Origin of the sequence: Streptomyces sp. NPDC048389 (genome assembly GCF_040706335.1) — a bacterium.
Classification (GTDB): Bacteria; Actinomycetota; Actinomycetes; order Streptomycetales; family Streptomycetaceae; genus Streptomyces.
In genome coordinates this window covers 1-43,070 of record NZ_JBEZKP010000059.1, presented here as the reverse complement: position 1 = coordinate 43,070, position 43,070 = coordinate 1, and the positions used below count along the sequence as shown (strand labels likewise).

At 70.7% G+C, this 43,070-nt stretch carries 39 protein-coding genes; 17 read left to right on the top strand and 22 right to left on the bottom strand.

Going from position 1 to position 43,070, the window contains the following annotated elements; translation table 11 throughout:
* Positions 1-403: 403 nt before the first annotated feature.
* Both AB0903_RS29115 and AB0903_RS29110 read right to left on the bottom strand, forming a co-directional pair.
* Positions 404-922, bottom strand: coding sequence for a hypothetical protein (locus tag AB0903_RS29115; protein WP_366707702.1), 519 nt, complete (start codon positions 920-922; stop codon positions 404-406).
* 27 nt (positions 923-949) lie between these two features.
* Positions 950-1,453 carry a hypothetical protein gene (locus tag AB0903_RS29110; RefSeq protein ID WP_366707701.1) on the bottom strand — a complete coding sequence of 168 codons (504 nt, stop codon included), beginning with the start codon at positions 1,451-1,453 and terminating at the stop codon, positions 950-952.
* A 210-nt stretch (positions 1,454-1,663) separates the two neighbouring features.
* Between AB0903_RS29110 and AB0903_RS29105 the strand changes: the two genes are divergently transcribed.
* From AB0903_RS29105 to AB0903_RS29090, 4 genes are all read left to right on the top strand, one after another.
* Positions 1,664-2,392: a DUF6879 family protein gene (locus tag AB0903_RS29105; RefSeq protein WP_366707700.1), complete on the top strand. Its 729-nt coding sequence runs from the start codon at positions 1,664-1,666 to the stop codon at positions 2,390-2,392.
* Between the two features lie 16 nt (positions 2,393-2,408).
* A complete protein-coding gene (locus AB0903_RS29100; RefSeq protein WP_366707699.1) occupies positions 2,409-3,251 on the top strand; it encodes a helix-turn-helix transcriptional regulator in 843 nt (280 codons plus the stop codon).
* A gap of 292 nt (positions 3,252-3,543) precedes the next feature.
* Entirely contained in the window at positions 3,544-3,804 is a 261-nt protein-coding gene (locus tag AB0903_RS29095; protein WP_366707698.1) for a hypothetical protein, read from the top strand.
* Positions 3,801-3,995, top strand: coding sequence for a hypothetical protein (locus tag AB0903_RS29090; RefSeq protein ID WP_366700273.1), 195 nt, complete (start codon positions 3,801-3,803; stop codon positions 3,993-3,995). The genes AB0903_RS29095 and AB0903_RS29090 overlap by 4 nt, the downstream gene beginning before the upstream one ends.
* 108 nt (positions 3,996-4,103) lie before the next feature.
* Here AB0903_RS29090 and AB0903_RS29085 read toward each other — a convergent pair whose 3' ends face one another.
* Complete coding sequence (locus tag AB0903_RS29085) at positions 4,104-4,343, bottom strand: helix-turn-helix transcriptional regulator (RefSeq protein WP_366707697.1); 240 nt, start codon at positions 4,341-4,343, stop codon at positions 4,104-4,106.
* 1,331 nt (positions 4,344-5,674) lie between these two features.
* Between AB0903_RS29085 and AB0903_RS29080 the strand changes: the two genes are divergently transcribed.
* Positions 5,675-6,340, top strand: coding sequence for a DUF4142 domain-containing protein (locus tag AB0903_RS29080; protein ID WP_366707696.1), 666 nt, complete (start codon positions 5,675-5,677; stop codon positions 6,338-6,340).
* A gap of 291 nt (positions 6,341-6,631) precedes the next feature.
* Here the strand turns inward: AB0903_RS29080 and AB0903_RS29075 are convergent, their stop codons facing one another.
* A complete protein-coding gene (locus AB0903_RS29075; protein WP_366707706.1) occupies positions 6,632-7,132 on the bottom strand; it encodes a MarR family transcriptional regulator in 501 nt (166 codons plus the stop codon).
* 241 nt (positions 7,133-7,373) lie between these two features.
* Positions 7,374-8,378 carry a PP2C family protein-serine/threonine phosphatase gene (locus AB0903_RS29070; RefSeq protein WP_366707705.1) on the bottom strand — a complete coding sequence of 335 codons (1,005 nt, stop codon included), beginning with the start codon at positions 8,376-8,378 and terminating at the stop codon, positions 7,374-7,376.
* Between the two features lie 366 nt (positions 8,379-8,744).
* Between AB0903_RS29070 and AB0903_RS29065 the strand changes: the two genes are divergently transcribed.
* Entirely contained in the window at positions 8,745-9,245 is a 501-nt protein-coding gene (locus AB0903_RS29065; RefSeq protein ID WP_366707695.1) for a nitroreductase family deazaflavin-dependent oxidoreductase, read from the top strand.
* Here AB0903_RS29065 and AB0903_RS29060 read toward each other — a convergent pair.
* From AB0903_RS29060 to AB0903_RS29050, 3 genes are all read right to left on the bottom strand, one after another.
* Positions 9,239-9,859 (bottom strand): von Willebrand factor type A domain-containing protein, encoded by a 621-nt coding sequence (locus AB0903_RS29060; RefSeq protein WP_366707704.1) that lies wholly within the window; start codon positions 9,857-9,859, stop codon positions 9,239-9,241. The two genes, AB0903_RS29065 and AB0903_RS29060, sit on opposite strands and share 7 nt — an antisense overlap.
* 157 nt (positions 9,860-10,016) lie before the next feature.
* On the bottom strand, positions 10,017-10,904 hold the full coding sequence (locus tag AB0903_RS29055; protein ID WP_366707694.1) for an ABC transporter permease: 888 nt from the start codon (positions 10,902-10,904) through the stop codon (positions 10,017-10,019).
* Positions 10,901-13,780 carry an alpha/beta fold hydrolase gene (locus AB0903_RS29050; protein WP_366707693.1) on the bottom strand — a complete coding sequence of 960 codons (2,880 nt, stop codon included), beginning with the start codon at positions 13,778-13,780 and terminating at the stop codon, positions 10,901-10,903. Before AB0903_RS29050 ends, AB0903_RS29055 begins: the two co-directional genes overlap by 4 nt.
* A 386-nt stretch (positions 13,781-14,166) precedes the next feature.
* On the opposite strand from AB0903_RS29050, the gene AB0903_RS29045 reads away from it, so the two are divergent.
* Positions 14,167-15,357 carry a S8 family peptidase gene (locus tag AB0903_RS29045; protein WP_366707692.1) on the top strand — a complete coding sequence of 397 codons (1,191 nt, stop codon included), beginning with the start codon at positions 14,167-14,169 and terminating at the stop codon, positions 15,355-15,357.
* A gap of 99 nt (positions 15,358-15,456) precedes the next feature.
* On the opposite strand, the gene mmsA is transcribed toward AB0903_RS29045, so the two are convergent.
* Genes mmsA through iolC form a run of 5 tightly spaced genes read right to left on the bottom strand, consistent with a single transcriptional unit; the run spans position 15,457 to position 21,751 of the window.
* The gene (gene mmsA, locus AB0903_RS29040) at positions 15,457-16,959 is read right to left on the bottom strand and encodes a CoA-acylating methylmalonate-semialdehyde dehydrogenase (protein WP_366707691.1); all 1,503 of its coding nucleotides are present in this window, start codon (positions 16,957-16,959) and stop codon (positions 15,457-15,459) included.
* Between the two features lie 14 nt (positions 16,960-16,973).
* Positions 16,974-18,881 (bottom strand): 3D-(3,5/4)-trihydroxycyclohexane-1,2-dione acylhydrolase (decyclizing), encoded by a 1,908-nt coding sequence (gene iolD, locus AB0903_RS29035; protein WP_366707690.1) that lies wholly within the window; start codon positions 18,879-18,881, stop codon positions 16,974-16,976.
* Positions 18,878-19,702: a 5-deoxy-glucuronate isomerase gene (gene iolB / locus AB0903_RS29030; protein ID WP_366707689.1), complete on the bottom strand. Its 825-nt coding sequence runs from the start codon at positions 19,700-19,702 to the stop codon at positions 18,878-18,880. Before iolB ends, iolD begins: the two co-directional genes overlap by 4 nt.
* Positions 19,703-19,718: 16 nt before the next feature.
* Positions 19,719-20,603, bottom strand: coding sequence for a deoxyribose-phosphate aldolase (locus AB0903_RS29025; protein ID WP_366707688.1), 885 nt, complete (start codon positions 20,601-20,603; stop codon positions 19,719-19,721).
* Complete coding sequence (gene iolC, locus AB0903_RS29020; protein ID WP_366707687.1) at positions 20,600-21,751, bottom strand: 5-dehydro-2-deoxygluconokinase; 1,152 nt, start codon at positions 21,749-21,751, stop codon at positions 20,600-20,602. The genes AB0903_RS29025 and iolC overlap by 4 nt, the downstream gene beginning before the upstream one ends.
* Positions 21,752-21,888: 137 nt before the next feature.
* On the opposite strand from iolC, the gene AB0903_RS29015 reads away from it, so the two are divergent.
* The 3 genes from AB0903_RS29015 to AB0903_RS29005 all read left to right on the top strand — a co-directional run bounded on the left by AB0903_RS29015 (position 21,889) and on the right by AB0903_RS29005 (position 23,770).
* Positions 21,889-22,800, top strand: coding sequence for a sugar phosphate isomerase/epimerase (locus AB0903_RS29015; RefSeq protein ID WP_366707686.1), 912 nt, complete (start codon positions 21,889-21,891; stop codon positions 22,798-22,800).
* 211 nt (positions 22,801-23,011) lie between these two features.
* Positions 23,012-23,209, top strand: a complete 198-nt coding sequence (locus tag AB0903_RS29010; RefSeq protein ID WP_366707685.1) for a MarR family transcriptional regulator — start codon at positions 23,012-23,014, stop codon at positions 23,207-23,209.
* Between the two features lie 240 nt (positions 23,210-23,449).
* Complete coding sequence (locus AB0903_RS29005; RefSeq protein WP_366707684.1) at positions 23,450-23,770, top strand: heavy-metal-associated domain-containing protein; 321 nt, start codon at positions 23,450-23,452, stop codon at positions 23,768-23,770.
* Positions 23,771-24,630: 860 nt separating this feature from the next.
* On the opposite strand, the gene AB0903_RS29000 is transcribed toward AB0903_RS29005, so the two are convergent.
* The 6 genes from AB0903_RS29000 to AB0903_RS28975 all read right to left on the bottom strand — a co-directional run bounded on the left by AB0903_RS29000 (position 24,631) and on the right by AB0903_RS28975 (position 31,323).
* A complete protein-coding gene (locus tag AB0903_RS29000) occupies positions 24,631-25,920 on the bottom strand; it encodes a citrate synthase (RefSeq protein ID WP_366707683.1) in 1,290 nt (429 codons plus the stop codon).
* Between the two features lie 133 nt (positions 25,921-26,053).
* Positions 26,054-28,384, bottom strand: a complete 2,331-nt coding sequence (locus AB0903_RS28995; RefSeq protein ID WP_366707682.1) for an ATP-dependent RecD-like DNA helicase — start codon at positions 28,382-28,384, stop codon at positions 26,054-26,056.
* A gap of 491 nt (positions 28,385-28,875) precedes the next feature.
* Positions 28,876-29,580, bottom strand: coding sequence for a hypothetical protein (locus tag AB0903_RS28990; protein WP_366707681.1), 705 nt, complete (start codon positions 29,578-29,580; stop codon positions 28,876-28,878).
* The gene (locus tag AB0903_RS28985; protein WP_366707680.1) at positions 29,577-30,095 is read right to left on the bottom strand and encodes a SigE family RNA polymerase sigma factor; all 519 of its coding nucleotides are present in this window, start codon (positions 30,093-30,095) and stop codon (positions 29,577-29,579) included. The genes AB0903_RS28990 and AB0903_RS28985 overlap by 4 nt, the downstream gene beginning before the upstream one ends.
* A gap of 108 nt (positions 30,096-30,203) precedes the next feature.
* A complete protein-coding gene (locus AB0903_RS28980; protein ID WP_366707679.1) occupies positions 30,204-30,908 on the bottom strand; it encodes a hypothetical protein in 705 nt (234 codons plus the stop codon).
* A gap of 118 nt (positions 30,909-31,026) precedes the next feature.
* A complete protein-coding gene (locus AB0903_RS28975) occupies positions 31,027-31,323 on the bottom strand; it encodes a hypothetical protein (RefSeq protein ID WP_366707678.1) in 297 nt (98 codons plus the stop codon).
* 83 nt (positions 31,324-31,406) lie between these two features.
* Between AB0903_RS28975 and AB0903_RS28970 the strand changes: the two genes are divergently transcribed.
* From AB0903_RS28970 to AB0903_RS28945, 6 genes are all read left to right on the top strand, one after another.
* A complete protein-coding gene (locus tag AB0903_RS28970) occupies positions 31,407-31,628 on the top strand; it encodes a Scr1 family TA system antitoxin-like transcriptional regulator (RefSeq protein ID WP_366707703.1) in 222 nt (73 codons plus the stop codon).
* Entirely contained in the window at positions 31,615-31,839 is a 225-nt protein-coding gene (locus AB0903_RS28965) for a DUF397 domain-containing protein (RefSeq protein ID WP_366707677.1), read from the top strand. The genes AB0903_RS28970 and AB0903_RS28965 overlap by 14 nt, the downstream gene beginning before the upstream one ends.
* An 86-nt stretch (positions 31,840-31,925) precedes the next feature.
* Entirely contained in the window at positions 31,926-32,462 is a 537-nt protein-coding gene (locus tag AB0903_RS28960; protein WP_366707676.1) for an SseB family protein, read from the top strand.
* Complete coding sequence (locus AB0903_RS28955) at positions 32,459-33,106, top strand: hypothetical protein (protein WP_366707675.1); 648 nt, start codon at positions 32,459-32,461, stop codon at positions 33,104-33,106. Before AB0903_RS28960 ends, AB0903_RS28955 begins: the two co-directional genes overlap by 4 nt.
* Positions 33,106-37,779 carry a putative T7SS-secreted protein gene (locus AB0903_RS28950; RefSeq protein WP_366707674.1) on the top strand — a complete coding sequence of 1,558 codons (4,674 nt, stop codon included), beginning with the start codon at positions 33,106-33,108 and terminating at the stop codon, positions 37,777-37,779. Before AB0903_RS28955 ends, AB0903_RS28950 begins: the two co-directional genes overlap by 1 nt.
* A gap of 77 nt (positions 37,780-37,856) precedes the next feature.
* The gene (locus tag AB0903_RS28945) at positions 37,857-38,036 is read left to right on the top strand and encodes a hypothetical protein (protein WP_366707673.1); all 180 of its coding nucleotides are present in this window, start codon (positions 37,857-37,859) and stop codon (positions 38,034-38,036) included.
* 451 nt (positions 38,037-38,487) lie between these two features.
* On the opposite strand, the gene AB0903_RS28940 is transcribed toward AB0903_RS28945, so the two are convergent.
* Genes AB0903_RS28940 through AB0903_RS28930 form a run of 3 tightly spaced genes read right to left on the bottom strand, consistent with a single transcriptional unit; the run spans position 38,488 to position 41,632 of the window.
* A complete protein-coding gene (locus AB0903_RS28940; RefSeq protein ID WP_366707672.1) occupies positions 38,488-39,321 on the bottom strand; it encodes a sugar phosphate isomerase/epimerase family protein in 834 nt (277 codons plus the stop codon).
* Positions 39,318-40,484 carry a dihydrodipicolinate synthase family protein gene (locus AB0903_RS28935; RefSeq protein ID WP_366707671.1) on the bottom strand — a complete coding sequence of 389 codons (1,167 nt, stop codon included), beginning with the start codon at positions 40,482-40,484 and terminating at the stop codon, positions 39,318-39,320. Before AB0903_RS28935 ends, AB0903_RS28940 begins: the two co-directional genes overlap by 4 nt.
* Positions 40,481-41,632, bottom strand: coding sequence for a Gfo/Idh/MocA family oxidoreductase (locus tag AB0903_RS28930; protein ID WP_366707670.1), 1,152 nt, complete (start codon positions 41,630-41,632; stop codon positions 40,481-40,483). Before AB0903_RS28930 ends, AB0903_RS28935 begins: the two co-directional genes overlap by 4 nt.
* Before the next feature lie 139 nt (positions 41,633-41,771).
* Here AB0903_RS28930 and AB0903_RS28925 point away from each other — a divergent pair, with 139 nt between their 5' ends.
* A complete protein-coding gene (locus tag AB0903_RS28925; protein ID WP_366707669.1) occupies positions 41,772-42,845 on the top strand; it encodes a LacI family DNA-binding transcriptional regulator in 1,074 nt (357 codons plus the stop codon).
* Positions 42,846-43,070: the final 225 nt, after the last annotated feature.

Sequence of the window (43,070 nt, the reverse complement as noted above, 5' to 3'; positions counted from 1 at the left end):
TGACCTCCGTCGAGCACGAACTGCACCCGAACTCGGGCCAGTCGCTGCGGGACGCTGTCGACCGCGTCGACGTAGCCCTGAACGGACCACCCCCGCCACCCCCCTGAAACACGACGCCCCCCTTCCGCCTTCGGGCGGGAGGGGGCGACTTCTGCGTTCCTGCCCCCGTGGAGGCGGGGTGTTCGCGCGTTTCGCCTCCTGCTGTCCGCCCCGTGTGCCATAGTCGTTTCACTGCTCCCCGCCGCTGCGGGGATGGCCCGAGCCTCAGGGGCATATGCAGTTGCTCCCCGCGCACGCGGGGATGGCCCATGTGGCGACTGAAGCACACAGTCCCCGCCGCTGCGGGGATGAAGAAGGACCCTCACCTTCGGGTGGGGGTCCTTCTCACTTTTCACCAGCAGTGTCAGCTTCGCGAGGTCCGGTTGCCCTTGCCCGGGCGGGCGGCGATGGCATCCTCGACGTCACCGGCGCGGAAGAGAGCGCGGGGCCGCGGGTCATCGGAGAGGCCGGCGCGTTCCACCCCGAGCCGGGACACGGCGCTGCGGGCGGTCGCGGCAGGGTTCTTGCCCTCGTACCCGAAGCGGGCGGCGACCTCGTTGATGTCCAGGAGTTCGAACCGGGGGGCGATCTCGCCGAGGTCGACGTCCTCGACGATGGCCGCAATGTCGAGGCCGCCGTACTCGTCGACCGGATAGCCGTCGAACTCGCCCTGCTCCGGGCGGGCGGGGCCGATGAACTCGTTCCCGACCAGGGCGACGCCGGCGGGCAGGGCCTGGTCGATGGCGTTGCGGTAGGCGGCCTTGATGCCTTCGATGTCGTGGTCGTCGACCCAGTCGGTCATGAAGTCGTCGACGGTGTCGTCCGGGCTGTTGCTCGTGCCTGTGATGCGGGCCCAGGTGGTGTACAGCGTCTCGTCGCTCATGGCGGTCCTTCCGGTGGTGTGGGTGGGTCAGGCGGAGAGCTGGGCGCGGATCTCATCGGCGAGGTCGAGGACGTCGGCGATGGTGATGGTCGGGAGGCCGCCTCGGTAGGTGGTGCGGCTGAGGCCGGCGTGGCGGGCGTAGAACTCCTTGTCCCATTCGGGGTCGGGGGTGTCGCTGAGGATGATGTCGGTGCGGTTGAGTACCTCGCGAGCGTGGGCGCGGTCGCCTGCGTCGGCGATGGCGTTCAGCTTGTCGGTGAGGAGGGCGGAGTAGCCGGAGACGCGGGTGATGGTCTCGCCGGTGGGGCGGGTGCGGCTCTTGATGGTGACGGCGGTGAGGTCGAGCACGGGGCGGGTCTCCTGGCGTGCGGGGCGCTTCATGGCGCCGATGGCGATGCGGTGGGCGAGGGAGGCGGCGGAGATGATCCAGCGGCCGGCGGTCTTGGTGGCGGCGATGATCCCGTTGCGGCACCAGGTGCGGATGGTGGCGACGGTGACGTGGGCCTGGATGGCGGCGGTCGTGGTGTTCATCGTGGGCTCCTCCCCTTTGCGATAACCCCATAATGCATCACGTGAGTCATTATGGCAAGGGGGTCACTCCGACTACGGCCGCTTGACCGCGCCCCCTGCCCCGACTTCGGCCTGGGCAGAGGGCGCTTTCGTGCGTCTGAGGCGCTCTGTTGCGTGGTCGGCTCGTACGGTTACGGTGCGGCGGCACACCACCAACCCGAAGGGGGACCCATGGCCCGGCGACTGCAGCGAGTCGGTTCGAACTCTGGCAACGACGGCTGCCCCACCCTGTACCAGCTTCCTGGCACCGACGCCTACGTCGTCCAGGGCGACCGCGTCACTGACCCCGCGGAGCGGGAGCAACTCGACCACCTTGCGCCCGCGGAGGACGCCGTCATCGTCCCGCGCGAGCTGCTCGCCAACTTCGGCCCGAAGGAACCCGTGCACAACCCTGTGCCCATCAGCTTCGACGACTTCACCGGCATGTTCGCCACGCTGAAGCACTCCGCGTGGCGGCTGGAGACGCGCCGCCGCTACGCCAGCGACGAGGCCACTGACACCTACGCCCAGTTCCTGCGGGACGGCACGGTGGACTGGGACCTCGACGACGCGTGGTGCCGCGGCCGCCGCGAGCAGGCCGCACTGGGGAAGCGGTTCGAGCGGGTGCGGATCCTCGACGAGCCGCCCACCATCGGCCAGGAGTACCTCCTCGACAACGCCCGCCGAAACGTGGCCGTCGGTGAGGACATCCGCGTACTGACCCGGGCCAAGGCCGAGGAACTCCGTCTGCCGCAGGAGGACTTCTGGGTCTTCGACGCGCGGGTCGTGGGCCTGCTCCACTTCGACGACTCCGACGAGATCACCGGAGTGGAGCTCATCACCACCCCGTCCGAAGTGCTGCGCTACCTCCAGGCCCGCGAGGCCGCATGGCACCACGCCACCCCCTACGACCAGGCGTAGCCGCTACCGTGCCCGTGTGAGCACGGACTACCAGCAGGGACGGGCGGCGCTCGGCGCCAGGCTTCGCGAGCTGCGCGCCGCCACGTCGCTGACCGGCCGCGCTTTCGCTGACCGGCTCGACTGGCCACAGTCCAAGGTCAGCAAGTTGGAGACCGGCCGCCAGACCGCCACCGCCGCGGACCTCCGCGCATGGGCCGACGCGGCCGACCGGCCGGACGTCGCCGACGACCTGGTCGCCCAGCTCGGCGCGCTGGAGTCCCGGCAAAGGACGTGGCGCCGGCAACTCGCAGCCGGGCACCGTCCCGTGCAGGACGCTCTCACCGTCGAGTACGAGCGCTCTGCCCTCCTGCGCGCCTGGCAGAACCACATGGTGGTCGGCATGCTTCAGACTGCGGACTATGCCCGAGCCGTCTTCCATGCCTACGCCGAACTGCACCAGTCGGTGCGCGACATAGACGACGCCGTCCGCGCCCGGATGCGCCGTCAGTCACTCATGTACGAGTCGGGCCGTACCTTCCACATCGTCATGTGGGAAGCCGCGCTGCACACCCGCGTCGCCGAGCGCAGAGTGATGGCCGGCCAACTGGACCGGCTGGTGGGCACGATCGGCCTCGATACGGTCCGGCTTGGGATCGTCCCGCTCGGCGCCGCGGTGCGGATCCCCCCGGGGCCTGGCTTCTGGCTCTATGACGAGCGGCTCGCGATCGTTGAGGACTGGCACGCGGAGCTGTGGCTCGACGATGCGGACAGCGTCGCCGTGTACGGCCGGGTGTGGGGCCTACTGCAACAGGCCGCGGTGTACGGGCCAGCAGCACACCGGCTGATCGCACGGGCGCGGGCGCAGCTCGACACCCCTTGAGCATCCCGGTGAATCGGCTGGAAGCGCTGGAGAATATTCGCGAATCACGGTCGCCGCTGATTCTCGTCTGTCCTTAACGTGCGGCTATGGACACAGACACCCGCCCCCCGGGGGCTGCCGAAGCGGGACCGTCGAAAGCGGGACCGTCGAACTTCTGCCACTTCCACGGAGGCGAGTCGGGGACCGCGCTGCCCGTGAAGCCAGTCGCCCGGAACAGCGGGCCCGACGTACTGCTGCACGCCTGCGCCCCGTGCCGCGAGCAGCGCCACCTCGTGCCCCTGCCGGCCGCGTCATGAGCCGGGCACAGTGGGACTACGTCGTCTACGACGGACGCGTCGGCCTGATCACCATGGACCTCGGCGCAGGCATGTACCGGGTCAGCTTCCACCACGGGCCTGCCCGTACGAAGCCGCGTGAGGTCACGGTGCACGGGCACGAAGTGCTGCCCGCGACCGAGGAGCAGAAGGCCGAGGCGGTCGCGGCCGGTCTCACTCGCGAGGCTGAGCGGAGCTGGCTGCCTCAGCGACCGCGCGCCGCCGGGCGGACGGCATGACCACGGCTGCAACGCTGGCGTGCCGAGATACCCCGATCCCACCGGCCCGCGACCTGTCGTGGGAGGCCACTGCGGGACGGGCCTGCTATGCCTGCGGGCGGCAGCTCACCGTCGGCGCCATCCTGGTCGGCCGCGCGGTCGGCCGCGACGGCGCGCACGTCCTCGACACCGACGTGTACGCCTGCCCATGACCCCCGTCCCGGGGCCTTTGGTACTGACACCCGGGGCGGTAAGCGGGCCCTGACGGCGAATCGGGTCCGCTGCTCCCCGGCCGGTCCCCAGCCCGGGGCCGGCCGGGGCTACTCGCGTACAAGCTCGGAGAGTGGAACGCCGATCGCCTTCGCGATGCGGAGCAGCGTGTCCAACTTGGGTGAGGCGTGGCCCTGCTCGATGCGGCTGTACGTGGCGACATCGATTCCGGACCGGCCGCAGACATCGACCTGGGACAGGTTGTGGTGCTCGCGCACGCGCCGGATCTGGTCGCCGACAGCCCGGCGGGCATCGAGGACCCAGTCATCGGGCGGTGTGGGGCGCGGCACTCGTCCACGCTCCCGACACCATGATCAAATGTGATTAGGGCGGACCCTAATTTGCGTGATCTTGAACGGCTGGGGGTACCCCCTTGGGACCACCCCCTCCACTGATTGCCCGTCAGGCTCAGGCGGGCGGGCGGGGGGGCCGCGGCAGGCGTATCTCTGCGAGGGACGCCGCCTCGTCCAGATGGCGGGGCCACGGCTCCAGGTCCGCCCCGGGTGCCACAATGGGCCCCGGGGCGGCACCCGTTCTGCGGGACGATGAGTCTCCGCCAATCCCCCGAGAACTTTGGCCAAGCGCCTTGCATTAATTTGGCGGAGCGTCGCCAGGGAAAACGCAGGCAGGCACAGCGTTCACTGCCGAATACCTTCTAAGCGCTTGGCCGCAGGTTCGAGTCCTGCCGGGGGCGCACACGGCGCACCACTGCGAGGCCCTCCGACCTGGAGGGCCTTTTCGCTGGTCAGGGGCACGGTAGCGGGTCGGGCGTAGTGGAAACGTAAGCACCGGACCGGTGTCCGGTCCACGGGGGCGGAGCGGGCCCGCTGCAACGGACTCCCGCGCATGGGGCCTCGTCCGGGCCGAGGCCGGGCATCGAGGCGGCCGGGGGCGGTACGCCGTTTGCCGACGCCTGGGGGTTCGGGCCGCGGGAAGCCGAGCACCGACACCGGCTCGCCGGGCCCGTGGCACCTACGACGCTCCGGGACAGCGCGGCGCTCGGCCCGCTCGACCGGATGGCGGACCACTTCGCCGGGTCCACGCGCCGACGGCCGAGGAGGTCACGGGCGCCTTCCGGGGGGCCTTGCGTCGCCGACGGCGAAGTACCTCCTGGAGCGCGGCGCGGACATCGACGGCGCGGGGCACGGCGGCCTGAATCCGCTCGACCTCGCCCGCGCGCAGGCGAGGTGGTCCCCCGGCCGGCCCCGAGCGGGGACGCGGGGGAGCGCGCGGAGGTCCGGGGGCCGGGACATTCATGCTGCGCATGACGGAGCCCGGCCCGCGGTTCACGGGGCGACGCCGCGGACTGATCAGCCGCTCGGCTGAAGGCGGTACAGGGCCCTGCGTACAACCAGCCGCGCGCAGAGCCCTGCGCATCGGCCGCCCGAGACGCGTGCGACGCGAAAGAAGGGCGACACGCACGGCGAGGCGTACGCGACCCGACGGCCTTCCGCCCAAGGTGCGTTGAACGCCCCGGCCGTCGCCCCCGTACTCAACGCTGTGTGCCGTGCCAGTCGCCACAGCAGCTCCCCGAGTGCCAATTCACCAACCCTTTCCTCACATGCCGAGCCGGGAGGCATTTATGCATTCGAACCGACGCGCAGCACGTTCCGGGGTCTCCATGCGGGTCGTCGCAGTCGTCACCGCCGCCGTGGCCGCGATCGCCCTTGTGGTCGTCCTGGTCCAGACGGGAAGCGGAGAGGCCACCGCCGGTACCACGGCAGCGGGCGGCTCCGCACAGCACGGTGCCGGCCATACGGAGACCGATGGGTTCTCCAGCGCGACGGCCGAGGAGGCCCAGGGGCCGCAGACAGTGACCGATGTGGACCGAACGTTTCTGGTGGCGGTGCGGCAGGCCGGGCTGTGGGAGATTCCCGCCGGGCGACTGGCCCAGACGCACGCCTCCAGCGAGGCCGTGAAGCGTGCCGGACTGCACCTGATCGACGGTCACAGCAAGCTCGACCAGCTGGTGCGCGAGGACGCGAAGATCCTGGGTGTCGAACTTCCGAATGAGGCCACCGAGGAGCAGCAGGGCTTCGTGCGGCAGATGGAGAACGCCCGGGGCGCCGAGTTCGACCGCATCTTCACGAACCTGCTGCGCGCCTCGCACGGCAAGATCTTCGCCACGATCGGTGAGGTGAGGGGCGCCACCCAGAACGACCTGATCCGCCGTCACGCCCGGCAGGCGAACCAGACGGTCCTGGACCACCTCGAGGTCCTGGAGGACACGGGGCTCGTCGATGCCGCGACGTTCGCCGAGGTCGAGGCCGCGGTCAAGCCGAAGTAGTCCACGCCGCCGCAACCGCAGGCGCAGCGGATCGACGCGGGCCGCCGACACGGAGCGGCCAAGGGGAAGTAAAATCCCTTGCACTGTGCAATGCTTCCCGTGGTGGAGGACCCGGCTCACCGCCGGCCTCTGCCCGGGAGCGGCACTGGCACGGTGACGCAGCTCGACCACCGCATGCCGGCGATGTCGACCGGGTCCTCCCCGCCCACCCCGAATGCCCCGGGCCACCGGGGGCATCGACACCGCCCCGCGCACCACGACACCGCCCCGCCCGCACCGGCGCCGGCGGTGTCAGCGTGTGGGCCGCGGACCGAGGTCCGACCAGCCGAGCGGGTAGAGTCCGCCGTCCTCCTCCGGCACCGCCGGTTCGCCGCCGGCCTCGGTGAAGGCCGCCAGAGCATCGACCAGAGCGGCCCGCTGGGCCGGGCCGAGCCGTTCGACGATGTCCGCGATCTCCTTGCGGCGCTGGGCGGTGACGTCCTCGACGATCCGCCGGCCCTCCGCCGTCAGCCTCAGCACCGTCTCGCGCCGGTTGTCCGGGTTGACCTGCCGGTCCGCGAGACCTGCGGCGATCAGCCGGTCCATCATCCGCATGGCGGTCGACGGGTTCACACCGAGCCGGTCGGCGAGAGCGACAAGCTTCGCCGGCCCCTCCAGCGAGAGTACGACCAGCAGCCGGAACTGCGGCAGCGTGACCTTGTCCTCGACCGCGGCGAGCGAGCGTGCGGAGACGGCGACGAGCAGTCGCGACGCGGTCAGCACCGCACGGGTCACGGCGTCGACGTCGTCCATCCCCCGCGCGGAGTACGAGGAGTGCGCTGATTCGGTCACTTCTTCTTTGTACCGTGCGCCCGCCTCGCATCGCGCGCCGGCCTCGCGGCGGGTGTCCGCCCGGCGCGGCGCCCTCGCACACGGCCGCATGCGGCGTCCAGGGCGTCCGGGGCTTCGGGGGCTTCCGGGGCTCCCGGCTTACCAGGGCTTCCGGAACCCCGGTAAGCCGGGACTTCCGGAGCCCCCGGCGCGCCCGACCGCCTCACGCTCGGCGGTAGCGGATCAGCAACATCGCGGCGTCGTCGTGCGGCGGCGCCTGCGCGTACTCCTCCATGTCCGCGCGCAAAGCCCCGAGCGCCGCTTCCGGATCATGGGTCTTGAGCAGGTGGCCGCGTTCCCCGAGCGGATAGAACCGGCCCGCCGGGTCGCGGGTCTCCGTGACACCGTCCGTGTAAAGGAACATCTGGTCCCCCGGCGCGAAGTCCGTCACGAACGGCTCCGGACCGGTCATGCCGTGGAGGCCGAGCCCGAGCGGCAGGGCGCGCCGGGGCGGCTCCGCGAAGGCGACCGTGCCGTCGGAGCGCACCACCATCGGGGCGGGGTGACCGTAGTTGAGCAGAATGGCCCCTTTGTCCACCACCAGTTCGGCCAGGACCGCGGTGACGAACTTCTCCCCGCCCTGCAGCTCACGTTCGAGGGCCCGCTCAATTCGTTCGCCGACGCCTGCGAGCCGGTCCTCCTCGTGGGCGGCCTCCCGGAACGCTCCGAGGACGACGGCGGCCGTCTCGACCGCTTCGAGTCCCTTTCCCTGGACGTCACCGACGATGACGCGTACACCGCCGGGCGAGATGACCACCTCGTACAGGTCGCCGCCGATCCGGGCCTCCGCGAGCGCCGACGTGTACGAGACGGCCACCCGCAAGTGGCCGGCCGTGCGCGGCACGGGCCGCAGCAGTACGCGCTGCGCGACCTCCGCGATGGAGCGCATGCTGGCGAACTCCCTCTCCCGCCGCTGCCGCATCACCGCCGCCGCGATGCCCGCCCCGGTCACGCCGGCGACGGAGGCCATGGCGGAGTACCAGCGGCGATCGCCGACGACGTCGTCGTAGACCCCGAGGCCGAGGCAGCAGACCAGTGACAGGACGCCGATCAGGGCCGTGCGCCGCCAGCCGCCCACGAGTCCGGCGAAGGCGGGGCCGAGGGAGACGAGCGCCAGATATCCCACGCCCGGTCCGGCTGTCACATCGACCACGGCCACTATGCCCATCACCAGGAAGGGGAGGGCGGACAGCAGTCCGAACCGCGACTGCTTCTCGTCGGCCACGTCGGACTCCGGCGGTTGATCGGGCTGGCAGCGGACAGGAGCGGTCCCCGCCTGCGGCGCTGCCGCACACTCGGCCGGGCGGCGGTCAGGCGTGGAGGTCGGCCGGTGGGCCACTGGGGAACGGCGGCTCGGCCGCCCCCGTCGACCTGGTCACCACTTTTAGATTATGCAAAGGTTGCACAGTCGAATCGTCCTGTTCCGTGCCCGTTACCGAATCGAAGCCGCTCTCGGAGAACTCCCGGCCGGCGTTCTCCACCCGCTCCCGCCGAGGCCGACGCCCGCTCACCACCGCTCACGAGAGGCAGGTTCGTGACCCATCCGCACTCCGCGCCGCAGCGCCCTCCGCTCCCTCGCGGATGGAAGCGCTTCGTGGCCCGCCTACCGGTCCATCTGTACCGCATCGGTCTCGGCCCCCTGTTCGGGCGGCGTCTGCTCCTGCTCATCCACACCGGCCGTGCGTCCGGGCTGACCCGCAAGACGGTCGTCGAGGTCGTGGAGCACGACCGGGCCGGCGGGTCGTGGACGGTGGCCTCCGGCATCGGCCCCGAGGCTCAGTGGTACCGCAATCTGCTCCTTACGCCGCAGGCCACCATCCAGGTCGGCCGCCGCTACTACCCCGTGACCGCGCAGCCGGTCACCGCGGAGGAGGGCGGCCGGCTCATGGCCCGCTACGCGCCCCGCCACCCCTCCGCCGCCCGCCGGCTCTGCCGGTTCATGGGGTACGACATCGACGGCAGCGAGGCGGACCACCGGCGTGCGGGCGAGTCCGTCCCGTTCCTTCGCCTCGAGGCGGCGCCGGGCAGCTACTGACGGAGTACGCCGGGCACGCAACGCCCCATCCTGCGGGTACTCCTAGCAGCAGGGTGGCCATGCCGTTCATGATGGCGTGGCGGGAGAGGCGGCGCGCCGCCTTTCGCAGGCGGCGGCCCGGGGCCGGCCCGACACCGGTCCCCCGAACCACCTTCCGCGGTGCTCAGTCGTGCGACCGCCGCTGCGCCCGGCCGATCGCGTCCGCCAGTTCGCGGACCGCGTCGTCCTCCGTCGCCGCCGCCTTCTTTGAGGAGGCGGCGCGTGTAGTCGTAGGAGGCGGTGTCCACGTCGAGGGCGAAGGTGGACAGATAGTCGGCGGGCGGCGCGAAGTCCCGTTGCTCCTCCCCGACCCGGTCGCTTTCCCGGTTCAGGGCTCCCTTGCCGCCGTCAGGCACGACCGGCGCGGGCGCGCCGTCGGGCCTGCCTCCGTCGTAGCTCGCGTCGGTGGCCCGGTTCCCCGAAGCGGACCCGCAGCCGGCGATCAGCAGGACGCCACCGGCCAGGACCGCCGCCACGACGACCCTGCCCGTCCTCGAACCCGCACGCGCACCCCCACGCCTTGCACCTGCACCTGCACCTGCACCTGCACCTGCACCTGCACCACGGAACGTCATCCGCTCTCCCCCTGGATCGTGGGCACTTTCGAATGTGACGTCCCAGTCGGCCGGAAAGAGCCTTCGGCGGAGTTGCGGAAGGGTCTCGATGCGGCAACGCGACGGGACCACCGCCCCTTACCCCCGCGATGCCCCGCGATGCCCCAGTGTGTGATCCCTACGACACGATGTCCTTGCGGGCGAAGTTCCGGAACGCGAGCGCGAACAGCACCAGCGCGTAACTGACGGACACCGCCGCCCCCTTGAGCATGCCGCTCCACTCCAACTGCGGCTGCAGTGCGTCGATCCAGGCGAACTGCCAGTGCGCGGGCAGCACCTCGCGCCAGTCGCCCAGTGCCGTCACCGCGTCGAGCACGTTGCCGATGATCGTCAGACCGACGGCACCGCCGACCGCGCCCAGCGGGGCGTCCGTCTTGGTGGACAGCCAGAACGCCAGGCCCGCGGTGACCAGTTGGGAGACGAACACGAACGCCACGACGAGACCGATGCGGGCCAGAGTGTCGCCCGCCGCCAGTGAGCCGCCGGTGGGCAGCTTCAGCGGCCCCCAGCCGTAGGCGATGGTCCCCGAGATCAGCCCGACCAGCGGCAGCAGCAGCATCGCCGCCGCGCTGAAGCCGAGCGCCACGGCCAGCTTCGACCACAGCAGCCTGGTACGCGGCACGGGGGCGGCCAGCAGGTAGCGCAGCGAGGACCAGTTGGCCTCCGAGGCGACCGTGTCGCCGTGGAACAGCGCCACCGGCACCACCAGGAGAAAGCCTGCGGACACGAACAGACAGGTGGCCGCGAAGTTCGCGCCGGAGGCGGTGGCGGTGTCCATCAGGTTGATCCGGCCGCCCTCGCGGCCGCCCGGGGAGCCGCCGATCGCGAACGCCGCGATCAGGATGAGCGGCAGCGCGCCCAGCACCCCGGCCATCACCAGTGTCCGGCGGCGTTTCAACTGCCGTACCGCCTCGACCCGGAGCGGCAGGGTGTGCCGGGCCCGGTAGCCGGGGGCGGACTCGACGAGCGCGGCGCTCGACGTGCCGGTCTCCACGGGCGCGCTCATGCGGAACCTCCGATCAGGGTGAGGAACGCGTCCTCCAGGCGGCGGTGCGGGCCGACGCCCGTCAGGGGCACGTCCAGCCGCACGAGTTCGGCGATCAGTGCGGTGGCGGTGGCGCCGTCGAGCCGTACGAGGAGTCCCGCTTCCGTACGCTCCGCCGAGCCGATCCCGGGCACCGCCGCGATCTTCTCGACCACCGCTTCCGGCACGTCGTCGGCGGTGGTGACGAGCAGGGTGTCGCTCCCGCCGGTGATCTCGGCGACCGGCCCGGCCTGCACGAGGCGGCCCCGGTCCATGACCACCAGGTGGGTGCAGGACTGTTCGACCTCCGAGAGGAGGTGGCTGGAGACGATGACGGTCCGGCCGCCCGCGGCGTAACGGATCATCACGTCCCGCATCTCGCGGATCTGCGGCGGGTCGAGCCCGTTGGTCGGCTCGTCGAGGATCAGCAGATCCGGCATGCCGAGCATGGCCTGCGCGATGGCGAGCCGCTGCCGCATACCCTGCGAGTACGTGCGCACGGCGCGGGCCAGCGCGTCCCCGAGGCCCGCGATCTCCAGGGCCTCCTCGATGTGCGCGTCGGCCGCGGGGCGGCCGGTGGCCCGCCAGTACAGCTCCAGGTTGTCGCGCCCCGACAGGTGGGGCAGGAACCCCGCACCTTCGACGAACGCGCCGACCCGCGAGAGGACCGGCGCACCGGGCCTGATCGCGTGGCCGAAGACCCGGATCTCGCCCTCGTCGGGCCGGATGAGGCCCATCAGCATGCGCAGCGTCGTCGTCTTGCCGGCGCCGTTGGGGCCGAGGAGGCCGAGCACCTGGCCCTTCTCGACACGGAAGGACAGGTCCCGGACGGCGTACTCGTCGGCGGACCCGGCGTACCGCTTGGTCAGACCGGTGATCTCCAGCGGTACGTCGGCACGCTCCGGGTCGGGGGCCGGTGCGACCGTGCGGCGGTGAGCGGTCAGCAGCAGCGCCGCGGCCACCAGCGCGCCCCCGGCGGGCAGCCCCCAGACCCACCACGGGAGACCGGCCGCCTGGGTGCGTACGGCGGGCGCGGTGGGCACGGAGAGCGGACCCGCGAGGGAGGCGGTGTAGGTGGCGGGGGCGGCAGGGGACGCGTAGCCGAGGTCGGTCGCCGCCAGCACCAGACGCAGCCGGTGCCCGGCGTCGACCTCGTGGTCCACGGCCGGCAGGGTCAGCTCGACCTCCTTGCCGTCCTTGGCGTCCTCGACCAGCAGCGGGGCGACGAGCTGGGCGGGCAGCACCTGCTGCCGGCCGTCCGGGCCGACGTCGTAGACCTTGCCGAAAAGGACAGCGTCGCCGCCGTCGGAGGCCACCTTCACCCTGATCGTGGGAGAGCCGGTGATACGGGTGGAGGCGCCGAGTGGTTCGGACTCGAAGCTCGCGAACTGGCCGGGGAAGTCGAGCGACAGGCCGACTCCGAGCGAGGAGAGCGCGCCCGCACCGCCGCTGAGGCCCGGGACGGCCGAGATGGCGGGCGGCGTGCCGCCGGCGGGGTTGGAGAAGCTCTGCTCGCGGCCGGCGAGGGTGAACTGCCGGACGCCGTCGGTCAGACCGGGATACGCGGGGCCGGTCGCGCCGCGCAGCAGCGCCTGGCCGTCGGTGGAGTCGACGCCGCCGGTGCGGCTGACGCGGAAGGCGGGACCGGTGCCGGCGCTCTCGTCCTGCTTCAGATACCGGTCGAACCAGTCGCCGATACGGGCCTCGACCCGGCCGGTCTCGCGATCGCCGCCGTCGTGGCCGCCGGCGATCCAGTCGACGGCGACGGGCGCACCGTTGGCGCTGATCGCCTTCGCCATGGCGTCGGCGTGGGTGAGGGGGAAGAGCGAGTCGGACTGGCCCTGTACGACGAGCGCGGGCACCTTGATCCGCTCACCGACAGAGGAGGGGCTGCGGCTCTCCAGGAGCTTGCGCGCCTCTGCGTCGGGCTTCCCGGCGACGGCGACGCGCTCGTACATGACGCACAGTACGGGCTGGAAGCGGCCGCATCCCGCGGGGTTCGCCGGCGTGGGGGCGGCCTTCGCCGCGGGCTGCCGGTTGCCGGTCCCGGCAAGGTTCTGCGCGTCCGACCCGGCCGCACGGGCTTGGGCGTCGGGCGTGTCCTGCGCGGGTCCGGCCGTCGCGTCCCCGCCGCCCTGTCCGGCGGGGGCCTCGCCGCCGGGCGGCTCACCGGCGGGCGGTTCGGCGGGGACGTCGGGATCGGCGGGCGGGTGGCCGTCCGGGGCGGTGCCGCCCGGCGAGGCCGTCGAGCCGGTCGAGAAGAAGATGCCGGCCCAGAGCTTCTTGAAGACGTCGTCGGGGAAGAGCGCGTCGGCGAGGTTCCAGTAGGTGATCTGGGGCGCGATGGCATCGACCCGCCGGTCGTACGCGGCGCCCAGCAGCGAGATCGCGCCGCCGTAGGAGGAGCCGCTCATGCCGACCCGGGGATCGCCGTCCGCGTCGAGCCGCACTTCGGGGCGCGTCGCCAGCCAGTCGATGAGCCGGGAGACGTCCTTGACCTCGTGGTCGGGATCGTTCAGCCCGACCTGCCCGGTGGAGCGGCCGAAGCCGCGGGCCGACCAGGTGAGCACGGCGTAACCGTCGCGGGCCAACTGCTCGGCCTGCGCGCGGACGTCGTCCTTGCTGCCGCCGAAGCCGTGGCCGAGGAGGACGGCGGGGCGGCGGCCGTCGCCGCCGGCGGTGAAGTAGGACGTGTCGATCTTCGCCCCGGGCATGCTGTGCACCCGGTCCTCGCGGTGCACGGCGGGCGCGGTGTCGTCGGCGACGGCGGTCCACGTACCGGCGCCGACGAGGACGGCGAAGGCGGCGGCGGCGCCCGCGAGCCGGCGGCCCCGCGGCCGGGGGAGTCGGATCTGCATGGTGGAAACCCTATGCGCACGGCGGCCGGACGTCGGCTGCCGCCAGGCGGAGCCGGTACACCTCCCGGGGTAGTACGCGGCACGGCGCCGTACACCAGGTGCGGTATGCGCGGGATCCCGAGGCGGTGGCGGGGCGGTGACGGAGGCGGGTACGGAGGCGTGCCGAGCCGCTCCGAATGTTCCAGACATCTCGGACCGTGACGACGAGTACACAAGATCCACACCTGGTGAACCCCTCTCAGGAGGGGCACTTTTCCGGCCACTTACCCACCAGTCGCCCCCGTGTGGCGCAGGTCACATCACGCACATCTGGTTCTCGTATCCGCACGTCCTGGCACCATGCACGCCCACTACTTGCCCGTAACAACCGGTCAACGAAAGGTCAGGTGCACGAGATGAGAGCCACTGCCCGTCGCGCCGGGGCGCTGATATCAGCAGTCGCCGCCGCGACCGGTCTCCAGTTCGCCGTATCCCCCACCGCGCACAGCGCGTCCATCGGCGACCTTCGTCTCGCTCCCACTGCAACTGCCGTCCCGGGCAGCTGGATCGTCGTCCTCAAGGACGGCACGACCCGCGCCGCCGACCTCGGTGTCGCACCGAAGCACACCTATCGCAGCGTCCTCTCCGGCTTCTCCGCCACGATGTCGTCCGCCAAGGCGAAGGAACTCGCGGCCGACCCGCGGGTCGCCCACGTCGAGCAGAACTCCACGGTCCGGCTGAACGACACCCAGCCGAACGCGACGTGGGGCGTCGACCGCATCGACCAGCGCGACCTGCCGCTGTCGAAGACGTACACCTACGACACGCGGGCGTCGAACGTGCACGCCTACATCATCGACACCGGCATCCGCACCTCCCACAGCGAGTTCGGCGGACGTGCGAGCGTCGGCACGGACACGGTGGGCGGCGGACAGAACGGCCAGGACTGCCAGGGCCACGGCACCCATGTCGCGGGCACCGTCGGAGGCAGGACCTACGGCGTCGCCAAGAGCGTCAACCTCATCGCCGTACGGGTCCTCGACTGCGACGGCTCCGGCACGACCGCCGGTGTCATCGCGGGCGTCGACTGGGTCACCGCCAACGCCCGGAAGCCCGCCGTGGCCAACATGAGCCTCGGCGGCAGCGCGAGCGTGTCGCTGGACGACGCCGTGAAGAAGTCGATCGCCTCCGGCATCAGTTACTCCGTGGCGGCGGGCAACGGCCTCCCCGTCCTCGGCCTCCCCGCGAACGCGTGCACCTACTCCCCCGCCCGCGTCCCGGAGGCGATCACGGTCGGGGCGACGGACAGCACGGACCGCCGCGCCTCGTTCTCCAACTACGGCCGGTGCCTGGACCTGTTCGCACCGGGCGTGGACATCACCTCGGCCTGGAAGGACGACGACACCGCCACCAGCACCATCTCGGGCACCTCGATGGCGGCCCCGCACACCGCGGGCGTGGCCGCGCTCCACCTCTCGTCCCACCCGGCGGCGACCCCGGCACAGGTGCGGGACGCCATGGTGACGGGCGCGACCGGCGGCAAGGTGGTCAATCCGCTCTGGGGCTCCCCGAACAAGCTGCTGTACTCGCGGTTCTAGGGGCGCAGCCGGCCGCACCGTACCAGGGCGGTGCGCGACCCGCGGGTCACGCACCGCCCCGTACGTCGTGTGCTCAATGCGCTCGTGCGCCGTGTCGGGTCAGTGGTTCCGGGGGAAGCCCAGGTCCACACCGGCCGGGGCGTCCGCCGGGTCGGGCCAGCGGGTGGTGACGACCTTTCCGCGGGTGTAGAAGTGCACGCCGTCGTTGCCGTAGATGTGGTGGTCGCCGAAGAGCGAGTCCTTCCAGCCACCGAACGAGTGGTAGCCCACCGGCACCGGGATCGGCACGTTCACCCCGACCATGCCGGCCTCGACCTCCAGCTGGAAGCGGCGCGCCGCGCCGCCGTCCCGCGTGAAGATCGCCGTTCCGTTGCCGTACGGGGAGCCGTTGATCAGGGCCACACCGTCCTCGTACGTCTCCGCGCGCAGCACGCACAGCACCGGGCCGAAGATCTCGTCGCGGTAGGCGTCGGATTCGGTCGAGACCTTGTCCAGGAGGGAGAGGCCGATCCAGTGGCCGTCCTCGAAGCCTTCGACGGTGTGTCCGGTGCCGTCGAGGACGACCTCCGCGCCCTGCGCGGCGGCGCCCTTGACGTACGAGGCGACCTTGTCGCGGTGGGCGGCGGTGATCAGCGGACCCATCTCGGACGCGGGGTCGTTGCCGGGGCCGATCTTGATCTTCTCGGCGCGCTCGCGGATCCTGTCCACCAGCTCGTCGGCGATCGCACCGACCGCGACGACCGCGGAGATCGCCATGCACCGCTCGCCCGCCGAGCCGTACGCCGCGGAGACCGCCGCGTCGGCGGCCGCGTCGAGGTCGGCGTCCGGCAGCACCAGCATGTGGTTCTTCGCGCCGCCGAGAGCCTGGACCCGCTTGCCGTTGGCCGATGCCGTGGTGTGGATGTGGCGGGCGATCGGGGTGGAGCCGACGAACGAGACCGCGGCCACGTCCGGGTGCTCCAGCAGCGCGTCGACGGCGACCTTGTCGCCGTGGACGACGTTGAGCACGCCGTCGGGCAGACCGGCCTCGGTGGCCAGCTCGGCAAGGAGGTTGGCGGCGGACGGATCCTTCTCGCTCGGCTTGAGGACGAAGGTGTTTCCGCAGGCGACGGCCAGCGGGAACATCCACATCGGCACCATCGCCGGGAAGTTGAACGGGGTGATGCCGGCGACGACGCCCAGCGGCTGGCGGATCGCGGCGACGTCCACCCGGTGGGAGACCTGGGTCGACAGCTCCCCCTTGAGCTGGGTGGTGATGCCGCAGGCGAGCTCGACGATCTCGAGACCGCGGGCGACCTCACCGAGCGCGTCGGAGTGCACCTTGCCGTGCTCCGCGGTGATCAGGGCCGCGATGTCGTCGCGGTGCGCGTCCAGCAGGGCGCGGTAGCGGAAGAGGACCGCGGTGCGCTGCGCGAGCGACGCGGTGCCCCAGGTGGTGTACGCCTCGCGCGCCGCGGCCACGGCCGCGGCGACCTCCTCGGCGGAGGCGAGGGCGACCCGCGTGGTGACGGCTCCCGTCGCCGGGTCCGTGACCGGACCCCAGTTGCCCGACGCACCCTCGACGGTCCTGCCACCGATCCAGTGGTTGACGGTCTTCGTCATGACGAAATGCTCCTTCACAGATGGCGGCGTCGGGCTGCGGCCTGCCGGTCGTACTCCTCCCGGGCCTTGACCGCGGCCGGACGCGTCGCGGTCTCGGCCACCGGAACATCCCACCACGCCTGTGCTCCGGGCGGGCCCGACACAGTGTCTGCCGTTTCGGTCTCGACGTAGACACATGTGGGCACGTCGGCGGCGCGGGCCTCGGCCAGCGCTTCACGCAGGTCACGCACGGTGCGGGCGCGGATCACCCGCATGCCGAGGGAGGCGGCGTTGGCCGCGAGGTCGACGGGCAGCGGGGCGCCGGTGAAGGTGCCGTCGGCGGCCCGGTGGCGGTAGGCGGTGCCGTAGCGCTCGGAGCCCACCGACTCGGAGAGGCCGCCGATGGAGGCGTAGCCGTGGTTCTGCAGGATCACCATCTTGACCGGCACGCCCTCCTGGACGGCGGTGACGATCTCGGTGGGGTTCATGAGGTACGTGCCGTCCCCGACGAGCGCCCACACCGGGCGGCCGGGGGCGGCCATGGCGACGCCGATCGCGGCCGGGATCTCGTAGCCCATGCAGGAGTAGCCGTACTCGACGTGGTACTGGTCGGCGGACCGGGCGCGCCACAGTCTGTGCAGGTCGCCGGGGAGGGAGCCGGCGGCGTTGACGAGGATGTCGTCCCCCGTCACCAGGGAGTCCAGCGCGCCGAGGACCTGCGACTGGGTGGGCGGCAGGGCGGGGTCGGGGGCGGTGAAGGCCGCCGTCACCCGCTGCTCCCAGGCCGCCTTGGCCCGGCCGTACTCCGCCGCGTACGCGGCGTCGACGCGATGTCCCCCGACGGCCGCGGTCAGCTCCTTGAGCGCGGCGCGGGCGTCGGCGACGAGGGAGAGGCCCGACATCTTGTGGGCGTCGAAGCCGGTGACGTTGATGTTGACGAAGCGGACGTGTCCGTCCTGGAAGAGGGTCGAGGAGGCGGTCGTGAAGTCGGACCAGCGGGTGCCGACACCGATCACCAGGTCCGCGGTGCGTGCCAGGTCGTCGGCCGTGGCGGTGCCGGTGTGGCCGATGCCGCCGATGTCGCACGGGTGGTCGTACGGCAGTGATCCCTTGCCGGCCTGGGTGGAGGCGACCGGGACGCCGGTCGCCTCGGCGAAGGCCCGCAGCGCGTCCTCCGCCTCCGAGTGGTGGACGCCGCCGCCGGCGACGAGCAGCGGACGGCGGGCCTCGCGCAGCGCGGCTGCCGCCCGCGCCGTCGCCTCGGCGTCGGGGCGGGGCCGGGGGACACGCCAGACGCGCTCGGCGAAGAAGTCCTCCGGCCAGTCGTACGCCTCCGTCTGGACGTCCTGCGGCAGGGCGAGGGTGACCGCGCCGGTCATGGCCGGGTCGGTGAGGACGCGCATCGCCTGGAGCGCGGCCGGGACGAGGGCCTCGGGGCGGGTGATCCGGTCGAACCAGCGGGAGACGGGGCGCAGGCAGTCGTTCACCGACACATCGCCCGCGTACGGCACTTCGAGTTGCTGGAGGACGGGGTCGGCGGGCCGGGTGGCGAAGGTGTCGCCGGGGAGCAGCAGGACGGGCAGGTGGTTGATGGTGGCGAGGGCGGCGCCGGTGACCAGGTTGGTGGCGCCGGGGCCGATGGATGTGGTGACGGCGTGGGCGGCCAACCGCCGGGACTGGCGGGCGTGTCCGACGGCGGCGTGGACCATGGCCTGTTCGTTGCGGCCCTGGAGGTACGGCATCTCCTGGGCGGATTCCAGAAGTGCCTGCCCGACGCCCGCCACGTTGCCGTGGCCGAAGATGCCCCAGGTGGCGCCGATCAGCCGCCGGCGGCGGCCGTCGCGCTCGGTGTACTGGCGGGTGAGGAAGGCGACGAGTGCCTGGGCTGTGGTCAGCCGCCGGGTCGTCGGCGGCGGTGAGCCGGCCGGGCGTCGGGTGGTCACCGGTAACCCTCCGTGTGGTCGGGGTGGAAGCGGATCAGCCACTCGCGCTCGGCGCCGGGGCCCGCCATCACATTGAGGTAGTACATGGTGTGGCCCGGCTCGGCGATGGACGGGCCGTGCCAGCCGTCGGGCACGAGGACGGCGTCTCCGGTGCGGACCTCGGTGAGGAGATCGGCGCCGCCGGGCCGGGACGGGGAGACGCGCTGGTAGCCCAGGCCGCCGCCGTCGATCTCGAAGTAGTAGATCTCCTCCAGTTCGCTCTCCTCGCCGGGGCGGTGCTCGTCGTGTTTGTGCGGCGGGTAGGAGGACCAGTTGCCGCCGGGGGTGAGCACCTCGACGGCGATCAGGCGGTCGCAGGCGAAGGCACCGGCAGCGGCGAAGTTGTGGACCTCGCGGGCCTGACTGCCGCTGCCGCGGGCCTCGACGGGTACCTCCGGCGCGGGGCCGTAGCGAGCGGGGAGTCGGCGCTCGCACCTCGCTCCTGCCAGGGCGAAGCGGCCTCCCGCACCGGAGGCGATGCGGGCACGGGCGTCGCGCGGCACATAGGCGAAGTCGCTCACTCCGCCGAACACGCTGTCGCGCCCCTGCAGTTCAAAGGTCTCGTCCTGCGTCCGAACGGTGCAACCACCGGTGAGCGGCAGCACGATCCACTCGCTGTCACCCGCGGTCAGCAGGTGCGAGCCTCCCGGCTCGAGCTCGAGGACGCGTAGGGCGGAGTAGCCCCAGCCGGCCTGCTCGGGACTGATGCTCACGGCGTACGGCGCGCTCGCGGCGCTGCCCGCGGGAACGTGCAGACCCCGCGGCTCGTCGTTGTCTTCCATGCCTTGTCCGTACCCCCTAGAGCAGTCCGACGGCCGTGTCGACCGCGCCCGCCACGTCGTCGTCGACCGGATAGAGCAGTGAGCGGCCCACCACCAGGCCCTGGACCGTGGGCAGTCGCAGCGCGTCGCGCCATTTCTCGTACGCGCGGTCCTGGTCGTCCCCTATGTCGCCGCCGAGCAGGACCGCGGGCAGGGTGGACGTCTCCAGCACCGTCCGCATGTCGTCGGGGTCGTCGGTGACGGGCACCTTCAGCCAGGTGTAGGCGGAAGTGCCGGCCAGTCCGGAGGCGATGGCGATGGAGCGGGTGACGGCTTCGGCGCTGAGATCGTTGCGGAGCCGGCCGTCGGTCCGGTGACAGAGGAACGGCTCTATGAAGACGGGAAGCCGACGCTCGGCCATCTCGTCGACGGCGCGGGCCGCGGCGGCCAGCGTGTCGAGCGAGGCCGGATCGCCGTAGTCGATACGCAGGAGCAGCTTGCCCGCGTCGAAACCCAGCCGTTCGAGGTCGCGGGCGCGGTGGCCGGTGAAACGGTCGTCGAGTTCGAAGGCGGCCCCGGCGAGCCCTCCGCGGTTCATGGAACCCATCACGACCTTGTCGTCGAGGGCGCCGAGGAGCAGGAGGTCGTCGAGGATGTCGGCGGTGGCGAGGACACCGTCGACGCCGGGGCGGGACAGCGCGAGGCAGAGCCGTTCCAGCAGGTCGAGGCGGTTGGCCATGGCGAAGCGGCGGTCGCCGACGTCGAGGGCTCCGCGGGCGGGATGGTCGGCGGCGACGACCATCAGCCGTCCGCTGTCCCCGACCAGCCGGGGGCGCCGCCGGCGGCGTACGGCTGCCTCCGCGACCGCCTCCGGGTGGCGGGCGCGGATCCCGACGAGCTCGGAGACGTCGACCCGGCTCACGACGACTCCCCCCGGGCCGCCAGGTCCTCGGCGGAGTCGGGGGCGGCGCGGCCAGGGGCGGCCGGGCCGGTGGCTGCGGGGTCCTGGGCCGGCGCAGCGGAGTCGGGGGCGGGTCGGCCAGGCGCGGCCGGGCCGGGAGCAGGCACGGCCGGGTCCGGGCCCCGGTTCCGGTCCGGGGGCGCGCTCGGGTCCGGTGGGGGCGGGCCGCCCGCGAGGACGGTCTCCACCTCCTCCGCGTACGGCATCGCCGTAGAGCACGCCAGCCGCGACGCCACGATCGCCCCCGCAGCGTTGGCGTACCGCATCGTCAGCTCCAACTCCCGCCCCGCCAGCAGGCCGTCGCACAGCGCGCCACCGAACGCGTCCCCCGCGCCCAGGCCGTTGACGACGTCGACCGGCACCGGCGGTACCACCGTCTCGGTGCCGTCCCGGTGCACGGCGAGCACACCCTTGGGGCCCTGCTTGACGACCGCGAGCTCGGCCCCGGCCGCCAGCAGGGCGCGGGCGGCGGCGTACGGCTCGCGCTCACCCGTGGCGATCTCGCACTCCTCGACGTTGCCCACCGCGACGGTGGCGTGGGTCAGGGCCTGGGCGTAGTAGGCGCTCGCCTCGCGCGGGTCGGGCCAGAACATCGGCCGCCAGTCGAGGTCGAACACGGTGGTTCCCGACCGGGCCCGGTGAGCCAGCGCCGCGAGCGTCGCCGACCGGCTCGGCTCCGCGCACAGTCCCGTACCGGTCACCCAGAAGACCCGTGCGTCGCGGATGCGCTCCAGGTCCAACTCGTCTTCGCGGATCTCGAGATCGGGCGCCTTCGGCAGACGGTAGAAGTAGAGGGGGAAGTCGTCCGGCGGGAAGATCTCGCAGAAGGTGACCGGCGTCGGGTACGCGTCCACGGCGGTGACCCAGCGGTCGTCGACGCCGAACTCACCGAGCGCCTGGTGGAGATAGTCGCCGAAGGCGTCGCGCCCCGTCCTGGTGATCACCGCGGTCCGCCGGCCGAGCCTGGCCGCGGCGACGGCGACGTTCGCCGCGGAGCCGCCCAGGAACTTCCCGAACGTATCGACCTGCGCCAACGGGACCCCGGTACGCAGGGGATAGAGGTCGACCCCGATCCGGCCCATCGTGATCACGTCATACGGCTGAGGCATGCGCGTCCCTTCGATTCGAACCCGCCGGTGCCGGCTGAGACCAGGTCTAGCGGTCTCCGGCGAACCCTGTCAACATTTTGTCCTTACATTCGGACCAAGGCTTGACACCTTTCTCCGGCGGCCGGAAAGTGGCCGGCATGACCTCATCCGTACCCGCCCTGAACCGCATCCGGGTCGGCTCGGCCCCCGACTCGTGGGGGGTGTGGTTCCCCGACGATCCCCATCAGGTCCCCTGGCAGCGTTTCCTCGACGAGGTCGCACACGCCGGTTACGAGTGGATCGAGCTCGGCCCTTACGGCTATCTGCCAACCGATCCGGCCCGCTTGACGGAGGAGACCTCGCGGCGCGGCCTCAAGGTGTCGGCGGGGACCGTCTTCACCGGCCTGCACCACGGTCCCGCGGTGTGGGACGAGACGTGGGCGCATGTCTCCGACATCGCGGCACTGACCCGGGCGATGGGCGCGTCGCATCTGGTCGTGATCCCCTCCTTCTGGCGTGACGACAAGACGGGCCGGGTGATCGAGGACCGCACCCTCACCCCGGAGCAGTGGCGCGATCTGACGGAGCAGACGGAACGGCTCGGTCACGAGGTGCGCGAGCGCTACGGGCTTCGGATCGTCGTCCACCCGCACGCCGACACCCATATCGACACCGAGGAGAACGTCACCCGCTTCCTCGACGCCACGGATCCCGACCGCGTCTCGCTCTGCCTGGACACCGGGCACTACGCCTACTGCGGCGGTGACAGCGTCAAGCTCATCGAGACCTACGGGGAGCGGCTCGGCTACCTCCATCTCAAGCAGGTCGACCCCGAGGTCCTCGCGCACGTCGTGGCCGACGAGGTGCCCTTCGGACCCGCGGTGGGCCGTGGCGTGATGTGCGAGCCGCCGACCGGGGTTCCCGCGCTCGAACCCGTACTGACCGCGGCCCGGTCGCTGGGCGTCGATCTCTTCGCCATCGTCGAACAGGACATGTATCCGTGTCCGCCGGACAAACCCCTCCCCATCGCCGAACGCACACGCGGTTTTCTACGGTCCTGCGGCATCTGACACGCCACATCATGTCTGTCACTGTTGTCACCCACACATCACACATGTCTCCATTACGCGGGCCTTCCGTCACAGACGTTCAACAGGCGCCCTCCTCCGAGCACTCCATGTCGTTCAACGGGCAAAGGCTCAGTGATCGCCAGCGTCCGCGCGGCAGCTCCCCCGACGGCATACCGACCGCCTCTGCTGCGCGCGCAGGGAGGTGCCGCACATGACGGACAGAAGGCTCTGGTCCTACAAGGACATCGCCGCGCACATCAAGGTGCAGCCGGATACCGTCCGCTCCTATCGCAAGCATGGTCTCCTGCCGTCCCCGGACCATGTGGAGTCCGGCAAGCCGTACTGGTACGCCGACACGATCCGCGCATGGGTCGCCAACCGGCCGGGGAACAGAGGCCGCAGAGAGTGAGACACGGCGCGCCGTGAGCACGGCGGTTCCCGCACCCGAGGACGGTGCCGGGGCCGCCCGCACGCCATGGGGAAAGCGCCGCCGGCCCCTCACGGCGAGGCATATCCGTGTTCATACCCCCTAGGGGTATACTGGAGCTGCGGCAGAAGACCGCGGTCGCCGGCAGCCCCCGGCGCACCGCGTCCCGACCCCCGTACGCGTCGCCGATGCGCGCGTCGAAGCCCTGAAGAGGAGAGCGACATGACCGCAGAGACGAAGACCGGCATCGAGGTCCAGGACACGGGTGCGGCGGGTTCCTGCTGCTCGCCCACCGGCGCCTGCCACGACACCGCCGCGGCCCCGCAGGACGGCGTGACCACCGTCTACCAGGTCACCGGCATGACCTGCGGCCACTGCGAGGGGGCCGTCAGTAGCGAGATCTCCGAGATCGCCGGCGTCACGTCCGTGACCGCCGTCGCCGCCACCGGCCGGGTGACCGTGGTGTCCGACGCGCCGCTGGACGACGACGCGGTGCGCGCAGCCGTCGACGAGGCCGGCTACGAGCTCGCGGGCAAGGACTGAGCAGGCGCCGGGCGCCGGCGCCCGGACCGAGCACGGGCCGGGCCCGCACCCGACCGGACGGAATACCGGTCAGGTGCGGCCCGGCCGCGTGGAGTCCCGAGCCGGGAACATCCGCGGAGTCCCGAGCCGGGAACATCCGGGGCAGGGCTCGCCATCGGCGGGGCGGCCTGCGCCTCCCGCACGGCTCGCGCCGAGAAGAGGCCGAACCTGGAGGGCGCTCGCACGGGGTGATCCGCGTCTCGCAGCCGTCGCCATCCGTCTCGCAAGACGGACTCCGGCCACGATCAAAGGCAATTTTTACCGGGCCTTTGGCTACAGCGCCGCCGCACCGCCCCAGCCGGCATCCGGCCTGCTCAACCCCATGATCGGCGATTTTTCCATGGCCTTTTCGTCCGCGTTTGCGATGCCCGGCGGCCTGCACCCGCGCTCCTTCTCGTGACTACGAACAGGTCACAGGACCTTCACAACGAGACCTAGATCACAGATATTTGGGGGTAACCCTTCAGACTCGATGAGAGTCTGAAGGGGCGATGCCGAGAACGTCTTGGGGGACGTTCATGGGATGTCTTGGGGGACGTCCCAGGCAAGCGTTGGCCGGGGCACGTGCACCGGGGAGCTTTGAGCGGCCCTCCCGTACGTACCCCGGCATACCGCGTGAGGTTCTGCGGTCCACAGACGCCCGGCCGGATCCCGTGGGGGGAATCCGCTGTCGGGAAAATGGGAAGCGCCCCGCCTGCCGACCCGTGGGGGGATCGGCAGCGGGGCGCTTTCCGCTGTTCTGGCTTCCGGGCCTCCGGGGCCGCACCGGCCCCGGAACAGCCGGGACCGGGCTCAGTGGCCCGGCTCGGAACGTGTGCGGCTCAGCGGGCCTCCACCGGGACGAAGTCGCGCAGGACCTCGCCGGTGTAGATCTGACGGGGGCGGCCGATGCGGGACCCCGGCTCCTTGATCATCTCGTGCCACTGGGCGATCCAGCCGGGCAGCCGGCCGAGCGCGAACAGCACGGTGAACATCTCGGTCGGGAAGCCCATCGCGCGGTAGATCAGACCCGTGTAGAAGTCCACGTTCGGGTAGAGGTTGCGCGAGACGAAGTAGTCGTCGGAGAGCGCGTGCTCCTCGAGCTTCAGCGCGATGTCGAGCAGCTCGTCGGACTTGCCGAGCGCCGAGAGGACGTCGTGCGCCGCAGCCTTGATGATCTTCGCCCGCGGGTCGAAGCTCTTGTAGACCCGGTGGCCGAAGCCCATCAGCCGGACGCCGTCCTCCTTGTTCTTCACCTTGCGGATGAAGGAGTCGACATCTCCGCCGTTGGCCTGGATACCCTCGAGCATCTCCAGCACCGACTGGTTGGCGCCACCGTGCAGCGGACCCCACAGGGCGCTGATACCGGCGGAGATCGAAGCGAACATGTTCGCCTGCGACGAGCCGACCAGGCGCACCGTGGAGGTGGAGCAGTTCTGCTCGTGGTCCGCGTGCAGAATCAGCAGCTTGTCGAGCGCGGAGACCACGACCGGGTCGAGCTCGTACTCCTGCGCCGGGACCGAGAAGGTCATGCGCAGGAAGTTCTCGACGTACCCCAGGTCGTTGCGCGGGTAGACGAAGGGGTGGCCGATCGACTTCTTGTACGCGTACGCCGCGATCGTCGGCAGCTTGGCGAGCAGCCGGATCGTCGACAGATGGCGCTGCTTCTCGTCGAACGGGTTGTGGCTGTCCTGGTAGAACGTCGACAGCGCGCTGACCACGGAGGACAGCATGGCCATCGGGTGGGCGTCGCGCGGGAAGCCCTGGAAGAAGCGCTTGACGTCCTCGTGCAGCAGCGTGTGCTGCGTGATCTCACCCTTGAACGACGCCAGCTCGTCGACGGTCGGCAGCTCGCCGTTGATCAGCAGCGACGCCACCTCGAGGAAGGTGGAGCGCTCGGCCAGCTGCTCGATCGGGTAACCGCGGTAGCGCAGAATGCCCTGCTCGCCGTCGAGGTAGGTGATGGCGGATTTATAGGCGGCGGTGTTGCCGTATCCGCTGTCCAGGGTGACCAGACCGGTCTGGGCTCGGAGCTTCCCGATGTCGAAGCCCTTGTCGCCGACGGTGCTCTCGACCACCGGGTAGGTGTATTCACCGTCCGCGTGCCGCAGTACTACAGAGTTGTCGCTCACGTCATCCCTCACCGACGTAGTGCCTCTTCTTCGAGGTGCCCTGACTGTCTCTACCATCCCCCATTTGGCTCAGGAGAGTGCACTCGGGGTCGACCATTGGGCCTATCGGCGGCACTCAGTGCCGCCAACCTGCTCATCTTGCCCCCTTCGCCCCGGTTCCGGAAGCCGGGGTGGGGTCGAGGTGGTGTTTCCCACCCCCGAGGGTGCCCCAACCGTCACCTTGCCCGGCGGCACCGGCCGTCGCGGACCGGACGGCGAGCCGATGCGCGAGGGCGGTGCACCGCCTGCCCGCGGAAACGGTCCGGACCGCCTGACCTATCGCCTTGCGCGACCCGACGAGGACCACGAGCCGCTTCGCCCGCGTGACGGCCGTGTAGAGCAGATTCCGCTGAAGCATCATCCAGGCTCCGGTGGTGACCGGGATCACCACCGCCGGATACTCGCTGCCCTGCGAGCGGTGGATCGTCACCGCGTACGCGTGCGCCAGCTCGTCCAACTCGTCGAAGTCGTACGCGATCTCCTCGTCCTCGTCCGTCAGGACGGTGAGCCGCTGGTCGTCCGTGTTCAGCGAGGTGACGACGCCCACCGTGCCGTTGAAGACTCCGTTGAGGCCCTTGTCGTAGTTGTTGCGGATCTGGGTGACCTTGTCACCGACGCGGAAGACGCGGCCGCCGAACCGCTTCTCCGGGAGCTCCGGGCGGGCCGGCGTGATCGCCTGCTGGAGCAGCCCGTTGAGCGTCCCGGCCCCGGCCGGCCCGCGGTGCATGGGCGCCAGTACCTGCACGTCACGGCGCGGGTCGAGACCGAACTTCGCGGGGATGCGGCGCGCCGCCACATCGACCGTCAACCGGCCCGCGTCCTCCGTCTCCTCCTCCACGAAGAGGAAGAAGTCCTCCAGCCCCGTGGTGACGGGCTGCAGTCCCGAATTGATCCGATGCGCGTTGGTGACGACACCGGACTGCTGGGCCTGCCGGAAGATCCGCGTGAGACGCACATTCGGCACGGGGCCGTCGTCGGCGAGCAGGTCCCGCAGCACCTCGCCGGCCCCCACGCTCGGGAGCTGGTCGACGTCCCCGACCATCAGCAGGTGTGCGCCCGGTGCCACGGCCTTGACCAGCTTGTTCGCCAGCAGCAGATCCAGCATCGATGCCTCGTCGACGACGACCAGATCCGCGTCGAGCGGCCGGTCCCTGTCGTACGCCGCGTCGCCGCCGGGCCTCAGCTCCAGCAGCCGGTGCACGGTCGACGCCTCCGCCCCCGTCAGCTCGGCGAGGCGCTTGGCGGCGCGCCCGGTGGGAGCGGCGAGCACCACCTTGGCCTTCTTGGCCCGCGCCAGCTCCACGACGGAACGGACGGTGAACGACTTGCCGCAGCCGGGCCCGCCGGTCAGGACGGCGACCTTGCTGGTGAGCGCCAGCTTCACCGCCGCCTGCTGCTCGGGCGCCAGCTCGGCCCCCGTCCGCTCCGCGAGCCAGGACAGCGCCTTGTCCCAGGCCACGTCCTGGAAGGCCGCCATCCGGTCGTCCTGCGCCGTCAGCAGCCGCCGCACCTGTCCGGCGAGGGACAGCTCCGCACGGTGGAAGGGGACCAGATACACGGCCGTCACCGGCTCGCCCCCGTCCGGCCCGGGGACCCGCTCCCTCACGACGCCCTCGTCGTCGGCCGCGAGCTCGGCGAGGCAGTCGATGACAAGGCCGGTGTCGACGGCGAGCAGCTTCACCGCGTCCGAGATCAGCCGTTCTTCAGGCAGGAAGCAGTGCCCCTGGTCGGTGGACTGGGACAGGGCGTACTGCAACCCGGCCTTGACCCGCTCCGGGCTGTCGTGGGGTATGCCGACCGCCTGGGCGATCCGGTCGGCGGTCAGGAAGCCGATGCCCCACACGTCGGCCGCGAGGCGGTACGGCTGGTTCTTCACGACGGAGATCGAGGCGTCCTCGTACTTCTTGTAGATCCGCACCGCGATGGACGTCGACACGCCCACGCCCTGGAGGAAGACCATGACCTCCTTGATGGCCTTCTGCTCCTCCCATGCCGCGCCGATCATTCCGGTCCGCTTCGGCCCCAGTCCGGGCACCTCGATGAGCCTCTTCGGTTCCTGCTCGATGACGTCGAGGGTGTCGGTGCCGAAGTGGTCGACGATCCGTTCGGCGATCTTCGGCCCGATGCCCTTGATCAGACCGGAGCCGAGATAGCGGCGTATGCCCTGGATCGTGGCCGGCAGGACCGTCGTGTAGTTCTCCACGGTGAACTGCTTGCCGTACTGCGGGTGGGAGCCCCAACGGCCCTCCATCCGCAGCGACTCGCCGACCTGCGCACCGAGCAGCGAGCCGACGACGGTGAGCAGGTCGCCGCCGCGCCCGGTGTCGACGCGCGCGACCGTGTAGCCGTTGTCCTCGTTGGCATACGTGATGCGCTCGAGGACGCCCTCGAGTACGGCGGGTTGGAAGACGGCCGGATTGGACATGACCCGACGTTATCGCCACAGGCCGACATCGCGGCCTGCCTGTGGACAACCAGGCCGGTGTGGACAACCAGGCCCGGGGAAGCCACGGGTCGCAGGGAAGCCGAGGGTCCTGGAGAAGCCACGGGTCGCAGGGAAGCCAAGGGCCCTGGAGAAGCCAAGGGGGCCCGGTCGAAGACCGGGCCCCGCACGCTCCCCCACCGTCAGGCTCGGCGCCTCCCCCCGGATACGCACCCCCGTGAACCTGACGACACATACGACTCCGGTCACGCAGAGATGGTTGCACGATCGCTGGGAGTAGTTTTCGCCATGTTTCCCGACCAGTTCCGGCCACTGGCGGCGCGTCCGGGGCCACCCCGATAGTCCGGTGCCACCCCGGCAATCCGGTGCCGCCCCGGCAGTCCGGGGCCCCTGCCCGATTCGATGCCCGCATGTCCTGCCCGGGGCCGCTGCTCGTGGCCCCTGCCCGGCGGGGTACACCTGCCGGGTCGGCGTCACCGCCCGAAGCCGCCCATGCCCTCGAAGTGCTGCTCCACCAGCACGGAGCCGTCACCCGCGTACGCCGTCACGGTCCAGCCCCCGACGTCATGGCCCGCGTCGCCGAAGGCGTAGTACGCACCCCAGTCCCCGGCGCCCGGCAGACGCAGGGCGGCCGCCGCGAGCCGCTCGCCCGAGTCGAGGCGGACCTCGACCCGGGCGGGGACCGTGTCCGAGCGAAACGCGCCGCAAAGGAGAGGGGGCCCGTCTCCGCTGCTCAGCCCTGAACTGAGACTGTTGGGCCGGATGCTGTCGCCCACGTACTGCCGTGACTGCTCCACGGACGCGCCGATGTCCCCCGTCCCCACGACGAAGTTCTGCCTGCCTTCGGGCAGCAGCGCCATGCTGAACCCGTGTCCGATCGGCACGGGTTCGTACGGCCTCACGACGCGGACCTCCGGCAGCGGGGCCGGGGCGGGCGGCGCCGTGTCCGGGGCTGCTGAGGCGGGGGGCGCCGGGTCCTGAGCCGAAGAGGGACCACCGAGGGTGCCGAGGGTCAGCAATGCGGCCACCGCCGTGGCCGTTCCCGCCAGCGCGGCCGTGCGCCGGCGGCGTGCCGTACGCCCGCGGCGCAGCACGGCCTCGACCGGCGCGAAGCCGTGCGGCACCGTGTCCGCCTCGCGGCGCAGCGCGTCCCGCAATCGCATGTCGTCCTCGTTCACGGCTGCCGCTCCCCCATCGCACTGACCGGTACCAGGCCCGGCTGTTCCCGCAGTTTCCTCAGCGCCCGCGCCGTATGGCTGCGTACCGTTCCGACGCCCGTTCCCAGCAGCCGCGCCACCTCACTCTCGCTGCGGTCCTCCAGATAGCGGAGCACGACCACCGCGCGCTGCTTCGCCGGCAACCGGGCGAGCGCCTCGAGAACGGCGCTGCGTTCGGCGACGGAGTCGGCGCGGTCCGGCCCCGCCGACTCCGGAAACCGGGTGGTCAGCCACTCGCGCAGGCGGATGCGCCGCAGCCGGTCCACATTGGCGTTGATCATGATGCGCCACACATAGGAGTCGGGATCGTCGGCGCCCTGTATCCGCTCCCATTTCACGTAAGCCTTGGCGAGGGCGGCCTGCACCAGGTCCTCCGCGTCGTGGTGATGCCCGGTCAGGAGATGGGCGGTCCGCAGCATGCGCGGCCAGCGGCTGACCACGAACGCCCGGAAGTCCGCCTCCGTGCTGCTCTTCAATCGAGTCCTCGTATTCGCGGTCCGCATGCGTCACAGGCCACGCCGTCGTGCCGTTCCCTCGTCACCGGCACGACAGCGCGACATGGCCGCACGCGGGCGGCTGTGTCGTCAGCGTCCGGCGAGGAAGGGCTCGTACGACAGCGCCGCGAGCACCCCGCCGTGGGCGCCGTACGCGGTGACCTCGACGGTCTCCTTCAGGGCGCCGTCCCCGGCGGCGTCGAGGTAGTACGTGCCCCAGCCGGGGTCGCCCGGCAGCCTGAGCACGCCGGCTTCCTGCTCAGGGCCGTTGCCGACGCGGACGGTGATGCGTGCGGGCACGACGTCGCTGCGGAACGCGCCGGTGAACAGCGCGTCGTCCCCGTCGGTGTACAGCCCGCCGCTGAGGCTGTTGGGGCGGATGCTGTCCCCCACGTACTTCTTGGACCGTGCGACCGACTCCGCGAAGTCGTCGCCCCAGGCCACCACATAGTTCTGCCTGCCCTGCGGCAGCAGTCCCATCCTGGCGCCCTGGCCCATCTCCACGGGCTCGTACGGCTGCACGACGCGCGGCCCGGACGCTTCGGCGGTCTCGGCGTACACCGCCGGTGCGGTGTCGGCGTAGGCCGCCGGTGCGGTGTCGGCGTACGCCGCCGGTGCGGTGTCGGTGCCTCCGGTCGCGGCCTCTGCGGTACCGGCGATGCCGGCGGTATCAGTCGCAGCGTCCGCAGCGTCCGCAGCCGGCTGGGACGAGCCGCCCAGGGCGAGCGCCGTGCCGGCACCACCCGCGAGAGCCATCGCCACGACCCCTGCCATGACGAGTCTCTTCGTCTTCATGTGTCCTCCGCTGATCGGGACTTGCCTTCACGTCTCAGACGACGGGCGGCCCTCGCGTCTATGTCGTCGGCGGAGAACTTCTTTCCGGACCTGCCGCGAGCCCCGGCACCGGAGCACCTCACCACGGCCGGGAGCCACCGCCCCCTCGGCGGCCCTCGGCCACCCGTTTCACGTCCCGCAACGACTCGCTCAGCCGGGCAGCCAGGTAGTGCAGTTCGCCGTATGTCACCCGGCGGTCCGCCAGCATCGTCGCCGCATGGTCGAGCAAGTCGCCCGCCATGCCGAGCTGGACGCTCTCCACGGCATCCGCGACGCGCGACACCGGGCCGGTCCCGTCACCGATGACGTAGCAGGGCCTGCCCTCCGGCCCGGTCCAGGGCAGCAGCCTCGCCCCTTCCGGCGGCGACCCGTTCATCCGTCCCACTCCCCCGTGCGGTCCCACCGGTGCCCGAGGTCCACCCCGCGCGCGGCGAACCACACCGTGCGCCGCCGCGCCCGCTGCCGCCTCTCGTGTGCCACGAGACCCTCATGGACTTCGAGGACTCGGCATCGATCGCCTACGTGGAGAGCCTGTTCACCGGCCGCTTGATGGACGAACCGGCCCTGGTGAGCGCCAGCCAGACCGCCTACGCTCTTGCGCTGAGCGACGCCTTGTCGCAGCAGGAGTCCCTGGCCCTGGTGAGGCCGGCAGCAGAGGAACACGAACATGGTCAGCAGTGAGCCCACCGTCCGCGACGCGTCCACGCTCGGCGGATGGTTCAAGTCGAGCTACAGCGGCGGCGACCAGGGTGAGTGCCTCGAAGTCGCCCACGGCCACGCCCGCGTCCCCGTACGCGACAGCAAGCGCGCGACCGGCCCCGCCGTGGTGTTCTCGGCGGGCGGCTGGGCGGCGTTCGTGACGGCGATCCGGAGCGGCGGCCTGGCCGCCTGAACGCCTGGGCGCGGTGGTGCCTTCCTGCCACCGCGCCCGATGTACTTCGTTGCTCGCGAGAAGTTCGTCGTGACAGCATCCTGTGCGTGAGTGACAACGGGGATGACATACCGGAGCCTTCTCGGCTCTCCAGACTTTCGGAGTTGGCCGGCCTTCCGGAGTGGGCCGAGCCTGCCGAACCTGCCGGCCCGGGTGCTTCCGCGGCATCGGCCGGGCTCTTTGAGCAACCGGCATCGCTCGCGACCTTGTCGGTCGTGGATGAGGTGGCTGTTGCGCGGCGCGGGTTTGCTCGGTTGCTGGGGGAGTTCCGGCGTACGGCGGTGCTGGTGCCGTTCGATGCGCACGGGAGTTTGTGGACGGCGGACTTCAACGGGGTGCGGTGGATCTGCGCGTTCTCGGACGAGGAGGCGCTGGCCCGGTTCGCCCGCGCCCAGGGGGAGGCGGGGTGTGAGTGGGAGTACCGCACGATCCTGGGTGCCCGGCTGCTGGACGTGATGGTGCCGATGCTGACGGCGCCGGCGGGGGTCGCGCTGGATGCGGGCAGTGAGGAGGGCATGGTGTTCCCGCCGGTGGCGGGGATCGTGCCTGACGCTGTGGCGGTCGATCTCGGGGGGACGCGGTGAGCGGGGAGAACGCAGATCTGGTGGCGCCGCCGGCGGCATTGGCGGAGATCGCGAAAGGTATCGATCTGGCGCATGCCGAGCTGAAGGACCTCGGGATGATCGGCACGGCGTCGGTCGGCCGCGGGTTCTCGGATCTGGCGTTGTCGGGCCTGGAGTTGGGTCACCGCGGGCTGACGGCCGAGTTCGAGACGTTCTGCAACCGGTGGGAATGGGGAGTTCGGGCCCTGACCCTGAAGGGCAACGCCTTTGCCCAGGGGGTGGGGTTGTCCGCGGGCTCGTTCGCGGAGCAGGAGCGGTACGTCAAGGATGCGATCAAGATCGGTGTGAACTCGTTGAACGGGAATCCGCATCTGTCGGAGGACGAGGTCAAGCAGATGAGCTGGGACACGATCAGCACCCAGTCCCCGATCGACAACGCGGACTGGAGCCCGGAGTCGTTCACCGAGGCGCATGGCGAGGTCAAGCAGAGCTGGGCCAACACCACGTATGACGTGATGGACGCGCAGAACGACGCTCTGGAGCGTGCGGGCATCATTGATCCGGTCGTGCGGGAGCGGATGGACGAGCAGATCAGGCAGGATCTCGATCCCGATCAGGCGACGGTCGACCAGGCCGAGCAGCCGCGGTGGGGGGAGAGTCGCTGATGGGCGGTCTGGGGGATCTGACCGACAAGCTGGTCGACGGTTTCGACAAGGGGGTCGACAAGGGCAAGGAACTGGTCGGTGAGGGTGTCGACTGGACCACGGACAAGGTCGGGGCGGGTCTGGAGAAGGTCGGCGCCGACGACTGGGCGGACGCGGTCGAGGACTGGGGTGATGAGACCGCGTCCTCGCTGGGTGCGGAGGTGGGTGAGCAGCAGCTCGGCCAGAGCGAGGAGGCCGATGAGCTGATCCACGGCCGGCCGGTCGAGATCGCCGCGACGGTGAAGAACCTGCGCGACTTCCAAAAGGCGTTCGATCTGGTCGGCGGCGGGATGAAGAAGCTGGACTCCGGCCGCTGGAAGGGGGAGGCCGCCGACACCTTCCGGGGGAAGTTCTCCACGCTGCCCACGGACTGGCTGCGTGCGGCGGACGCGTTCGAGGACGCGGCCGACGCTTTGGAGACCTACTCGAAGGCGGTCACCGGCGCCCAGGGCAAGGCCAAGGAGGCGATCGCCCTCTACAAGGAGGGCGAGGCCGACTCCAAGACTGCGGTCGAGGCGTACAACAAGAAGGTCGACGCCTACAACGCGGCCCGCAACGGGGACAGTCCGCTGCCGCATCCCGGCACGTTCTCCGATCCGGGAAAGGCCAAGCGTGCACGGGCCCGGGAGATCCTCGCCGATGCGCGCAAAGCCCGCAACGAGGCCGGGGAGACAGCCAAGGGCGCGGTGACGGCGGCGATGGCGCACGCCCCGCAGGAGCCGACCGGGCGGGAGAAGCTGAAGCTCGAGTTCCTGGATCACCAGCTGGCCCAGAGTGTGGAGGTCATGCATCTGGCCGGCGGCGTGGTCAAGGGCGCGGCGGGCGTCGTCAACTTCGTCCGCTCCGTCGCCCCGATCGACCCGTACAACCTGTCCCACCCGGCCGAGTACTACAAGGGCGTCAACATGACGCTCGCCGGCATCGCCTCCACCCTCGCCAACCCCGACCGGGCCCTGAAGAACGCCTGGGACGCCGCGAAGGGCGACCCGTCCGAGTTCATCGGCCGTCTCATCCCCGAACTCATCGGCACCAAAGGCGCCGGAGCCCTGAAGACCGTGGCTCGTGCAGGGATGAAGGACGCGGCCACCACGGGTGCGAGAACTGCTGCTCGCGAAGGCGTGGATGACGCGGCCGCCTCCTCCCGACCGCCGGCAGCGGTCCACAGCAACGGCACCGACCCGATCGACCTGGCCACTGGCGTCATGTACCTGCCGCAGACGGACATCGTCCTGCCCGGCACACCGCCGCTGGTCTTTCGCCGCCGCGTCGCCTCCGACTACCGGGCCGGGCGCTGGTTCGGTCCCACCTGGTCATCCACCGTCGACCAGCGCCTGGAGATCGACTCCGAGGGCGTCGTCTTCGTCTGCGAGGACGGCCTGCTCCTGGCGTACCCCCACCCCGCCCCCGGCGTTCCCGTCCTGCCCAGTCACGGGCCACGGTGGCCACTGGACCGCGACACCACCGGCGACTACACGATCACCGACCCGGCGACCGGCCGCACCTGGCGCTTCACCACCCGCCATGACGACCTGGCACTGCTCACCCAGATCGACGACCGCAACGGCAACTGGATCACCTTCGAGTACGACGACGAGACCGGCACCCCGACCTCGATCGTTCACGCGGGCGGCTACCACCTGAAGCTCACCACCAGCGAAGACAGGGTAACCGCCCTGCACCTCGCCGGCGCCGCCCCCGACGGCACCGACCAGCAGATCCTGCGCTACGGCTACACCCACGGCCACCTCACCAGCGTCACCAACTCCTCCGGCCTGCCACTCACGTTCGCCTACGACGAGCGTGGCCGCGTCACGTCCTGGACCGACACCAACGGCAGCCACTACGACTACACCTACGACGACCGGGACAGGTGCGTCGCCGAAGGCGGCACCGAAGGCCACATGGCCCTGCGACTCGACTACGACGGCGTCGATGCCGAGACGGGCCTGCGCGCCACGACCACGACGAACGCAGCAGGCGCGGTCAACCGCTTCGTCATCAACGACGCACACCAGGTCGTCAAAGAGATCGACCCGCTCGGCGCGGTCACCCGCTACGAACGCGACCGCTACAACCGCCTCCTGTCCCGCACCGACCCGCTCGGGCGCACCACACGCTTCACATACGACGCCGCCGGATCCCTCACCGAAATGGTCCGCCCCGACGGCCGCAGCACAACCGCCGAGTACAACGAACTCCGCCTTCCCGTCCGCGTGGTCAACCCGGACCGCACAGTGGTCCGCCAGGAATACGACGAGCGCGGCAACCGCACCGGCGTGACCGCCCCGACCGGCGCCGTCACCCACTACACCTACGACGAGGCCGGCCACCTCACCTCGATCACCGACGCCCTCGGCAACACGTCCCACATCCGCACCGACACATCCGGCCTCCCGGTGGAGGTCACGAACCCGCTCGGAGCGGCAACCCGCATCAGGCGCGACGCCTTCGGCCGCCCCGTCACCCTCACCGACCCCCTCGGCGCGACGACCCGACTGGAATGGACACCGGAAGGCAAACTCGCCCGCCGCACAGAGGCCGACGGCACCCACCAGTCCTGGACGTACGACGGCGAAGGCAACTGCACCACCCACACCGACGCCCTCGGCCAGGTGTCCCGCTTCGAATACACCCACTTCGACCTCATCAGCGCCCGCACCGGCCCCGACGGCGTCCGCTACGAGTTCACACACGACCACGAGCTGCGCCTCACCCAGGTCCTCAACCCACAAGGACTGACCTGGAACTACGACTACGACGCAGCCGGTCACCTCATATCCGAGACCGACTTCGACAACCGCACCCTCCTGTACGAGCGTGACCCGGCCGGTCGCCTGGTCTCCCGCACCGACGCCCTCGGCCAGACGATCCACTACGAACACGACGACCTGGACCGCCTCGTCCGCAAGGACGCCGCCGGCACGGTCACCACCTTCGCCTACGACTATTCGGACCAACTCGCCGAAGCCGTCAACCCGGACGCCACCGTCACCTGGCTCCGCGACCGCTACGGCCGCCTGGTCTCCGAGACGGTCGACGGCCGCACCACGTCGTACACCTACGACATCCTGGGACGCCGCACCGGACGCACCACCCCCACCGGCGCGGCCAGCACCTGGACCTACGACCCAGCCGGACGCCGCACCTCGCTCACCACCTCCGGCCGCACCATCACCTTCGAACACGACGCCGCCGGCCAGGAGACCGCACGCCACATCTGCGACACCGTCTCCTTCACCAACCAATACGACCCGCTCGGCCGCCTCACCAGCCAGCACGTCACCGCATCCGCAGGCCGCAGCATCCAACGCCGCGACTACACCTACCGCGCCGACGGCAACCTCACCGGCCTCACCGACCAACTGAGCGGCCCCCGCACCTTCGACCTCGACCCCGCCGGCCGGGTCACCGCCGTCCACGCAGCGGGCTGGACGGAGCGCTACGCCTACGACGAAGCCGGTAACCAGACCCAGGCATCCTGGCCCTCCACCCATCCCGGCCAAGAAGCCGTCGGCACCCGCCACTACACCGGCACCACCATCACCCGCGCCGGCACCATCCGCTACGAACACGACGCTCTCGGCCGCATCACCCTCCGCCAGAAAACCCGCCTCTCCCGCAAACCCGACACCTGGCGCTACGAATGGGACGCCGAAGACCGCATGCGCTCGGTCACCACACCGGACGGCACACTCTGGCGCTACAAGTACGACGCCCTCGGCCGCCGCGTCTCAAAGCAACGTCTATCCGACGACCTCCAAGCCGTTGGCGAGCGAACCACATTCACATGGGACGGAAGCAAGCTCTGCGAAGAAGTGACGGAAAGCGTAACGCTTTTCACGCCGGTTGCCCTCACTTGGGACCATTACGGTCTGCGATCCATCGCCCAGACCGAACGCATCGTTCAAGGCGCCAAAGAAGAGATCAATTCTCGATTCTTCGCTATCGTCAGCGACCTCGTCGGCACTCCCAGTGAACTCTTGGACGAGGCGGGGAGGATTGCATGGCGCACTCGCGGCGCCCTTTGGGGAACTACCGCATGGTCTGTCGACAGCGTCTCCTATGCCCCTCTTCGTTTCCCGGGGCAATACGCCGACACCGAAACCGGGTTGCACTACAACTATTTCCGCTATTACGACCCAGAAATTGGCCGCTACCTGACTCAAGACCCTGTCGGGCTTGCCGCCGCCCCTAATCCGTCGACCTACGTTACTAACCCCCACGCATGGACGGACTGCTTGGGACTGGCTCCGGACTACCTACCTATTTACCGGACGCCAAAGGGAGCGCATGCAGAACACGAGCTTGCGCACGGCCCGAACCCGGCCAACCATCAACCTGGCGTCGACATAGGTGGAGGTATTATCTCCGACGGAAAAATCTACTTCGGAGAGCGCGCTGTTGCCGCAGAGTATGCTGGACCAACGGGGGTGAATTTTGCCAAGGGTATGGTGGAATACAAGATGCACCTCTCATTCCTGGAGGAATTCGGCGACTATGCGAAAATTCATGATTACAACGGGCCGAGCGGTGCTGCACGACTAGAATTTGAGATACCCGTGGAAAAGCTGGACAGATTCAACGAGCTGACGCTAGGGCGCAGCTGGATAGAAATCTTCGGAGGGCCGACGTGAAACTTCGCAATCACCAGGAACTAGACGTCACGGTGACCGCCGTATCCCCCGTGGGGTGCAAGGCCGAAGGGAGCGGAGTGAGTGGCTTCATCGACCAGGTCAAGCATCCGTCCTGGTGGGACGACAGCGTCACTGCTCCCCAAATCGGCGACGAAATCCACGTTGTCGTTCTGGATGCCGACCGCGAACCTCCTCGGTTCAGCGCGCTGGGGCGGGATATCGACGTTGCGCGGCGACTGCGGGGCAACGGCACCTGAACGCCGCACCGGTACATGGAGCCGGGCTTCAAGCGCAACATCTGGTGGCGGAGCTGTTGCGGGAACGAACGATCCTTTGCGTTGGCTGTGGAATTGCCTGACTGCGGGGCCTTGGCCGGGAGGAGACGGAATCCGAGCCCAATGAGGTGTCATTGGGCAGACTGGACGTGCTCTGCCCAGGAGCTGACTCACTGGGCGAGGAGCATGTACAACGACGCGAAGTAACCGCGGTCGAGGCACATTTCCACAGCGCCACCCCCCGACGGTCTCACAGGGAAACGGCTGCTGGCGCGAGGAGCGCCCTGTATCTCTGTCAGCGAGACCCAACAAGCGACGACTGCTCGTACTGTTCGGGGAGGAGTACGAGTACATCGCCTTCATGGCCGCTGGATGACCACGAAGGCAAGGCGAGGAAGAGTGGGCGCGAGGGCTTTCGCCCCGCGCCCAGCGCTCAGAACACCTCCCCCGCGAACCGCTCCGCCGTCTCCTCCAGCACCCCCACCCCGTCCCGCGCCCACAGCCCGTCGTTGAACAGCTCCACCTCGATGAAGCCCGACCAGCCCGCCGCCTCCACCCGCTCGCGCCACTCGCGCAGGTCGATCGCGCCGTCGCCGAGCTGACCGCGGCCGTTGAGGACACCGGTGGGCAACGGGGTCGTCCAGTCGGCCAGTTGGAAGGAGTGGATGCGGCCGGCGGCTCCCGCGCGGGCCACGGCCGCCGGGGCCCGGTCGTCCCACCAGACGTGGTACGTGTCCACGACGACGCCCACCCGGTCCGCCGGGAAGCGCTCCGCCAGGTCGAGGGCCTGGTCGAGGGTGGAGACGACGCACCGGTCCGAGGCGAACATCGGGTGCAGGGGCTCGATCGCGAGACGGACCCCGCGTTCGGCCGCGTAGGGGACCAGGGCCGACAACCCGTCCGCGATCCGTTCGCGGGCCGCGACCAGGTCGCGGCTGCCGGGCGGAAGGCCGCCCGAGACCATGACCAGCGTGTCCGTGCCCAGGGTGGCCGCCTCGTCGATCGCGGCCCGGTTGTCGTCCAGGGCGCGGGCCCGGTCGTCCGGGTCCAGCGCCGTCAGGAAACCGCCGCGGCAGAGGGACGTGACCGTCAGGCCCGCGTCCCGTACGAGCTTGGCCGTGGCGTCGAGCGCGTACGCGGCGACCGGTTCGCGCCACAGGCCCACGGCAGGGACGCCCAGCCGGACGCACGCCTCGGTCAGTTCGGGCATGCTCAGCTGCTTGACCGTCATCTGGTTGATGCTGAAGCGGCTCAGGTCAGGGCTCACCGGGGGACTCCGTACACGTCGAGCAGGGACTTCATGCGGGACTCGGCGAGCGCCGGGTCCGGGAACAGGCCCAGGCCGTCGCCCAGTTCGTACGCGCGGGCCAGGTGCGGCAGGGAGCGTGCCGACTGGAGCCCGCCGACCATCGTGAAGTGGGACTGGTGGCCGGACAGCCAGGCGAGGAACACCACGCCCGTCTTGTAGAAGCGGGTCGGTGCCTGGAACAAATGGCGGGACAGCTCGACGGTCGGGTCGAGGAGCTTGCGGAAGCCTGCCGCGTCGCCGGTGTCCAGGACGCGTACGGCCTCCGCCGCCAGTGGGCCCAGCGGGTCGAAGATGCCGAGCAGCGCATGGCTGAAACGTCCTCCCGCCGCCGGCTCCTCGCCCGCGATCAGCTCGGGGTAGTTGAAGTCGTCGCCCGTGTAGCAGCGCACGCCCTGCGGGAGGCGGCGGCGCAGCTCCACCTCCCGCCGTGCGTCCAGCAGGGACACCTTGATGCCGTCGACCTTGTCGGGGTGCGCCGCGATGACGTCGAGGAAGGTCTCCGTGGCCGCGTCCAGGTCGGACGAGCCCCAGTAGCCGTCCAGCGCAGGGTCGAACATGGGGCCCAGCCAGTGCAGGATCACCGGCTCGGACGCCTGCCGAAGCAGGTGGCCGTAGACGTCCAGGTAGTCGTCGGCGGACGCCGCAGCGGCGGCCAGCGCCCGTGAGGCCATGAGGATCGCCTGCGCGCCGGTGGACTCGACCAGGGCGAGCTGTTGCTCGTAGGCGTCCCGCACCTCGGCGACGGATGCCGGGCCGGTCAGCTGGTCGGTGCCCACCCCGCAGGCGATCGTGCCACCGACCGCCTCCGCCTCCGCCGCCGAGCGCCGGATCAGCTCGGCCGCACCCGCCCAGTCCAGGCCCATGCCGCGCTGCGCCGTGTCCATGGCCTCCGCCACGCCGAGCCCGTGCGACCACAGGTGGCGGCGGAACGCGAGCGTGGCGTCCCAGTCGACGGCGGCGGGCGCGTCGGGGCTGATGTCGGCGTACGGGTCGGCCACCACATGGGCGGCGGAGAAGACCGCACGGGAGGTGAGCGGGGCGCCGGAGGTGAAGTTCAGAGGCTCGGTGCGCGGCTCGTACGCGGACAAGGACCCGTCGGCGCGGGGCAGTCGGACCGTCACAGCGTCAGCTCCGGTACGTCGAGGCGTCGGCCCTCGGCGGAGCTGCGCAGGCCGAGCTCGGCGAGTTGCACGCCTCGCGCTCCCGCCAGCAGGTCCCAGTGGTACGGCTCGTCGCCGGCGACATGGCGCAGGAACAGCTCCCACTGGGCCTTGAAGCCGTTGTGGAACTCGGTGTTGTCCGGGACCTCCTGCCACTGGCCGCGGAAGGACTCGGTGACGGGCAGGTCCGGGTTCCACACCGGCTTCGGGGTGGCGGACCGGTGCTGGACACGGCAGTTGCGCAGGCCGGCGACGGCCGAGCCGTGCGTGCCGTCGACCTGGAACTCGACGAGCTCGTCGCGGTTGACCCGTACCGTCCAGGAGGAGTTGATCTGGGCGACGGCGCCGCCCTCCAGCTGGAAGATGCCGTACGCGGCGTCGTCCGCGGTCGCCGCATACGGCTTGCCCTGCTCGTCCCAGCGCTGCGGAACGTGCGTGGCGATGTGCGCGTTGACGGAGGTGACACGGCCGAACAGCTCGTGCAGCACGTACTCCCAGTGCGGGAACATGTCGACGGTGATGCCGCCGCCGTCCTCGGCCCGGTAGTTCCAGCTCGGCCGCTGGGCGTCCTGCCAGTCGCCCTCGAAGACCCAGTAGCCGAACTCGCCGCGCACGGAGAGGATCTCCCCGAAGAAGCCGCCGTCGATGAGGCGCTTCAGCTTCATCAGGCCGGGCAGAAAGATCTTGTCCTGGACGACGCCGTGCTTGATGCCCGTGCTCTCGGCGAGGCGGGCCAGTTCGAGCGCGCCGGCCAGGTCGGTGGCGGTCGGCTTCTCGGTGTAGATGTGCTTGCCGGCCGCGATGGCCTTCTTCAGCGCCTCGACGCGGGCCGAGGTGACCTGTGCGTCGAAGTAGACGTCGATGCTCTCGTCTGCGAGGACGGCGTCGAGGTCGGTCGAGATCTCGGTAAGTCCGTGCTGTTCGGCGATCTCACGCAGCGCGTGTTCACGCCGTCCGACGAGCACCGGCTCCGGCCAGAGCACTTCGCCGCCGCCGAGGTCGAGACCGCCCTGCTCACGGATGGCGAGGACCGAGCGCACCAGGTGCTGGCGGTGGCCCATCCGCCCGGTGACGCCGTTCATGGCGATCCGCACTGTCCTGCGTGTCACGAAGTGCCTCCATCTTTCATCTCGGTTCTCCCGAGTTCCCTCGACATGAGCGTAGCAAGCGCTTTCTACGCGATATGAAGCTAGCCTGCCGACAGCGGCCCGGACAAGGGGGCCGCTCCATCTCCCCCGGAGGAAAGCGATGACAGTCACCCTGGCGGATGTGGCGGCCCGCGCCCGGGTGTCCCCGGCGACGGTCTCGCGCGTGTTGAACGGCAACTACCCGGTCGCCGCATCCACGCGTGAACGGGTACTGCGCGCGGTGGACGATCTCGACTACGTCCTCAACGGCCCGGCGAGTTCGCTCGCCGCCGCGACGTCCGACCTCGTCGGCATCCTCGTCAACGACATCGCCGACCCCTTCTTCGGGATCATGGCCGGAGCGGCACAGACCGAGATCGGCGGTCAGGAGGGCACGGGGCGGGGAGGCGGCGAGAAGCTCGCCGTCGTCTGCAACACCGGCGGTTCACCCGAGCGTGAACTCACCTATCTCACCCTGCTGCAGCGTCAGCGGGCCGCCGCCGTGATCCTCACCGGTGGCGCGCTGGAGGACCCCGGCCACATAGAGGCCATGACCGTGAAACTCGGCAGGCTCGCCGACGCCGGGACGCGGATCGTGCTGTGCGGCCGTCCGCCGCTGACCGGCAGCGACGCGGTCGTCGCCTCGCTCGCCTTCGACAACCGGGGCGGCGGACGGCGGCTCACCGAGCACCTGATCACGCTCGGCCACCGGCGCATCGGATACGTCGCCGGCCCTGCGGAACGCACCACGACCCGCCACCGGCTCGAGGGCCACCGGGCTGCGATGGCAGCGGCAGGGCTCGGCGGGGACGCCGCCGAGCAGGAACGGCTCACCGTGCACGGGCCGTACGACCGCCGGTCCGGCTACGACGCCACCCTGGAACTGCTGCGCAGGGAGCCGGGGCTGACCGCGATCGTCGCCGCGAACGACACGGTCGCGCTGGGGGCGTGTGCCGCCCTGCGCGACCAGGGCCTGCGGATACCCGACGACATCTCCGTGGCGGGCTTCGACGACCTTCCCTTCTCCGTGGACGCGGTCCCGGCGCTCACGACGGTCCGCCTGCCTCTGTTCGAGGCGGGCGCGAGGGCAGGCCGCCTGGCCATGGACAACGAGACGCCTCCGCCGGGCGGCATCGCGACGATCGCGGCGGAACTGATGTCCCGGGACTCGACGGCGGCGCCGCGCAAGCGATGACGGGCCGGTCCGGCACCCCGCGCCGCGCAAGCGATGACGGGCCGGTCCGGCACCCCGCGCCGCGCAAGCGATGACGGGCCGGTCCGGCACCCCGCGCCGCGCAAGCGATGACGGGCCGGTCCGGCACCCCGCGCCGCGCAAGCGATGACGGGCCGGTCCGGCACCCCGCGCCGCGCAAGCGATGACGGGCCGGTCCGGCACCCCGCGCCGCGCAAGCGATGACGG

Coding starts and splice junctions, on each gene's coding strand:
- AB0903_RS28975 (WP_366707678.1), bottom strand. CDS start 31,323: ATGAACGGGTCGCCGCCGGAAGGGGCGAGGCTGCTGCCCTGGACCGGG.
- AB0903_RS29090 (WP_366700273.1), top strand. CDS start 3,801: ATGACCACGGCTGCAACGCTGGCGTGCCGAGATACCCCGATCCCACCG.
- AB0903_RS28925 (WP_366707669.1), top strand. CDS start 41,772: ATGACAGTCACCCTGGCGGATGTGGCGGCCCGCGCCCGGGTGTCCCCG.
- AB0903_RS28980 (WP_366707679.1), bottom strand. CDS start 30,908: ATGAAGACGAAGAGACTCGTCATGGCAGGGGTCGTGGCGATGGCTCTC.
- AB0903_RS29050 (WP_366707693.1), bottom strand. CDS start 13,780: ATGCAGATCCGACTCCCCCGGCCGCGGGGCCGCCGGCTCGCGGGCGCC.
- AB0903_RS29055 (WP_366707694.1), bottom strand. CDS start 10,904: ATGAGCGCGCCCGTGGAGACCGGCACGTCGAGCGCCGCGCTCGTCGAG.
- AB0903_RS28950 (WP_366707674.1), top strand. CDS start 33,106: ATGGGCGGTCTGGGGGATCTGACCGACAAGCTGGTCGACGGTTTCGAC.
- AB0903_RS29080 (WP_366707696.1), top strand. CDS start 5,675: ATGCGGGTCGTCGCAGTCGTCACCGCCGCCGTGGCCGCGATCGCCCTT.
- AB0903_RS29095 (WP_366707698.1), top strand. CDS start 3,544: ATGAGCCGGGCACAGTGGGACTACGTCGTCTACGACGGACGCGTCGGC.
- AB0903_RS29005 (WP_366707684.1), top strand. CDS start 23,450: ATGACCGCAGAGACGAAGACCGGCATCGAGGTCCAGGACACGGGTGCG.
- AB0903_RS29015 (WP_366707686.1), top strand. CDS start 21,889: ATGACCTCATCCGTACCCGCCCTGAACCGCATCCGGGTCGGCTCGGCC.
- iolC (WP_366707687.1), bottom strand. CDS start 21,751: ATGCCTCAGCCGTATGACGTGATCACGATGGGCCGGATCGGGGTCGAC.
- AB0903_RS29115 (WP_366707702.1), bottom strand. CDS start 922: ATGAGCGACGAGACGCTGTACACCACCTGGGCCCGCATCACAGGCACG.
- AB0903_RS29060 (WP_366707704.1), bottom strand. CDS start 9,859: ATGACGTTCCGTGGTGCAGGTGCAGGTGCAGGTGCAGGTGCAGGTGCA.
- AB0903_RS29075 (WP_366707706.1), bottom strand. CDS start 7,132: ATGGACGACGTCGACGCCGTGACCCGTGCGGTGCTGACCGCGTCGCGA.
- AB0903_RS29105 (WP_366707700.1), top strand. CDS start 1,664: ATGGCCCGGCGACTGCAGCGAGTCGGTTCGAACTCTGGCAACGACGGC.
- AB0903_RS28965 (WP_366707677.1), top strand. CDS start 31,615: ATGGTCAGCAGTGAGCCCACCGTCCGCGACGCGTCCACGCTCGGCGGA.
- AB0903_RS29110 (WP_366707701.1), bottom strand. CDS start 1,453: ATGAACACCACGACCGCCGCCATCCAGGCCCACGTCACCGTCGCCACC.
- iolB (WP_366707689.1), bottom strand. CDS start 19,702: ATGGAAGACAACGACGAGCCGCGGGGTCTGCACGTTCCCGCGGGCAGC.
- AB0903_RS28995 (WP_366707682.1), bottom strand. CDS start 28,384: ATGTCCAATCCGGCCGTCTTCCAACCCGCCGTACTCGAGGGCGTCCTC.
- mmsA (WP_366707691.1), bottom strand. CDS start 16,959: ATGACGAAGACCGTCAACCACTGGATCGGTGGCAGGACCGTCGAGGGT.
- AB0903_RS29070 (WP_366707705.1), bottom strand. CDS start 8,378: ATGGGCATAGTGGCCGTGGTCGATGTGACAGCCGGACCGGGCGTGGGA.
- AB0903_RS29010 (WP_366707685.1), top strand. CDS start 23,012: ATGACGGACAGAAGGCTCTGGTCCTACAAGGACATCGCCGCGCACATC.